At 71.3% G+C, this 57,671-nt stretch carries 47 protein-coding genes, 1 tRNA gene, 1 pseudogene and 1 riboswitch (2 of these 50 cut by a window edge); of the genes and pseudogenes, 19 read left to right on the forward strand and 30 right to left on the reverse strand.

What is annotated here, in order from left to right:
- From ACFW48_RS07260 to ACFW48_RS07320, 13 genes are all read right to left on the reverse strand, one after another.
- On the reverse strand, positions 1-976 hold the 5' portion of the coding sequence (locus ACFW48_RS07260) for an NAD(P)/FAD-dependent oxidoreductase (protein ID WP_386311245.1). The gene continues 443 nt to the left of window position 1, outside the view; only the first 976 of its 1,419 coding nucleotides appear in the window; it begins with the start codon at positions 974-976; its stop codon lies off the left edge, out of view.
- Positions 977-1,407: 431 nt separating this feature from the next.
- Positions 1,408-2,349: an exopolyphosphatase gene (locus ACFW48_RS07265; protein ID WP_386311247.1), complete on the reverse strand. Its 942-nt coding sequence runs from the start codon at positions 2,347-2,349 to the stop codon at positions 1,408-1,410.
- Positions 2,346-2,888, reverse strand: coding sequence for a DUF501 domain-containing protein (locus ACFW48_RS07270; RefSeq protein WP_386311249.1), 543 nt, complete (start codon positions 2,886-2,888; stop codon positions 2,346-2,348). Before ACFW48_RS07270 ends, ACFW48_RS07265 begins: the two co-directional genes overlap by 4 nt.
- Positions 2,889-2,996: 108 nt before the next feature.
- Positions 2,997-3,479, reverse strand: coding sequence for a cell division protein DivIC (gene divIC / locus ACFW48_RS07275; protein ID WP_386311251.1), 483 nt, complete (start codon positions 3,477-3,479; stop codon positions 2,997-2,999).
- 101 nt (positions 3,480-3,580) lie between these two features.
- The gene (gene eno, locus ACFW48_RS07280; protein WP_386311253.1) at positions 3,581-4,861 is read right to left on the reverse strand and encodes a phosphopyruvate hydratase; all 1,281 of its coding nucleotides are present in this window, start codon (positions 4,859-4,861) and stop codon (positions 3,581-3,583) included.
- 257 nt (positions 4,862-5,118) lie between these two features.
- Positions 5,119-5,844 (reverse strand): transglycosylase family protein, encoded by a 726-nt coding sequence (locus tag ACFW48_RS07285; protein ID WP_386311255.1) that lies wholly within the window; start codon positions 5,842-5,844, stop codon positions 5,119-5,121.
- A gap of 3 nt (positions 5,845-5,847) precedes the next feature.
- Positions 5,848-6,014: riboswitch (cyclic di-AMP (ydaO/yuaA leader) on the reverse strand.
- A 181-nt stretch (positions 6,015-6,195) separates the two neighbouring features.
- Positions 6,196-7,212: a transglycosylase family protein gene (locus tag ACFW48_RS07290; protein WP_386311257.1), complete on the reverse strand. Its 1,017-nt coding sequence runs from the start codon at positions 7,210-7,212 to the stop codon at positions 6,196-6,198.
- A gap of 143 nt (positions 7,213-7,355) precedes the next feature.
- Positions 7,356-8,663, reverse strand: coding sequence for a cytochrome P450 (locus ACFW48_RS07295; RefSeq protein ID WP_386311259.1), 1,308 nt, complete (start codon positions 8,661-8,663; stop codon positions 7,356-7,358).
- Between the two features lie 79 nt (positions 8,664-8,742).
- Positions 8,743-9,738 carry a nucleoside triphosphate pyrophosphohydrolase gene (locus tag ACFW48_RS07300; protein WP_386311261.1) on the reverse strand — a complete coding sequence of 332 codons (996 nt, stop codon included), beginning with the start codon at positions 9,736-9,738 and terminating at the stop codon, positions 8,743-8,745.
- A 76-nt stretch (positions 9,739-9,814) separates the two neighbouring features.
- Positions 9,815-10,462: a SurA N-terminal domain-containing protein gene (locus ACFW48_RS07305; protein WP_386311263.1), complete on the reverse strand. Its 648-nt coding sequence runs from the start codon at positions 10,460-10,462 to the stop codon at positions 9,815-9,817.
- Positions 10,463-10,607: 145 nt separating this feature from the next.
- Positions 10,608-12,098, reverse strand: a complete 1,491-nt coding sequence (gene pkaE, locus ACFW48_RS07310) for a serine/threonine protein kinase PkaE (RefSeq protein WP_386312058.1) — start codon at positions 12,096-12,098, stop codon at positions 10,608-10,610.
- Between the two features lie 38 nt (positions 12,099-12,136).
- A complete protein-coding gene (locus ACFW48_RS07315; RefSeq protein WP_386311265.1) occupies positions 12,137-12,823 on the reverse strand; it encodes a hypothetical protein in 687 nt (228 codons plus the stop codon).
- Between the two features lie 228 nt (positions 12,824-13,051).
- Positions 13,052-13,834: an HNH endonuclease family protein gene (locus ACFW48_RS07320; RefSeq protein WP_386311267.1), complete on the reverse strand. Its 783-nt coding sequence runs from the start codon at positions 13,832-13,834 to the stop codon at positions 13,052-13,054.
- Positions 13,835-13,968: 134 nt separating this feature from the next.
- On the opposite strand from ACFW48_RS07320, the gene ACFW48_RS07325 reads away from it, so the two are divergent.
- Positions 13,969-14,163, forward strand: a complete 195-nt coding sequence (locus ACFW48_RS07325; protein ID WP_121747470.1) for an antitoxin — start codon at positions 13,969-13,971, stop codon at positions 14,161-14,163.
- 81 nt (positions 14,164-14,244) lie between these two features.
- Here ACFW48_RS07325 and mfd read toward each other — a convergent pair whose 3' ends face one another.
- The 3 genes from mfd to ACFW48_RS07340 all read right to left on the reverse strand — a co-directional run bounded on the left by mfd (position 14,245) and on the right by ACFW48_RS07340 (position 21,556).
- On the reverse strand, positions 14,245-17,778 hold the full coding sequence (gene mfd / locus ACFW48_RS07330; RefSeq protein ID WP_386311270.1) for a transcription-repair coupling factor: 3,534 nt from the start codon (positions 17,776-17,778) through the stop codon (positions 14,245-14,247).
- 428 nt (positions 17,779-18,206) lie between these two features.
- Positions 18,207-20,771 (reverse strand): ABC transporter permease, encoded by a 2,565-nt coding sequence (locus ACFW48_RS07335; protein ID WP_386311271.1) that lies wholly within the window; start codon positions 20,769-20,771, stop codon positions 18,207-18,209.
- The gene (locus ACFW48_RS07340; protein WP_386311273.1) at positions 20,768-21,556 is read right to left on the reverse strand and encodes an ABC transporter ATP-binding protein; all 789 of its coding nucleotides are present in this window, start codon (positions 21,554-21,556) and stop codon (positions 20,768-20,770) included. The genes ACFW48_RS07335 and ACFW48_RS07340 overlap by 4 nt, the downstream gene beginning before the upstream one ends.
- 453 nt (positions 21,557-22,009) lie before the next feature.
- Here ACFW48_RS07340 and ACFW48_RS07345 point away from each other — a divergent pair, with 453 nt between their 5' ends.
- Positions 22,010-23,521, forward strand: a complete 1,512-nt coding sequence (locus ACFW48_RS07345) for an MFS transporter (RefSeq protein WP_386311275.1) — start codon at positions 22,010-22,012, stop codon at positions 23,519-23,521.
- A 111-nt stretch (positions 23,522-23,632) separates the two neighbouring features.
- Positions 23,633-24,215: pseudogene (locus tag ACFW48_RS07350) on the forward strand (hypothetical protein); the annotation flags it as partial.
- On the opposite strand, the gene ACFW48_RS07355 reads toward ACFW48_RS07350, so the two are convergent.
- The 3 genes from ACFW48_RS07355 to ACFW48_RS07365 form a co-directional block, all read right to left on the reverse strand.
- The gene (locus ACFW48_RS07355) at positions 24,184-25,074 is read right to left on the reverse strand and encodes a cellulose-binding protein (protein WP_386311277.1); all 891 of its coding nucleotides are present in this window, start codon (positions 25,072-25,074) and stop codon (positions 24,184-24,186) included. The pseudogene ACFW48_RS07350 and the gene ACFW48_RS07355 overlap by 32 nt on opposite strands.
- A 189-nt stretch (positions 25,075-25,263) precedes the next feature.
- Entirely contained in the window at positions 25,264-28,014 is a 2,751-nt protein-coding gene (locus tag ACFW48_RS07360) for an SUKH-4 family immunity protein (RefSeq protein ID WP_386311279.1), read from the reverse strand.
- A gap of 7 nt (positions 28,015-28,021) precedes the next feature.
- A complete protein-coding gene (locus ACFW48_RS07365) occupies positions 28,022-29,047 on the reverse strand; it encodes an SMI1/KNR4 family protein (RefSeq protein WP_386311281.1) in 1,026 nt (341 codons plus the stop codon).
- Positions 29,048-29,336: 289 nt separating this feature from the next.
- Between ACFW48_RS07365 and ACFW48_RS07370 the strand changes: the two genes are divergently transcribed.
- Both ACFW48_RS07370 and ACFW48_RS07375 read left to right on the forward strand, forming a co-directional pair.
- The gene (locus ACFW48_RS07370; RefSeq protein ID WP_386311283.1) at positions 29,337-29,867 is read left to right on the forward strand and encodes a YwqJ-related putative deaminase; all 531 of its coding nucleotides are present in this window, start codon (positions 29,337-29,339) and stop codon (positions 29,865-29,867) included.
- A gap of 95 nt (positions 29,868-29,962) precedes the next feature.
- Entirely contained in the window at positions 29,963-30,457 is a 495-nt protein-coding gene (locus ACFW48_RS07375) for an SUKH-3 domain-containing protein (protein ID WP_386311285.1), read from the forward strand.
- Positions 30,458-30,473: 16 nt separating this feature from the next.
- Here the strand turns inward: ACFW48_RS07375 and ACFW48_RS07380 are convergent, their stop codons facing one another.
- Complete coding sequence (locus tag ACFW48_RS07380; protein WP_386311287.1) at positions 30,474-31,787, reverse strand: sensor histidine kinase; 1,314 nt, start codon at positions 31,785-31,787, stop codon at positions 30,474-30,476.
- Between the two features lie 135 nt (positions 31,788-31,922).
- Between ACFW48_RS07380 and ACFW48_RS07385 the strand changes: the two genes are divergently transcribed.
- From ACFW48_RS07385 to ACFW48_RS07415, 7 genes are all read left to right on the forward strand, one after another.
- A complete protein-coding gene (locus ACFW48_RS07385) occupies positions 31,923-32,786 on the forward strand; it encodes a hypothetical protein (protein ID WP_386311289.1) in 864 nt (287 codons plus the stop codon).
- A 14-nt stretch (positions 32,787-32,800) separates the two neighbouring features.
- Positions 32,801-32,875 (forward strand) — tRNA-Gln (locus tag ACFW48_RS07390).
- Between the two features lie 109 nt (positions 32,876-32,984).
- Positions 32,985-34,433 (forward strand): bifunctional UDP-N-acetylglucosamine diphosphorylase/glucosamine-1-phosphate N-acetyltransferase GlmU, encoded by a 1,449-nt coding sequence (glmU, locus tag ACFW48_RS07395; RefSeq protein ID WP_386311291.1) that lies wholly within the window; start codon positions 32,985-32,987, stop codon positions 34,431-34,433.
- Between the two features lie 135 nt (positions 34,434-34,568).
- The gene (locus tag ACFW48_RS07400; protein WP_061444301.1) at positions 34,569-35,543 is read left to right on the forward strand and encodes a ribose-phosphate diphosphokinase; all 975 of its coding nucleotides are present in this window, start codon (positions 34,569-34,571) and stop codon (positions 35,541-35,543) included.
- A 199-nt stretch (positions 35,544-35,742) separates the two neighbouring features.
- Positions 35,743-36,333: a 50S ribosomal protein L25/general stress protein Ctc gene (locus ACFW48_RS07405; protein WP_386311293.1), complete on the forward strand. Its 591-nt coding sequence runs from the start codon at positions 35,743-35,745 to the stop codon at positions 36,331-36,333.
- A gap of 109 nt (positions 36,334-36,442) precedes the next feature.
- On the forward strand, positions 36,443-37,039 hold the full coding sequence (gene pth, locus ACFW48_RS07410; protein ID WP_386311295.1) for an aminoacyl-tRNA hydrolase: 597 nt from the start codon (positions 36,443-36,445) through the stop codon (positions 37,037-37,039).
- 83 nt (positions 37,040-37,122) lie between these two features.
- A complete protein-coding gene (locus tag ACFW48_RS07415) occupies positions 37,123-37,635 on the forward strand; it encodes a hypothetical protein (RefSeq protein WP_310875844.1) in 513 nt (170 codons plus the stop codon).
- Between the two features lie 92 nt (positions 37,636-37,727).
- Here ACFW48_RS07415 and ppc read toward each other — a convergent pair whose 3' ends face one another.
- Entirely contained in the window at positions 37,728-40,463 is a 2,736-nt protein-coding gene (gene ppc / locus ACFW48_RS07420) for a phosphoenolpyruvate carboxylase (RefSeq protein ID WP_386311297.1), read from the reverse strand.
- A gap of 292 nt (positions 40,464-40,755) precedes the next feature.
- On the opposite strand from ppc, the gene ACFW48_RS07425 reads away from it, so the two are divergent.
- The 3 genes from ACFW48_RS07425 (at position 40,756) to ACFW48_RS07435 (ending at position 43,683) form a co-directional block, all read left to right on the forward strand.
- A complete protein-coding gene (locus ACFW48_RS07425; protein WP_386311299.1) occupies positions 40,756-41,766 on the forward strand; it encodes an acyl-CoA desaturase in 1,011 nt (336 codons plus the stop codon).
- On the forward strand, positions 41,763-42,440 hold the full coding sequence (locus ACFW48_RS07430; protein ID WP_210963414.1) for a TetR/AcrR family transcriptional regulator: 678 nt from the start codon (positions 41,763-41,765) through the stop codon (positions 42,438-42,440). Before ACFW48_RS07425 ends, ACFW48_RS07430 begins: the two co-directional genes overlap by 4 nt.
- A 67-nt stretch (positions 42,441-42,507) precedes the next feature.
- Complete coding sequence (locus tag ACFW48_RS07435) at positions 42,508-43,683, forward strand: CaiB/BaiF CoA transferase family protein (protein ID WP_386311301.1); 1,176 nt, start codon at positions 42,508-42,510, stop codon at positions 43,681-43,683.
- Between the two features lie 33 nt (positions 43,684-43,716).
- Here ACFW48_RS07435 and ACFW48_RS07440 read toward each other — a convergent pair whose 3' ends face one another.
- Complete coding sequence (locus ACFW48_RS07440) at positions 43,717-44,559, reverse strand: trans-aconitate 2-methyltransferase (RefSeq protein ID WP_386311302.1); 843 nt, start codon at positions 44,557-44,559, stop codon at positions 43,717-43,719.
- Positions 44,560-44,688: 129 nt separating this feature from the next.
- Here ACFW48_RS07440 and tamR point away from each other — a divergent pair, with 129 nt between their 5' ends.
- A complete protein-coding gene (gene tamR, locus ACFW48_RS07445; protein WP_210963411.1) occupies positions 44,689-45,186 on the forward strand; it encodes a MarR family transcriptional regulator TamR in 498 nt (165 codons plus the stop codon).
- Here tamR and ACFW48_RS07450 read toward each other — a convergent pair.
- Positions 45,145-45,912 carry a response regulator transcription factor gene (locus tag ACFW48_RS07450; protein WP_310872962.1) on the reverse strand — a complete coding sequence of 256 codons (768 nt, stop codon included), beginning with the start codon at positions 45,910-45,912 and terminating at the stop codon, positions 45,145-45,147. The two genes, tamR and ACFW48_RS07450, sit on opposite strands and share 42 nt — an antisense overlap.
- 312 nt (positions 45,913-46,224) lie before the next feature.
- Here ACFW48_RS07450 and ACFW48_RS07455 point away from each other — a divergent pair, with 312 nt between their 5' ends.
- Positions 46,225-46,680 carry a GNAT family N-acetyltransferase gene (locus ACFW48_RS07455; protein WP_386311305.1) on the forward strand — a complete coding sequence of 152 codons (456 nt, stop codon included), beginning with the start codon at positions 46,225-46,227 and terminating at the stop codon, positions 46,678-46,680.
- Between the two features lie 111 nt (positions 46,681-46,791).
- On the opposite strand, the gene ACFW48_RS07460 is transcribed toward ACFW48_RS07455, so the two are convergent.
- The 4 genes from ACFW48_RS07460 to galT all read right to left on the reverse strand — a co-directional run bounded on the left by ACFW48_RS07460 (position 46,792) and on the right by galT (position 51,131).
- Positions 46,792-47,625: a PIG-L family deacetylase gene (locus ACFW48_RS07460; protein ID WP_386311307.1), complete on the reverse strand. Its 834-nt coding sequence runs from the start codon at positions 47,623-47,625 to the stop codon at positions 46,792-46,794.
- Positions 47,626-47,887: 262 nt separating this feature from the next.
- A complete protein-coding gene (galK, locus tag ACFW48_RS07465; protein WP_386311308.1) occupies positions 47,888-49,051 on the reverse strand; it encodes a galactokinase in 1,164 nt (387 codons plus the stop codon).
- 59 nt (positions 49,052-49,110) lie between these two features.
- The gene (galE, locus tag ACFW48_RS07470; RefSeq protein WP_386311310.1) at positions 49,111-50,073 is read right to left on the reverse strand and encodes a UDP-glucose 4-epimerase GalE; all 963 of its coding nucleotides are present in this window, start codon (positions 50,071-50,073) and stop codon (positions 49,111-49,113) included.
- The gene (galT, locus tag ACFW48_RS07475) at positions 50,073-51,131 is read right to left on the reverse strand and encodes a galactose-1-phosphate uridylyltransferase (protein WP_386311312.1); all 1,059 of its coding nucleotides are present in this window, start codon (positions 51,129-51,131) and stop codon (positions 50,073-50,075) included. Before galT ends, galE begins: the two co-directional genes overlap by 1 nt.
- Before the next feature lie 194 nt (positions 51,132-51,325).
- On the opposite strand from galT, the gene ACFW48_RS07480 reads away from it, so the two are divergent.
- Both ACFW48_RS07480 and ACFW48_RS07485 read left to right on the forward strand, forming a co-directional pair.
- Complete coding sequence (locus ACFW48_RS07480; RefSeq protein WP_386311314.1) at positions 51,326-53,005, forward strand: sodium:solute symporter family protein; 1,680 nt, start codon at positions 51,326-51,328, stop codon at positions 53,003-53,005.
- A 21-nt stretch (positions 53,006-53,026) separates the two neighbouring features.
- Positions 53,027-53,341, forward strand: a complete 315-nt coding sequence (locus tag ACFW48_RS07485) for a hypothetical protein (protein ID WP_386311316.1) — start codon at positions 53,027-53,029, stop codon at positions 53,339-53,341.
- A gap of 169 nt (positions 53,342-53,510) precedes the next feature.
- On the opposite strand, the gene ACFW48_RS07490 is transcribed toward ACFW48_RS07485, so the two are convergent.
- The 3 genes from ACFW48_RS07490 to ACFW48_RS07500 form a co-directional block, all read right to left on the reverse strand.
- Positions 53,511-54,185: a LuxR C-terminal-related transcriptional regulator gene (locus tag ACFW48_RS07490; RefSeq protein ID WP_386311318.1), complete on the reverse strand. Its 675-nt coding sequence runs from the start codon at positions 54,183-54,185 to the stop codon at positions 53,511-53,513.
- A gap of 247 nt (positions 54,186-54,432) precedes the next feature.
- Positions 54,433-56,310, reverse strand: coding sequence for a PQQ-binding-like beta-propeller repeat protein (locus ACFW48_RS07495; RefSeq protein WP_386311319.1), 1,878 nt, complete (start codon positions 56,308-56,310; stop codon positions 54,433-54,435).
- Between the two features lie 124 nt (positions 56,311-56,434).
- Positions 56,435-57,671 carry the 3' portion of a PQQ-binding-like beta-propeller repeat protein gene (locus tag ACFW48_RS07500; protein ID WP_386311321.1) on the reverse strand. It continues 638 nt past the right edge of the window, so the window shows 1,237 of its 1,875 coding nt (coding positions 639-1,875); its start codon lies beyond the right edge, outside the window; it ends in the stop codon at positions 56,435-56,437.

The following is a 57,671-nucleotide window of genomic DNA, read 5'->3' on the forward strand; positions in this document are numbered from 1 at the left end:
ACCAGGCGTTCTCGTTGCCCGCCTTGCGGCCGACGAGGTCCGGCACCTGGGCGTTGTCGCCCGCGGCCCAGATGTAGTCGGTGCCCTTGACCTGGAGCGTCGGCTCGCAGTCGACGTGACCGCGGGGACCCAGCGGCAGGCCGAAGCGGGACAGCGCCGGGTTCGGCTTGACGCCGGCCGTCCAGACGATCGTGCTGGAGTCGACCTCGAGGCCGTTCTTCAACACCACGTGTCCGTCGACGCAGGAGTCCATGGAGGTGGACAGGTAGACCTCGACGCCGCGGCCCTCGAGGTGCTCCTTGCCGTACTGGCCGAGCTTCGGACCGACCTCGGGGAGGATCTTGTCGGCGGCGTCCACGAGGACGAACCGCATGTCCTCGCGGGAGACGTTCTTGTAGTACTTGGCCGCGTCGCGCGCCATGTCCTCGACCTCACCGATGGTCTCCGCGCCGGCGAAACCGCCGCCGATGAAGACGAAGGTGAGCGCCTTGCGGCGGATCTCCTCGTCGGTGGTGGAGTCGGCCTTGTCGAGCTGCTCCAGGACGTGGTTGCGCAGGCCGATGGACTCCTCGATGCCCTTCATACCGATGCCCTGCTCGGCGAGGCCGGGGATCGGGAAGGTGCGGGAGACCGCGCCCATGGCGATGACCAGGTAGTCGAAGGGCAGCTCGTACGCCTCGCCCACCAGGGGGGCGATCGTGGCGACCTTGCGGTCCTGGTCGATGGTGGTGACCCGGCCGGTGAGGACCTCCGCCTTCGGAAGCACGCGCCGCAGGGGGACGACGACGTGCCGCGGGGAGATGTTGCCGGCGGCGGCTTCGGGGAGGAAGGGCTGGTAGGTCATGTACGACCGCGGGTCGACGACGGTGACGGTCGCCTCGCCGTAACGCATCTTCTTCTGGATGCGTCGAGCTGCGTACAGGCCTACGTACCCACCGCCTACTACGAGGATCCTGGGACGCTCCGTGGTGCTCATGCCATCGAGTATCCACCCGCCCGAGGGGGGTGGTTCGTGCGCCCCTTCACAAGCTTCGGTGGGCGCTGTGCTACCATCCGCGATCCACGTGACGGAGATCATGGCGGGGAACGGAACCAGCGTGTAGTGCACCCCGTTGTCAATGCCGCGTGAGCTGCCCCTCCGCACTTCCGGAGACGGTGGACCACCCTCCCGGAACGCCTCTTCGAGACCCCTCCGAAGCACCGTCCTGAACACGTTCAAAGGGCAGTTGAACCCCCAAAAGGGTCAACCGGCGCGCTTTCGTCGTCCGACAGGGCCCAATTCCTTGTGAAGAACTTCACGAAGTTTCCCGACGGGATGTCACCGAGGGGCCCCGAAGGGCCCCTCAACGCGCGCTCAATCGTCGTCCGTCCTGCTCAGACCGCGACCGCGGACGCCTACGCCCGCCCCTACGCCACCGACCACGCGATGCCGTCGAGGATGTCGTGCTCGCTCACGACGACCTCCTCCGCACCCGTCCGCTCCATGATCGAGAGCAGGACGAGCGCTCCCGCTCCGATCACGTCGACGCGGCCCGGATGCATGGAGGGAACGGCCGCGCGCTCGGCGTGGGTGGAGCGCAGCAGCCAGTCGGTGATCTCCCGGACCCGGTCGCGGGAGACACGGGAGTGGTGGATGGCGGCCGAGTCGTACTCCGGCAGCTCCTGCGCGATCGCCGACACCGTCGTCACCGAGCCGGCCAGTCCGACCAGCGTGCGCGCCTCGCGCAGCGGCACCGTCTCCTCGGCGAGGTCCAGGGCCGCATCGATGTCGGCCCGCATCGCCGCGACCTGCTCGGCGGTGGGCGGGTCGGTCACCGCGCCGGCGTTCATGAGGTGCCGCTCGGTCATCCGCACACAGCCGACGTCCACCGAGCGGGCCGCGCGCACGTGGTCGTCCCCGACGACGAACTCGGTCGAGCCGCCGCCGATGTCGACGACCAGGTAGGGCTTGTCGAGGTGGTCGCGGCCGGCCAGCTCCTTGGTGGCGCCGGTGAAGGAGAACTCCGCCTCCTGGTCGCCCGAGATGACCTCCGGCTCCACGCCGAGGATGTCCAGCACCCCGCGCACGAAGTCGTCCCGGTTCTCCGCGTCCCGGGAGGCGGAGGTCGCCACGAAGCGCAGTCGCTTCGCGCCGTGCTCCTTGATGACCTCGGCGTACTCGCGGCAGGCGGCGAAGGTCCGCTCCAGCGCCTCGGGCGCCAGCCGCCCGGTCCGGTCGACGCCCTGACCGAGCCGCACGATGGTCATGCGGCGGTCGAGGTCGGTCAGCTCACCGGTCTCGGGGGCGGCGTCGGCGACGAGCAGCCGGATGGAGTTCGTACCGCAGTCGACGGCGGCGACACGGGTCACTTGCCGTCCTCCTCGTCAGGGGTCTCGGCGAGCGTCACGCACGGCCCTTTGCGCCACCACTCGGGCAGCATCGCGATCGCCTCGTCGCCCAGCGGATTGACGCCGGGACCGGCCGCCAGCGAGTGGGCGACCAGCACGTGCAGGCACTTGACCCGGTCCGGCATGCCGCCCGCGCTCGGGAAGCCGGTCAGCTCCTCGATCTCGTCGCGGCGCCGGACGTAGTCCTCGTGCGCGGCGCGGTAGGCGGCGGCCAGCTCCGGGTCGGTGGCCAGGCGCTCGGTCATCTCCTTCATCACGCCGTTCGCCTCCAGCGTGCCGATCGCGGAGGCCGCCTTCGGGCACGTCAGGTAGTACAGCGTGGGGAAGGGCGTGCCGTCGGGCAGCCGGGGCGCCGTCTCCACGACGTCCGGCTGTCCGCACGGACAGCGGTGCGCGATGGCGCGCAGGCCGCGCGGGGGGCGCCCGAGCTGCTGCTTGAAGGCCTCGACGTCCGCGTCGGTGGGCTCGGTGCGCGGGGTGGTCGGCGGGGGAGTCTGCATGACTGTCTTCTGCTGGTCTTCCTGTTGAGTCACTGCCGGAGCGGTCGGTTCACTGCGGGGTGGCCGGTTCGCGGCCGGCGCGGTCGGTTCACGGCCGGCGCGGGCGGTTCACGGCCGGCGGGCGGCGGCGTCGGCCTTGTCGACCCCGTCCCAGACGTTCCGGTACCAGGGACGGTCGGCGGCGCCGCCCTCGGCGCGGGCCTGCTCGGCCGCGTCCGGGTCGACGACGACGAACCCCGTCTCCCCCGGCATCACGTAGTGCAGCCGCAACCGGATCTGCTGCTCGGCGTAGGCGTCGTCCTGCCAGCGTGCCTTGAGGTCGCGCAGGTCCTCGACCCGGTCGCGGGTCTCCTGCTGCTCCCGTTGGAGGTCGGCGATCTCGGCGCGCTGGGCGACGTACTGCCGTATCGGGTAGGCGAGCGCCACGACTAGCGAGCAGAGCACCATCGCGAGCAGCGCGGCCCGGCCGGTCAGCCGGGAGCGGCGGGCCTGGCGCTTGGTCTGCGAGCGGTAGACCCGGGCCGCGGTCTGTTCCCCGATGATCCGGATCCTGGTCGCGGTGGAGAAACGGTCCCGGTCCTTCACCGCCATGTCTGTCCCCGCCTTAAGTCCACACGTGCGTACGTCCCCGCACACGGTACGGGACCGAGTACGGGGACGTACGTACGACGCTGCCTACCGGGGGGTGGTGCTCAGCCCTTGAAGCGCGGGAAGGCACTGCGGCCGGCGTACACCGCGGCGTCGTCGAGGATCTCCTCGATGCGCAGCAGCTGGTTGTACTTGGCGACGCGCTCGGAGCGGGCCGGGGCGCCGGTCTTGATCTGGCCGCAGTTGGTGGCGACGGCCAGGTCGGCGATGGTGACGTCCTCGGTCTCGCCGGAGCGGTGGGACATCATGCACTTGAAGCCGTTGCGCTGGGCCAGCTCCACGGCGTCCAGGGTCTCGGTCAGCGAACCGATCTGGTTGACCTTGACCAGGAGCGCGTTGGCGGCGTTCTCGTCGATGCCGCGGGCCAGGCGCTCCGGGTTGGTGACGAACAGGTCGTCGCCGACGATCTGCACCTTGTCGCCGAGCTTGTCGGTGAGGACCTTCCAGCCGTCCCAGTCGTCCTCGAACAGCGGGTCCTCGATGGAGACCAGCGGGTACGCCTCGACCAGCTCGGCGTAGTACTCGGTCATCTCGGCGGCGGAGCGGGTCTTGCCCTCGAAGGTGTAGGAGCCGTCCTTGTAGAACTCGGACGCGGCGACGTCGAGCGCGAGGGCGATCTGCTCGCCGGGGGTGTAGCCGGCTTCCTTGATGGCTTCGAGGATGAGGTCGAGGGCCTCGCGGTTGGAGCCGAGGTTCGGGGCGAAGCCGCCCTCGTCGCCGAGGCCGGTGGCCAGGCCCTTGTTCTTCAGGACCTTCTTCAGCGTGTGGTAGACCTCGGCGCCCCAGCGCAGGGCCTCGGAGAAGGACTCCGCGCCGATCGGGGCGATCATGAACTCCTGGATGTCCACGTTCGAGTCGGCGTGCGACCCGCCGTTCAGGATGTTCATCATCGGCACCGGCAGCAGGTGCGCGTTCGGGCCGCCCAGGTAGCGGAAGAGCGGCAGGTCGCTGGCCTCGGAGGCGGCGTGGGCGACGGCGAGCGAGACGCCGAGGATGGCGTTGGCGCCCAGCGAGCCCTTGTTGTCGGTGGCGTCCAGGTCGAACATGGCCTGGTCGATCAGGCGCTGCTCGGTGGCGTCGTAGCCGACCAGCTCCGGGCCGATCTGCTCGATGACGGCGAGGACGGCCTTCTCGACACCCTTGCCCAGGTAACGGCCCGCATCGCCGTCACGGAGTTCGATGGCCTCGAAGGCACCGGTGGAGGCGCCGGACGGGACGGCGGCACGACCCGTGCTGCCGTCGTCGAGGCCGACCTCGACCTCGACCGTGGGGTTGCCTCGGGAGTCCAGGATTTCCCGGGCTACGACGACGTCGATGGACGGCACGAGCATCTCCTTCTTCAATGTGACGCTTCGGTGTGACGCGCGGGTCCGAGGACCGCGGCGGCTCTGCGGGTCCGAGCCTAACCGGCTCCGGGCGATCGGCCAGCCGATCGCCCACCCGGTGGACAGAACCGAGAGTAAAATGTTTCCGAACGGAACAAAGACGTTTCCGAAAACCCGTTCGGAACGGGGCGTGAAAAAACCCGCCCCGGTGCGTACGGGGGAACACGCACCGGGACGGGAGCAGGGAGGGCCGCTGCCTACTTCAGGTGCAGCTGCTGGCCCGGGTAGATCAGGTCGGCGTCGTCGACGATGTCGTCGTTCAGCTTGAACACCTTCGCCCAGCCGCCCTTGACGTCGTGCTCCTCGGCGATCGAGCTGAGGGTGTCGCCCTTGACGACCTTGTACTCGCCGTCACCCTTCTCGACCTTCTTGCCGGTCGGGGTGGTGACGGTCTTCTTCTCGGCCGGCTTCTCGGCCTTCGGCTCGGCGGCCGGGCGCTCGTCGGAGCGGGAGGCCTTCTGCTCGGTGGAGCGGTCGGCGGTGGAGCCGCTGCTCTCGCTCTGCGAGGAGCCGCTGTCCTGGCTCTCGCCGGAGCCGCCACCGGTGTACGCGGCGCTCGACAGGCCGGTGCCGCAGACCGGCCAGGCACCCTTGCCCTGACCCGCGAGCACCTTCTCGGCGATCTCGATCTGCTGCGCCTTGCTGGCCTGGTCGGCGGTGGCGGCGTACTGCGTGCCCCCGTAGCCGGCCCAGGTGGAGGCGGAGAACTGCAGACCGCCGTAGTAACCGTTGCCGGTGTTGATGGACCAGTTGCCGCCGGACTCGCACTGGGCGACGGCGTCCCACTCGGACGCGGTGGCGGCGGAGGCGTTGCCGGCCGCCATCAGCGGGGCGGCGACGGCGGCACCGGTGACGCCGGCGACGGCGATGACACGGGTGGCCTTGGACGGGCGGCGGTGCTTGCCCTTGCCGGAAAACAGCATGGTTGATCCCCTCACCGACGCCTGCGAGGTGAGCTGTCGGGTTCGGGCCGGTTGAGTTGCCCGGCCGGGTTCCTCACGGAACTCGGCTCCACCCCTAGCCGCTCCGGCTCAACTGCCCGGTGCGGCACTTACCTTGGGTCCCCCGCTCCTGCCTTCGGCGCTTGCGCGACGACTGTTCCCGGACGGCCGCTGGCAGGATTCGGCGTTGCGGCAGCCGGGGCCCGCGATGGCGAGCGGTCATGACCGTAGACCCGCGCTCCGCGGATTTTCAAAGACGATCACGGCTTCTGAGACCTATCTCTCACGTGATCCAAAACGGACATACAGTCTCGAACCGTGAGCGAACTGGCCCTACTTTTCGCCCGATTCGCCCGTGACCGTGAGCGTCTGACCGGGCAGGATGTGGTCCGGGTCGGTGCCGACGACCCCCTTGTTGCCGACGTAGAGCGAGCGCCACCCGCCGTCGAGGTCAAGGGAGTCGGCGATGCCCCAGAGACTGTCGCCGGACCGGACGGTGTACGAGCCGTCCGCGACCCCTCGCGACTCACCCTCACCGCGCGAGGCGTGCCGCCCCGACGACTCCGCCGCGCGGCCGTTCGCCGCGCCTTCGTCGGCACTGTCGCCGCGATGTTTGCCCGCGCCGGAGTCCCCGGTGTCGGTGAGCGCCGAATCCCCGCCACTCTGACCCGCCTTGTCCGTTTCGCCGGTCTCCGGAGGGGCCGTGGGCGAAGCGTCGGCACCCTGGGAGCCGGCGCTCTCCGTGGGCTCGGATTCAGGGGACGTGTCGGACTTGGTCGAATCGTCCCCGCCGCCCGACGTGGCGTCAGGGGTGGGGGGCGAAGACGACGAAGGGGACGAAGAGGGCGTGTCGGAGGTGGGTTCCGGCGACTCGGTCGTGCCGGACGCGTCGGGGGCGTCCGACACCTCCGGGGCTTCCGGCTCCTCCGACGTACCGTCACCCGACGAACCGGTTCCGCTGTCCGTGGACGCCGGGCCGTTGCCCATGCCGGCGAGCAGGGCACAGGTCGGCCAGGCGGCGATGCCCTGGTCCGCGTGCATCTTCTCGGCGACTCTTATCTGCTGGGAGCGACTGGCCTGGTCGGCGCTCGGCGCGTACTCCAGGCCGCCGTACTGCTCCCAGGCGTCCTGGGAGAGCTGCAGGCCGCCGTAGTAGCCGTTGCCGCTGTTCTGGCTCCAGGCGCCGCCGGTCTCGCACTCGGCGACACGGTCCCAGTTCGCCCCGTCGGCCGCGTGGGCGCCGGTGGCGCCGAGGAGCGGGATCGCGATGGCGGAGCCGGTCACTCCGGCTGCGACGACCAGGGCGGGAGCCTGGCGGGGGCGGCGGTGACGACCGTTCCCGGAGAGCATGCGACGACCTTTCACGAGACAGCGGGGACCGCGCGGCGGATGATGCTCGGCGCCACGCTGATTCGTGAACGTATAGGCAGATGATCGCTTGTCACAAGTTCATGCCGCGCAGATCACGTGAAGATCACAGAGTTGAGCGCGTGTCACTTTTGCGTCGACGACGAACCGTTGCCCGCCGTTGACGGGACGGGTGTGAACGACACGGGCAAGGTGCGCAGACCGCGCATGATGAGCCCGCCACGCCAGCGAAGGTCGGCCGGGTCCGCGTCGAGGCGCAGGTCCGGGAGGCGGGTGAGCAGCGTGGCGAGGGCGGTCTGTCCCTCCAGCCGGGCGAGCGGGGCGCCGAGGCAGTAGTGGATGCCATGGCCGTACCCGAGGTGCTGGCTGTCCCGGCGGGCGAGGTCGAGGGTGTCCGGGTCCGTGAACCGCTCCGGGTCCCGGTCCGCGGCGGCGAGTACGACGAGGACGGGGTCGCCGGCCGCGATGTCCTGCCCGCCGATGGTGAGCGGCCGGGTGGCGAAGCGCCAGGTGGCCATTTCCACCGGGCCGTCGTAGCGCAGGAGCTCCTCGACGCCGGTCTCCAGCAGGGCGTGTTCACCGGCGGCGAGGGACGTCTGCAGCCGGGTCCGCTGCTCGGGGTGGGTGAGCAGGGCGTACGTGCCGTTGCCGATCAAGTTGACCGTGGTCTCGAAGCCCGCGAACAACAGGATGAAGGCCATCGCCGCCACCTCGTTCTCGGTGAGGTGCTCGCCGTGGTCGGAGGCGCGGATGAGCCCGGAGACGAGATCCTCGCCGGGGCCGGGCTCGGGCGGCAGTGCCGCGCGCTTGCGGTGGATGAGGTCGGCGAGATAGCCCCGCATCTTCTTCACCGACCGCGCGACCCCGCCCCGTGGCCCGCCGCCGTGACGGATCATCATGCCCGCCCAGTCCCGGAAGTCGTCCTGGTCCTCCCGGGGTACGCCGAGCAGGTCGCAGATGGCGTAGATGGGCAGCGGGAACGCGAACTCGTGGATCAGGTCGGCGCTGCCGGTGCCGGCGAAGCGGCCGATGAGGTCGTCGGTGAGCTGCTGCACCCGGGGCGCGAACTCGGCGACCCGGCGGGGGGTGAACGCCTTGCTGACCAGCCGCCGCAGCCTCGTGTGGTCCGGCGGGTCGATGTTCAGCAGATGGGTCATCAGCTCGGCCTTCCGCTCCCCCGGAATGCCGGTCTTGCCCTTGGCGTGCGCGGGCTCGTCGTGGTGCGCCGGGTTCTTGGACAGCCGCGGGTCGGCGAGGGCCTGCTTGGCGTCGGCGTACCGGGTGACCAGCCAGGCCTCCACACCGCTGGGCAACCGCGTGCGGTGCACCGGCGCGTGCTCGCGCAGCCAGGCGTAGGCGGGGTAAGGGTCGCTCGCGAACTCCCAGGTGAAGAGCTCGGGGGCGGGACGGTCGGGCGTGGAGTGGTCGGTCACCCCTTGACCGTATCCGGGGAGCCGGCGGTGACCGGGGCGGTGGTGGCCCTCCCCCCGTCGGCGCCGGACGGCACCGGTCTCAGCCCCCGGCGCCCTCCGTCTGCCTGATCGCGTCCCGGTACGCCCGCGCCGCCGCTCTCAGTGCCGCCTCCGGGTCCGTGCCCTCGGCCTCGGCGCGGGCCGCCAGGGCCAGCAGTTCGTAGCCGACGCCCTCGCCGGCGGGCAGCGGGACCGGGAGGCCCGCCGTGCGGACGCGGGAGGCGAGCTTGGCGGCGAGGGCGAGACCGGGCTGGCCGAGGGGGACGCCTTCGGTGACCGAGGTGCGCTGCTTCTCGGCCGCCTTGGTGCGCAGCCAGTGCTCCCTGACCTCTTCGGGGGTGGACGCGGTCTCGTCGCCGAAGACGTGCGGGTGGCGGTGGATCAGCTTGGCGACGATGGTGCCGGCCACGTCGTCGACGGAGAACGGCGCGTCGGGGTCCTCCTCCGCGATGCGGGCGTGGAAGACGACCTGGAGGAGTACGTCGCCCAGTTCCTCGCGGAGTTCGTCGCGGTCGCCGTCCTCGATCGCCTCGACGAGTTCGTACGCCTCCTCGATGGCGTACTTGGCCAGGTCCTTGTGGGTGCGCTGGGAGGACCAGGGGCACTCGGCGCGGATGCGGTCCATGACCTGGACGAGGTCGAGCAGGCGGGCGCCCGGCAGGTCGTAGGAGGCGGGGAGCAGCTCCAGGTCCGGCATCGGGACGCGGCCGGACCCGGCGAGGCGGGCCAGTCCGTCGGTGAGGGCGGGGTCGCCCTCGCCGGTCGCCACGACCACCACCGTGCGGCCGCCGGCGCAGGCGGCGATCAGTTCCTCGGCGGTCGGGGCCGCCTCGTCGACCCGTATGCCCGCCTCGCGCAGATACGGCAGCTGCGGGTGGGCGCCGTCGGCGCACAGCACGCGGTCGGCGGTGCGCAGGGTCTGCCAGGCGGGCCAGGACAGCAGGCCGGGGGCGACGCGGTGGCTGGTGGTGAGCAGGACGACGCGGCCGGGGTCGGGGGCGGTGCCGGGGGCGGTGTCGGCGGTGGTTGCGTTCACGATCAGAACGTAACGCACGCGGCCGACAGCCCCGTGAGTTGTCCACAGGGGGCGGCGGAGCGCCCCCGCGGGACCGTTACGCCGTCTGTTGCGTCTGCGCCGCGGTGATCTCCCGCACCCACGGCACCTTGGTGTCGACGCGGCTGCTCTTCTGTACGTCCCAGGCGCCGTAGCGCGGGTTGAGGTCGACGTCGAGCTTCTCGGAGGCCTTGGCGAGGGCCTGCCAGAACTCGGGGCGGCTGGTGTCGGTGCCGAGGCTTTCGGCGAGCTTCTGGGCCTCCAGCTGGAGGCGGAGGTTGTCGTCGAGGCGCTCGGGCGGGACGCCGTACTGCTGGAGCCAGACGGTCTCCAGCTCCTTGGCGCCGCCTGCCTGCTCCTCCAGGCCGCCGCGCATCTCCTGCACTTCCCTGCGGCTGACGCTCACGCCCGCGTCCTGGGCGGCGCGGTGCAGGACCCGGTCGAGGACCATGCCGTGCAGGGTGTCGCGGGTGAGGGTGCCGGACCGGGCGACGACCTGCTGGTACTGGGCGTCGTCGGGGACGGCGGCCCGCTGCGCGTCGCGCACCTCGTCGACGCGGTTCTCCAGCTGGGCGACGGTGATCCGCTGGTCGCCGACGACGGCCGCCGCTCCCGGATGCGCGTCGTTGCCGCAGGCGGAGAGCAGGGGCGCCGCGGCGGCGATCGCTGCGGTGAGGAGGAGCGCGGTGCGACGGCGGCGGTGCAAGGAAACCTCCCGAGGAGATTGTGCGACGGTGCACAAAGTCTTGCGATGATCGATGGTAGGCAGTGGCCCGGCTCTGGCCAACCCATTCGACCAACGATTCACCAGGACTTCGGGCACCGCCGCGCCCCGGCCGGGGTGGTGGTCGTCAGCCGCGTACCTGGCCGAGCCACTGGAGGGTGCGCCGGATCTCGGCCGCGAGCGGGTGGCCGGGGCCGTGCAGGCGCTCCACGTCGTGCAGCAGCCGGGCCAGCGTCTCGTGGGCGGCGGCGCGGTCGCCGAGGGCGAGGAGCAGGTGGCCGATGCGGCGGCGGACGTCGTGGGCGAGGTCGGGGTCGCCGGCGACGTACTGGTTCTCGTAGTACGGCAGCAGCGCGCGGTACTCGGTGAGGGCGGCGGCCGGTTCGCCGAGCTGTTCCAGGCACTGGGCGGCGTCGTAGCGGTGGCGCAGGGACTGGGGGTCGGCCCGGCCCGCCTCGGCGGCGCGTTCGTCGGCCAGGCGGCGCAGCTCGGGCAGGGCGCGCCGGTACTGGCCGTCGTCCATGAGGGTGGCGGCGTACTGCTTGCGCAGGGTGCGGACGACCGGGGAGCGTTCGCCGTGCTGTTCGGCGGCGGCGGGCAGGATGGCGCCGAGGATGTCGACGGCCTGGGTGATGCGGCCCTCGCCGAGGAGGCGCTTGACGTCGTCGACGGCGCGGGCGACGTCCGGTTTCTCGGCCTCGGCGGCGGGCGGCACGGGCGCCGGCTGGGGCGCGGGGGTGCGGGCGCGGTCGGGCCAGGGGGCGTGCGGGCGGACGAAGGGGCGGGTGGGGTCGAGAGGGCCACCGGTGGGCATGCCGCGCGCGGGCAGCAGCAGCGCCAGGTGTTCGTAGACCTCCTGGGCGGAGGCGGGCCGGTGCTGGGGGTCCTTGGCGAGCAGGCGCAGGACCAGGGCTTCGAGCGCTTCGGGGACCTCGGGGCGGATGCGGCGCACGGGCAGCGGCGGTTCGTACAGGTGCCGGTGGAGCACGCCGAGGGCGGTGGAGCCGGCGAACGGGACGTCCCCGCTGAGCAGTTCGTGCAGGAGTACGCCGAGTGCGTAGAGGTCGGTGTAGGGGCCGACCGCGCCGCCCATCGCCTGCTCGGGTGCCATGTAGGCGGGCGAGCCGATGGGGGTGCCGGTGTGGGTGAGGCGGGTGGTGTCGGCGTCCATGACGGAGGCGACACCGAGGTCGAGGACGGTGACGGTGCCGTCCTGCTTCACCATCACATTGCGCGGTTTGAGGTCGCGGTGGACGATCGGCACGGCGTGCACGGCGCTCAGGACGGCGCACAGCTGGGCCGCCACCGCGACCGCCCACTGCCAGGGGTACGGGGCGTGTTCGGCGAGGTGGTCGGAGAGGTCGGCGCCGTCGACGTACTGCATGACGAGGAACAGCTCCTCGCCCTCGCTGCCCGCGTCGTGCACCGTGACGAGGCCGGGGTGGTCGACCTGTGCGGTCACCCGGCACTCGCGCACGAACCGGCGGCGCAGTTCGTCGGCCTCCTGGCCGGCCACCTTGTCGGGGCGCAGCAGCTTCACCGCCACGCGCCGGTCGAGCCGCCGGTCGTACGCCGTCCAGACCTGGCCCATGCCGCCCTGGCCGATGAGGGTGGACAGCTCGTACCGGTCGGCGACGACACGTCCTGCCGCCACGGTCACCGTCCGCCCTCGCGGTTGCCGTTGCCGTTGCCGTTGCCGTCGTGCTTGCGCAGGTAGTCGCTGAGTTCGTCGAGCTCGGCGCGGACCTGGTCGATGCGGGCGGGGGTGGGGTGCTGGGGCGGCGGGGTGGGAGCGGGCCCCGGGGGCACGGGCGTCCGGGTCACCGGGCCCTGGGAGGCCGGTGCTTGGGGTATCGGCGACCGGGGCGCCTGGAAGCCGGGGTGCGCGGGCCGCGGGGCCGGGGTGTGCGGGGGCTGCGGTACGAGCGTGGGCGCGTACGGTCCCGCGGGGTGTGTCGGGCCGTAGTGCGCGGCGGGGGCTTGCGGCGGCGGCGCGTAGCCGGTGAACTGCCGCGGTGCGGCGTGCAGGCGTATGTCGACCACGAGGAAGTACGCGCCGGCCACCGCTCCGATCAGCAGGAGGGCGGCCATGGCGACGTCGGTCCGGCGGTCGCCCTCCGGCAGCGAACCGACCACGGCGAGGCAGCCGATGGACGCCGGCAGGCTCAGCCAGGCCACGGTCCAGTCGAGCCCTCGGCCGCGCAGCACGGCGATCCGGAACAGCGGGACGCAGGCGAGCAGACCGCACGTCAGGAAGCCCGCGGCGGCGAACAGCACGCGCAGGGTGATGACGGTGGCCGCCCCGCGGGAGGGCGGCGGCCCGGCGGCGCTGTTGCCGTACATGACTGCTCCTGGACGATGATGCCGACGTGCCGAACGGACGAACGGGCCGTTCGGTGTGAAAGTCCGAGCGTATAGGCCGGGGCCGACAGTGGTCCCCGGTTGTACCGAACCGTTGCCGTACCGATCACCACCAGGTCATCGACCGGGTGCCCGCCGGCTTCATGGGGTCACCGTAGGCAGTGGCCCGACGGGCCGAAAGCGGGTTTCGCCACCGCTCCCGGGCCCGCTTCAGCCGCCGCACTGCCGCAGCATCGCCTGCCGGTCCGGTGCGGTCACCGCCAGTTCGTACTTGACGGCGACCTGCGCGAAGCGGACGGCGTACGCGCACCGGATCGGCTTGGCGGGCGGAAGCCAGGAGGCCGGCCCCGAATCGCCCTTGGCGGAGTTGGCGCGGCCCTGGACGGGGAGCAGGTTGAGCGGGTCGTTCGCCAGCTGTTCGCGTTTGCTCTCCGTCCACCGCGAGGAGCCCATCTGCCAGCTGTACGACAGCGGGACGACGTGGTCGATCTGGACCTCGCTCGCCTCTTGCTTGCGCCACTCGATGGTCGTGCCGGTGTACGGGTCGTCCAGCGTCATGGCGACGACCACGCAGTCGGAGCCGGAGCGGAAGCGCAGCTCCTGGCCGTCGCGTCGCAGGAGGTCGTTGCGCGTGTCACAACCGTTCCGGGCGAGTGGCACGCCGTCGGCCGAGTCCATCCAGGCGTAGCCGAACTCGTCGCGGTCGTACCCCGTCCTGGGGCCGCGTCCCTTGGTCTTCAGGCCCTCGATGAGCCGCCGGGCCGTCGCCTCGTGGGTGTCGCCCGTGACCGGGCCGAGGCCGGGGTCGGTTCCGTCCGGGTTGCGCAGAGGGCTGACGGCCTGCCCTGCGGCCGGTGCCTCGGCACCGCCGCCCGGGGACGAGGTGCCGTCGCCCTCGCCGTCGCCCCGAAGGCCCTCGCATCCGGTGACCAGGGCCAGGGCCAGGGCCGCGAGCGCGGCCCAACCGGTACGGATCCTGCTGTGCCGCCTCATGCGTGCCCTCCCCTTGCCGTTCGCCGGTATCACCGTAGCGACGCAGAGGTCCAGACCATAGTGGGCTTTATTGGGCATGTGGGGCATATTTGTCGTACGGTCGACAGTGAGTCACGCCTCGGAAGGAGCTCTGCATGGGCATCCTCGACAAGATGAAGAGCATGGCCGGCAAGGACAAGGACAGGTCAAGGAAGATGTCCGACGCCGCCGAGCAACAGGTCAACAAGAGGACCGGTGGCAAGCACGAGAAGCAGGTCGACGCCGCGCAGCAGCAGGCCGAGGGCAAACTCGGCTTCGGGCGCGAGCGGGGCGGCCCCGACCAGCAGTAGCGCACTCCCGCGCCTCGAACACATCGAAGCCGTCCACGGGCCTGTCCCCGTGGACGGCTTCTTCAGCGGGCGAGCGGGCGGCTACGCACCCGGGATCGAGGTCAGGAACTCCCCCACCCAGCCGAGCAACTCGCGCCCGACCAGCGGCTTGCCGCCCACCTTCGCGGTCTTCGGACGGGGTACGAGGACCTGGTGGGCGCCCGCCTTGATGACGCTTCCGGGGTAGAGCCGCTTGAGCCTCAGTTCCTGGGACTCGCGCAACTCCACGGGCGCGAAGCGGATGTTGTTGCCCTGGAGCACGATCTCGCCGACGGCGCACGCCCGCGCGAGCATGCGCAGGCCCGCGACCAGCAGCAGGTTCTCCACCGGTTCCGGCAGCTTGCCGTAGCGGTCGACGAGTTCCTCGCGTACGGCCTTGATGTCCTCCTCGCTGTTGGCGGAGGCGATGGACCGGTACGCCTGGAGCCGCAGCCGCTCGCCGGGGGCGTAGTCGTGCGGGACGTGCGCGTCGACGGGCAGCTCGATCTTGACCTCGAGCGGCGGCTCCTCCTCCACGCCGCCCTCCAGGGAGGCGCGGTAGTCGGCGACGGCCTCGCCGACCATCCGCACGTACAGGTCGAAGCCGACGCCCGCGATGTGGCCGGACTGCTCGCCGCCGAGCAGGTTGCCGGCGCCGCGGATCTCCAGGTCCTTCATCGCCACGTACATGCCCGCGCCCATCTCGGTGTGCTGGGCGATGGTGGCGAGCCGCTCGTGCGCGGTCTCCGTCAGCGGCTTCTCCGGCGGGTAGAGGAAGTACGCGTAGCCTCGGTCGCGGCCTCGGCCGACCCGGCCGCGCAGCTGGTGGAGCTGGCTGAGGCCGAAGTTGTCGCCGCGCTCGACGATGAGGGTGTTGGCGTTGGAGATGTCGATGCCGGACTCGACGATGGTCGTGGAGACCAGCACGTCGAACTTCTTCTCCCAGAAGTCGACGACGACCTGTTCGAGGGCCTGCTCCGACATCTGGCCGTGGGCGGTGGCGATGCGCGCCTCGGGGACGATCTCGCGCAGCCGGGCCGCCGCGCGGTCGATGGACTCGACGCGGTTGTGGATGTAGAAGACCTGGCCCTCGCGCAGCAACTCGCGGCGGATCGCGGCGCCGATCTGCTTCTGCTCGTAGGGGCCGACGAAGGTCAGCACCGGATGGCGCTCCTCCGGCGGGGTGGTGATCGTCGACATCTCGCGGATGCCGGTGACCGCCATCTCCAGGGTGCGCGGGATGGGCGTGGCGGACATGGTCAGGACGTCGACGTTGGCGCGGAGCTTCTTCAGCTGCTCCTTGTGCTCGACGCCGAAACGCTGCTCCTCGTCGACGATGACCAGACCGAGGTCCTTGAACTTCGTCTCGGAGGAGAACAGGCGGTGGGTGCCGATGACGATGTCCACCGAGCCGTCCCGCAGGCCTTCCAGGGTCGCCTTCGACTCGGTGTCGGTCTGGAAGCGGGACAGCGCCCGCACGTTCACCGGGAACTGGGCGTACCGCTCGCCGAACGTCCCGAAGTGCTGCTGCACCAGCAGGGTCGTCGGCACGAGCACGGCCACCTGCTTGCCGTCCTGGACCGCCTTGAAGGCGGCGCGGACCGCGATCTCGGTCTTGCCGTAGCCGACGTCACCGCAGATCAGGCGGTCCATGGGGACCGTCTTCTCCATGTCCTCCTTGACCTCGGCGATGGTGGTGAGCTGGTCCGGGGTCTCCACGTACGGGAAGGCGTCCTCCAGCTCGCGCTGCCAGGGGGTGTCCGCGCCGAACGCGTGCCCGGGCGCCGCCATCCGCGCGCTGTAGAGCTTGATCAGGTCGGCGGCGATCTCCTTGACCGCCTTCTTCGCGCGGGCCTTGGTCTTGGTCCAGTCGGCGCCGCCCAGGCGGTGCAGGGTGGGGGCCTCGCCGCCGACGTACTTGGTGATCTGCTCCAGCTGGTCGGTGGGGATGTAGAGCCGGTCGCCGGGCTGGCCGCGCTTGGCGGGGGCGTACTCCACGACCAGGTACTCGCGGGTGGCGCCCTGCACGGTGCGCTGGACCATCTCGATGTAGCGGCCCACGCCGTGCTGCTCGTGGACGATGTAGTCGCCCGCCTCCAGGGTGAGCGGGTCGATGGTCTTGCGGCGCCGGGCCGGCATCCGGGCGCCCTCGCGGCCGGCGGCCTTCTGGCCGGTCAGGTCGGTCTCGGTGAGCACGGCGAGCTTGAGGGACCGGTCGACGAAGCCGTGGTCGATCGAACCGCAGGAGACGTGCACGACCGAAGGGCTGAGGGTGCCGAGGTCGCTGTCGAGGCGGGCCGCGATGCCCTCGCCGCCGAGGACCTCGACGGTGCGGGCGGCCGGGCCGTGGCCCTCGGTGACGTAGACCGCGCGCCAGCCGTCGGCGAGCCAGCCCTTGGTGTCGGCCAGCGCCTTCGCGGTGTCGCCGCGGTAGGTCTCGGGGGCGTGCATGCCGAGCTTGAGGGTGTCGGCGTCCTCCAGCGCGTCGTCGGCGGCGAAGGGCGACACCGACCACCACATCATGCCCAGCTCGCGGGCGCGCTCCCGGACGTCCGCGATGGACCACAGGGAGGCCGCGTCGACGTCGATCGGCGCCTCACCGCCGCCGGCGGTCGCCGCCCAGGAGGCCTGGAGGAACTCCTGCGACGTGGCGACCAGGTCGGCGGCGCGCGTCCGCACTCGCTCCGGGTCGCAGACGAGCGCCATCGAGCCCTTGGGCAGCACGTCCAGCAGCAGTTCCATGTCGTCGACGAGGACGGGGGCCAGGGACTCCATGCCCTCGACCGCGATGCCCTCGGCGATCTTGCCGAGCAGTTCGCCCAGCTCGGGGTGGTCCTCGGCGAGGACCCGGGCGCGCTCCCGTACGTCGTCCGTGAGCAGCAGCTCGCGGCAGGGCGGGGCCCACAGGCCGTGTTCGGCGACCTCCAGGGAGCGCTGGTCGGCGACCTTGAAGTAGCGGATCTCCTCGACGTCGTCGCCCCAGAACTCGACGCGGAGGGGGTGCTCCTCGGTCGGCGGGAAGACGTCCAGGATGCCGCCGCGCACGGCGAACTCACCGCGCTTCTCCACCAGCTCCACGCGCGCGTACGCGGCGGCCGCGAGGGCCTGGACGACCTCTTCCAGGTCGGCGCTCCGGCCGCTGCTCAGGGCGACCGGCTCCAGGTCGCCGAGACCCTTGACCTGCGGCTGGAGCACGGAGCGTACGGGCGCGACGACGACGGAGACCGGGCCGGTCTCGGGGTCGTCGGGGCGGGGGTGGGCCAGGCGGCGCAGGACGGCCAGGCGGCGGCCGACGGTGTCGCTGCGGGGGCTGAGGCGCTCGTGCGGGAGTGTCTCCCAGGAGGGGTACTCGACCACTCCCTCCTCGGGCAGCAGCGAGCGCAGGGCCGCGGCCAGGTCCTCCGCCTCGCGTCCCGTCGCGGTCACCGCCAGCACCGGGCGGCCCGTCTCGCGGGCCAGTGCGGCGACCGAGAAGGCGCGGGCCGCGGGAGGGCCCACCAGGTCGACGTGCATGCGGTTGCCGTCTGCGGCCGCGGAGATCGCTTCCGCGAGGGCGGTGTCCTTGACGACGGCGTCGAGCAGACCGTGCAGGCTCATGGAGGGGGCGCTTCCGTCCTGGGGTGCTGGGTGCGGGTGCTGGGGTGGAACACGAGTAACCCGGCGGTGTGAGGGCCGGGGGTGTCCAGCGTACGACGCTGCGCTCGCCTGCGCCGGGGGCTGTGGATGACGCCGGGTGCGTGCTGCCGGCGCCACGGTGGCCGAACCAGGGGGCTCCGCCCCCTGGACCCCCGGCCTGTGCCCACCCCACCACCCGACTCGGTCGGCCGAAAGGGGACCCCTCGGGGCGTCGGCCGCCTCGGACGGCCGGTAAGGACCCGGCGCGGAGCCCCCGGACAGGCGGAAAGGGCCGACGCGGAGCCCCCGGCACGGATCGAAAAGGGGCCCGGCGCCGGAAGTCCCGCAGGGCTTCCGGCGCCGGGCCTTTCCCCCGCAACCCCCGTATGCGGTGGCTGTCGGGTCGGCCGCTACTCCGTCGCGATGGCGTTCAGGACGTTCATCCGGCCCGCCCGGAACGCCGGGACCAGGGCGGCGAACAGGCCCACGAAGGCCGAGCCGATGAAGACGCCGATGATCGTCGGCCAGGGGATGTCGAGGACGTTCAGTCCCTCCAGGGCGAGCAGCTTCTGCGCCGTGGCACCCCAGCCCATGCCCAGCCCCAGGCCGAGCAGGGCACCGAAGAGGGCGATGACGACGGACTCCATGCGGATCATGCGGCGCAGCTGGCGGCGGGAGAGACCGATCGCCCGCATCAGGCCGATCTCGCGGGTCCGCTCGACCACCGACAGCGCCAGTGTGTTCACCACACCGAGGATCGCGACGATGATCGCCAGGGCGAGCAGGCCGTAGACCATGTTCAGCAGCTGGCCGATCTGGTCCTTCAGCTCCTGCTTGTAGTCGGTCTGGTCGGCCACCTGGTACTGCGGGTAGGCGTCCAGCGACTTCTTCAGTGCCGCGTACGCCTGCTCCGCCTGGCCGTCCTCGGCCTTGGCGAACATGATCGTGTTCGGCGGGACGCTGTCGGCCGGCAGGTACTTCCGCATCGTCTCGATGCTGATGTACCGCGCGCCCTGGTCGATGGCCACGTCGTCGTCCGTGATCGCGGCGACCTTGAGCTTGGCGGTCTCGCCGCCCTTGAAGGCGACGGAGATCGTGTCGCCGACGTGCACGCCGTGCTTCTTCGCGTAGTCCGCGCCGACCGACATGGCGTCGATACCGTAGGCGGCGGAGAGCTTGCCCTCGGTCGTCGCGCGGTTCACGTCCTGGGCGTAGGTCGGGTCGGCGGCCGTGACACCGTCGTCGTCCGTCTTGCCGTCGGGCGAGGTCAGCGTGGCGTCCAGCATCTTGTAGCGGGTGACGTGCTCCAGGCCGGGCGTGTCCTGCATCGCCTTCTCGGCCTGCGGCACGATCCGCTGGTTGCCCTGGACGATGAAGTCCGCGCCGACGGTCTTGTCCAGCTCGCTGGTGGCCGAGGCGACCATGGAGGAGCCGACCACCGAGAGGCAGGCGACCAGCGCCAGGCCGATCATCAGGGCGGCGCCCGTGGCGCCGGTGCGGCGCGGGTTGCGCAGGGCGTTGCGCTCGGCCAGGCGGCCGACCGGGCCGAAGGCCCGCAGCAGCACCACGCTGATCACCCGGACCACGAAGCCCGCGAGCAGCGGGCCGATGACGACGAAGCCGATGAGGGACAGCACGATGCCCGCGCCGAGCATCAGCGAACCCTCGCTCGCCTTGTCGGCGGCGGCGGCCGTGAACAGGGCGGCGGCACCGGCGCCGGTGAGGACCAGGCCGATCAGGCCGCGTATCCGGCCGGCCTTGCCGTCGGCCGGCGTACCGGCGTCGCGCAGGGCGGCCATCGGGGAGATCCTGCCGGCGCGGCGGGCCGGCAGGTAGGCGGCCAGGACGGTGACCACGATGCCGAGGACCAGGCCGACCACGGGTGTCGCCGTCTTGATGGTCAGATCGTCGGTGGAGAGGTTCATCCCCGCCGCCGACATCAGCTTCATCAGGCCGACGGCGATTCCGACACCGGCCGCGACGCCGAGGATCGAGCCGACGATGCCGAGGAGCAGCGCCTCGACCAGCACCGAGCGGTTGACCTGCCGGCGGGAGGAGCCGATGGCCCGCATGAGGCCGATCTCGCGGGTGCGCTGGGCGACCAGCATGGAGAAGGTATTGATGATCAGGAAGATGCCGACCAGGAACGCGATCCCGGCGAAGCCGAGCATGGCGTACTTGATGACGTTCATGAACTCGCCGAGTTCCTTGCGGTTCTCGTCGGAGTTCTCCTTCGCCGTCTGCACCTTGTAGGTGCCGTCCATGACCTGGGTGACGCTCTGCTTGAGCTGCGCGTCGGAGACACCGTCCGCGGCGGCGACGTTGAGCTGAGTGAACTTGCCGGTTGCGCCGAGCAGTTCGCGCTGGGCGGTGGGCGTGTCGAAGTAGACGACGGCGGCACCGGGGTTGGTCACCGTGAAGGAGGCGATGCCGACGATCTCGGCCTTGAAGTCGCCGGTCTGCGAGATGGTGCGCAGCTCGTCTCCGAGCTTCAGGTCGTGCTTGTCGGCGGTGTCGGCGTCGACCATCAGCTCGGTGGGCCCGCGCGGGGCGTGTCCGGAGGTGATCTCCATCGACCGGAGGTCGTTCTTCGTCCAGTTGCCGGCGATCGTCGGGGCGCCGCTGGTGGCGCCCACGTTGTCGTTGTCACTGTCGACGACGGTCACGTTCATCGAACTGACCACGCCCTCGGCGGACTTGACGCCCTCGGCCGCCCGGACCCGCTCCAGCGCGGACGCCGGCAGCGATTCGGGCACGCCGTTCTGCGGGGCGTCGTCGCTCCTGGCCTCCTTCGGCATGACCGTCACGTCCGAGGACGTGACCGCGAAGAGCTTGTCGAAGGTGGTGTTCATCGTGTCGGTGAACACCAGGGTCCCGCACACGAACGCCACCGACAGCAGCACCGCCACCGCCGAGAGCGCCATGCGGCCCTTGTGCGCGAGGAAGTTGCGCATCGAGGTCTTGACGACGGTCATGACGTGCGCCCCCGGGCGTCGAAGTCCTTCATGCGGTCGAGGACGGCTTCCGCGGTCGGCTTGTACATCTCGTCGACGATCCGGCCGTCGGCGAGGTACAGCACCCGGTCGGCGTAACTGGCGGCCACCGGGTCGTGGGTGACCATCACGATGGTCTGGCCCAGTTCGGTGACCGACCGGCGCAGGAAGCCCAGTACCTCGGCGCCGGCGCGCGAGTCGAGGTTTCCGGTCGGCTCGTCACCGAAGATGATCTCGGGCCGCGCGGCCAGTGCCCGCGCCACCGCGACCCGCTGCTGCTGGCCGCCGGAGAGCTGGGTCGGCCGGTGCTTCAGCCGCCCGGCGAGTCCCACGGTCTCCACGACCCGGTCCAGCCACGCGCGGTCGTACTTGCGCCCGGCGATGTCCATGGGCAGCGTGATGTTCTCGAGCGCGTTCAGCGTCGGGAGGAGGTTGAACGCCTGGAAGATGAAGCCGATCCGGTCCCGGCGCAGCTGGGTGAGCTTCTTGTCCTTCAGACCGGTGATCTCGGTCTCGTCGAGGTATATCTGCCCGCCGGAGACGGTGTCCAGGCCGGCCAGGCAGTGCATCAGCGTGGACTTGCCGGACCCCGACGGCCCCATGATCGCGGTGAACTGGCCGCGGGCGATGTCCACGTCCACGTGGTCGAGGGCGACCACCCGGGTCTCGCCCGATCCGTACGCCTTCACGACCTGACGCGCTCGCGCGGCAACGGCCGTACGCCCTCCAGTGCTCCCGTGCGTGGGAATACTTACGGCCGATGTCATGTCAAGTCTCCTATGTCGGTCATCAGGTGAGCCACTGGTGTCGCCGACGGGCGCTGAGCGGTACCGGTGGACTTGTTGCGTCGTCCTGCTACGTCGAAGAGTCTGGCCGGAACCGGGGACGACCGCGCTGGTGTTCAGCGCACTCTTCTGCTGGGGAAAACCCCACCCCCCGGGGTCCGGTTCGCCGCCCCCCAGCGGCGTAAAGCCAGATTAAGGACGCCACCGGGCCGGTCACGTCCTCCGTCGGTACGAACCCTCCCCGGGCCGTAGTACGGAGGTACCCCTAGGGGCTGTCCACCCTTCGGCGGAGGAGATCTCGGGGTCGTCCTCCGCCCCGGGGCCCCGGAACGCATCGAGCCTCCGCCCTCCCGCGGCGTCAGGGTCAAGTGCGAAGCTGGCCCCGGCAGATGGATGCAAGGGGAACGCAAGGACGGAGGCACCCGGGTGGACGGCGTGGACAGCACTCGCCCCACGGTGGACGAGGCCGGAGCGGGCGCGGGCCCGGGCCGGCGCGGCGCCGTCGTGGCCGCCCTGATGCTCGCGATGGCGCTGTCGGCCCTCGACGCCACGATCGTCTCCACCGCCGTCCCGCAGATCGTCGGCGACCTCGGCGGCTTCTCCCTCTTCTCCTGGCTCTTCTCCGGCTATCTGCTGGCCGTCACCGTCACCATCCCCGTCTACGGCAAGCTCTCCGACACCTACGGCCGCAAACCGGTCCTGGTGGCGGGGGCGGCGCTGTTCCTCCTCGGCTCCCTGCTGTGCGCGCTCGCCTGGAACATGGGCGCCCTGATCGCCTTCCGCGTCCTCCAGGGCCTGGGCGGCGGCGCCCTCCAGGGCACCGTGCAGACGCTCGCCGCCGACCTGTACCCGCTCAAGGAGCGGCCCAGGATCCAGGCCAGGCTGTCCACGGTGTGGGCGGTGTCCGCGATCGCGGGCCCCGGCCTGGGCGGTGTGCTGGCCACGTACGCCGACTGGCGCTGGATCTTCCTCATCAACCTGCCGATCGGCGCTCTCGCCCTGTGGCTGATCGTCCGTCACCTGCACGAGCCCGCACGCGAGGCGTCCGGCACGCGCGCGCGTGTCGACTGGGCGGGCGCGCTGGCCGTGTTCGCCTGCGGCGGCGCCCTGCTCACCGCGCTGGTGCAGGGCGGGGTGGCGTGGCCGTGGCTGTCGGCGCCCTCGCTCGCGCTGTTCGGGACGGGCCTCGCCCTGCTGATGGCCGTGGTGGTGATCGAGCGCCGGGCGGCGGAGCCGATCATCCCCGGCTGGGTGTGGCGCCGCCGCACGATCGCGGCGGTGAACCTCGCGCTCGGCGCGCTGGGGCTGCTGATGGTGGCGCCGACCGTGTTCCTGCCCACCTACGCCCAGTCGGTGCTGGGCCTGGCGCCGGTGGCCGCCGGTTTCGTGCTGTCCGTGTGGACGCTGAGCTGGCCGGTGTCCGCGGCCCTGAGCCAGCACGTGTACCGCAGGATCGGTTTCCGCAACACGGCCATGCTCGGCATCGGCACCGCGTCCCTGATCCTGTTCGCCTTCCCGCTCCTGCCCTATCCCGGCGAGGCCTGGCAGCCGACGCTGCTGATGCTGCTGCTCGGCGCCGCGCTGGGCCTGTTCCAGCTCCCGCTCATCGTCGGCGTCCAGTCCACGGTCGGCTGGTCGGAGCGGGGCACGGCGACCGCGTCCGTCCTCTTCTGCCGCCAGACCGGGCAGACGATCGGCGCGGCGGTCTTCGGCGCGATCGCCAACGGGGTGCTGGCCGCGCGTCTCGGCGGGACGGGCGACCTCGGCGCCGGGGGCCTCGACTCCGTGACGGGGGCGCTGGATTCCGGCACCGCGGACGAGTCCGTGCGGCGGGCGATCGCCGACGCCGTGCACGCCGTCTACCTGGGCGCGGCGGGCGCGGCGGCGCTGGCGTTCCTGGTGCTGCTGGTGGTGGCGCCGCGCCGGTTTCCGGTTCTCCCGGACTGAACTCGCGGACGGGCGCACCCCCGAAGCGCCTGGTCAACGCGGGTAACACCCGTGGCCGGAGCCGCGCGTGCATACCGACCGATCAGTTTGGCCAAAAGGCGCCGCGTCGCCGCCGACTCCCTCGCCCACGACGTGTTCGCCACCCGCGTGCGGGAGATGTCACCGCGCCGCGAGATGACCCTCGCCCGCGTCTGCGCCCTGGCCGTCGGCATCCCCGCGATCCTCCTCGCGACCCCGTCCAGCCCCGCGGCCTCCAGCCCCTGGTCACCCTGTCCTGCTGCCTGGGCGCCTCGGCCATCGCACCCGCCCTGGTCTACGGCCTCTTCTGGCGCCGCTACACCCGCGCCGGGCTGCTCAGCACCCTCATCGGCGGCTCGCTGGCCGTGCTGCTGTGATGCCGGGCACCAACCTGGTCTCCGGCTCGCCCGTCTCCGCCTTCCCCGACGCCGACTTCAACTGGTTCCCGTTCACCACCACGGGCCTGGTCTCCATTCCCCTGGGCTTCGCCTGCGGCTGGCTGGGCACCATGCTCTCCGGCCGGCACAAGGCGGAGGCGCAACGCCGCCGGTACGAGGCCGTGGAGGGCTCGATCCTGGCGGGGGCGGTGCGCGGGGGCGGCCGACGGCGACCGGCATCGCGGGCGCGGGCCGGCATTCCCGATGTCACTCCACGGCCCGCCCCGTCAGCGAACTGAGGTTGCTGCGTACGGAGGCCATGTGGGCCTGGAGTTCGTCCCACCGCTCCCCGTGCTCGCGCAGCACGCGCTCCGTGTCGCGGGCGATCCGCTCCTGGCGCGCCCGGGCCTCGGCGACCACCTCGGCCGCCCGGGCCCGGGCCTCCTCCTGCCGCCGCCCGGCCGCCTTTTCCGCGTCGGCCAGAGCCTCCCCCGCCTCACACAGCTCCTGCTCGGCACGGGCCACCAGCTCCGCGTGGTGCGCGTCCAGGGCACGCGCCCGCTCGTCCTCCGCCCGCTCCTCCGCGGCGCGCCGTTCGGCCAACTCCCTGCCCTGCTCGGCGAGCATCCCGGTGGTCCGCTTCCGCATCTCGCGCAGCGCGGACAGCGCCTCTCCGCGCCCGGCCTTCACCTCGCGCCGGGCCTCGATCCGCGTCTCGTCGGCCTCCGCGCGGGCGGCCAGCAGCCGATGCCGGGCCCGTTCGTCGGCCTCGGCGCGTACGGCGTCGGCGTGCGCCTGTGCCGCTTCACGCACGCCGGCCGCGTGCGCCCGGGCATCCTCCATCAGGCCCTCCGCCGCCCTGCGCGCCCTCTCCCGTACGGCCTCGGCCTCCTCCTGGCCGAGCTGGAACAGGCGCCGCGCGCTCTCCCCGAGCGCCTCGTAGTCCTGCGAGGTGAGCTGGGCGACCACATCCCGCAGGTCCTCCAGCTCCTCCTCCATCTCCCGGGCGAGCACGGTGAGCCGGGCGGCCCGTTCCCAGGCCGCGTCACGCTCCCGGGAGAGTGCCTCGGCACACGCCTCCACCTGCTCGGGACGGTAGCCGCGCTCGCGCCCGCGTACGGTCACGAAGCCGTGGGGAGGCGCCGATGCGCTGCTCATGCTCATCACCCCTGTGGTGAACCTGCCGCACTAAATGGACTTAACCGACTTTATGGATCGTTCGTAAGCCCTCATAATGCGACACACCGCACGCGAACGGGCGGGGCCCGGTCGCCTCACAGGTCGACCGGGCCCCGCCCGTCGGATACGTCAGGGATACGTCAGGGATACGTCAGCGGCGCGGACGCCTCACAGCAGCCCGTCCCACATCTGCTCCAGCAGCACCGACCACCAGCTCTCCGGCGAGCCGAGCGCCGCCGGGTCCAGCGCGGCCAGCTGTGCCTGGAAGTCCACCGTCCAGCGGCCCGCCTGCTCCTGGTTCAGACCGAACCTGAGCCGCCACATCCGGCCCAGCAGCGCCAGGCAGCGCGCGAACTCCGGCAGCCCCGAGTTCACGAACTGCGGCGGCACGGGCGCACCGCCCGGCCCCGCCTCCACCGGCACCGCCACGATGGCCGCCGTGCCGTACTGCACACAGATCGCCCGGCCGAAGTCACTGCCCACGACGAGGTACGAACCCGCGTCCGAGGCCGGCTGCACCCCTCGCTCGGCAGCCAGCTCCGCCAGCGTCGGCACCGGGCGCCCCGGCTGGGCCTGCGCCCAGAAGAACGGCCCCATGTCCATCGGCAGACCCGCCGCCACCAGCGTGTGCGCCACGACCGGCGGCACGCCCTGCCGGGACACCGCGGCCTGCTCGAACCGGAAGACACCCGGACCGAACGCGCCGCCCAGCTCCTGCCCGATGGCCTCCGGCGGAACCGGCGGCACCGGCTGCACGTGCGGCAGCGGAGCACGCACCGGCGCCGGACGGGCCGGCCCGTCTGCCACCTGATGCAACTCGCCCTGGTGTGCCAGCAGTTGCTGCATGCCCTGCTGCCGGCTCGCGTGGTCCGTGCCGTACGGCGCGATGGAGGTGATCCGCGCCTGCGGCCACTGCTCCCGGATCATCCGCGCGCAGTACGCGCCCGGCAGCTCGCACGACTCCAGCTCCGTGTGCAGCTCCAGCACCTGGTCCGGCGGCACGTTCATGGCCCGGAGTTCGTGGAAGATCTGCCACTCAGGGTGCGGCGTACCCGGCGCCGAACGCCGGATCAGCTGCTGCTCGGAACCGTCCTGCGCGCGATAGCGCAGCACTGCCTGGTAGCCGGGACCGACGGTCGGCAGACCGGCGGGCTGCTGCGGATAGCCGTACGCCGGCGGCTGACCGGGTACGGGCCCGCCGGGCGGCGGCATGGCACCGGGCGCACCGGGCACACCGGGCGGCATGGGCTGTGCGGCACCCGGGCCACCGGGGACGCCGGGACCACCGGGGACGCCCGGAGCGCCCGGAGGCGGCGGAGGCGTGCCGGGGCCACCCACCGGGGGCGCGGCCAGCACGGTCTGCGCATGGTGCACGGCGCCACCCGCGCCGCCCGAGGAACCGTGCGGGCCGGGCGCACCCGGAGCGGCAGGGGGCGGCGGCGTACCCGGACCGCCGGGCGCACCCGGGGCGCCGGGCGCACCGGGAGGGGCCGGAGGGCCGGGCGGACCGGGCGGCTGGGGCGCCCCGCCGCCCGTCCGGCCCGGGTCGGCCAGCATCGTGGCGGCATGGTGCATCCCGCCCGGGGGCGTCCCGCCGGGGGAACTCGGCGGAGGCGGTGTACCCGGCGTGCCGGGGGCACCCTGACCGGCCGGAGGCTGCGGCGCGTTCGGCGGAGGCGGTGTACCCGGGCCATCCGGGCCACCCGGCCCCTCGGGACCGAGCGACGACACCATCTGCGTCGGCACGTAACCACCCGCCGGCGCACCCGGCGCGGACGGCGGAGGCGTGTTTCCCGGCCGCGCGCCCGGCGCACCCGGCGCGGACGGCGGAGGCGGCGTGGCCGAACCACCGCCACGGCGCGGCGGCGCCGCCTTGCTGGTCGCGGCGTCGGCGATCTCCCCGGCGTTCGGCGCGAGCGGCCGGGCCGGTGTGGCGTGCGCACCGGGACCGGCGGGCGGCTGCGGCCCGGCCGGTGCCGGCGGCGCGGGTGGCGCGGGTGGCGCGGGTGGCGCGGGTGGCGCGGGTGGCGCGGGTGGCGCGGGTGGCGGTGTGCCCGCCCCCGCGGACGCGGCCGGCGCGTTCGGGTCGTCGATCGCCGGCGAGAGCGCCGTGGGCGGAAGCCCGCTGCCGCCCGACATCAACGCCGTCTTGGCGTCCGGCGTCGCCGCGGGCGGCGGCGTGTCGTCGTCGGCACCGCTCAGCGGCGGCGCGAACACGGTCTCGGGCAGCGGTACGGAACGGTCCTCACCGGCGTCCGCGTTGGTGTCCGTCCCCGCCCAGGGCGTCGCCCCGGCAGGCGCGCCCGGCGCACCGGACGCGCCCGCGCCCGTCCCGGAGCCACCGGCACCACTCGCCCCGGCGGCCGGCCACGCCGTACCGCTCCCCCGCGCGTCCGCGGGAGCCGCCGGTGCCGACGGCGCCCCGGCCTGCGTCTCGGGAAGCGCCCCGGCGCCCGCCCCGGCCGGAGCCCCGGCCCCGATACCGGCGCCGCCGGCGCCACCGGTGTCACCGCCGCCGTCGTGGTCCCCCCGCCGGCGGTCCGGGATGCCCAGCTTGTCCGCCGCCTCCTGCAACCACTCCGGTGGACTCAGCAGGAACGACGTCTGGTTCAGGTCCACCCGCGCCGCGGGCGCCGGCGCCGGCTCCGCGGCCTCGTCGGGACGGCCGTACTCCTCCTCGTACCGGCGGATCACCTCACCCACCGGCAGCGAGGGCCACAACGTCGCCTCGCCGCTGTCCCGGGCGATCACCAGCCGCTGCGCGCCCCCGTCCGAACGCGGCCCGTCCGCACGGTCCTCGGCCCACACCACGAACCCGAGGTCGAACTCCCGCACCCGCACCTCACGGTGCTGGTACGCCGGCAGCTCGCCGTTGACCCACTCCTCCGCGCGCTCCTGCGCCTGCGCGAACGTCACCATCGTCAGCTCACTCCCCTACAGACGCCGACGTCACGGGCACCGCACGCGCGAAACCGCCGTCCACCATCAGGTTCGCCACCGTCTCCAGCTCCGGCGGGGACCCCGCCAGCCGCGACAGGAACACGTCGAAGTCCTCACCGCACGGCAGCAGCAACCGCTCCACCCGATCCGCCGGTGGCACCGAGGGGTCCACGTCCCGCACATCGTCGTAGGCGCAGAACCACACCGAACCGATCCGGTCGCCCTTCACCTTCACCGCGAGCAGACCGCCCTGGACGAACGCGACGCCGAGATAGTCCTTGGTCAGGTGGTCCCGCAGACACTTGTTGACATAGACGAGGTCGTTGACCGCCGCCTCCTCACGCACCGTGAAGAACGGCTGGTCGACCAGCAGCCCCAACTCGGCGTCGAGCGCCGTACCCACCGGCGCGCAGCCGCCCGCCGCCTTCAGGAACGAGCGGTAGGCGCCCGGCAGCCGGTACCCGAGGTCCTCCTCGACGCCCAGCACCTGCTGCTCCGACACGGCGACACCCGACTTCGGGAGACCGAAGTGCGCCGGACGCGTCTCCTGGAGGGGCCGCGTCCCGCGCTTGCCCTGGTCCACCGCCGCCGTCGCGATCCCGCCGTGGTGGCGCAGCAGCGCCTTCACCTCGACCGGCACCAGCTCCATCCGCCGCGACCCGGCCACGTGGTGCCACGTCCAGCCGTGCGGCGTCGCCACCGCCGGGACCGTGTCCCACAGCTCGTGCCCCGACGCCGACAGCGCGGCGTTCGCCGACACGTAGTCCGTCAGCCGCAGCTCGTCGACCCCGAAACCCTCCGGCGGGTCCGCGATCTCCGCCACCGCGCGGGCGTACGGCGAGAAGACGGGGTAACCGCCCTCGTCGACCCGTACCCCTCTCGGGTGACGTGCCGCCCGCACCGGATCCGGGAAATGTACGACCTGCCCGGCGTAGGCCGCGTTCGGCGGCGCGGCGTGTCCCCCGTCCTGGCGGCCGGGAGGTGCCCCCAGCCCGAGCCGACCTGTCGTCATGGCGGTTGCCCCCTGCGGCGTCTGTCTGATCTGTGTCTGTCTGATCTGTCTGCACTGTCCGGTCACCGCACGCGATCGCGGTGCCGACAGCCTATGCGGTACGACGAGACCGGTCACCGGCGCCGGACCCCGCACCCGAGACCCACCCCTCCGCTTCCGTGACCTGCCGTCACCCTCCCGTGACGGAACGCCCATACCCGGGCGTGTCGCCACGCCCCAGCTTCCGCAGCAGCCACGGGATTTGGCAGTCTGTGACCTTCGGGGGGATGCTCAGGAGGGGAAGATGATCATGAGTGCGACACAGACGGGACCTCACACCGGGCGGTCCGGCGACCCCCGGGGCGGCGACCCCCGCATCGGCTGGAGCGCCACCGACGCCCTCCACGTCCCCGCCCTCCAGCACCGCCGCGACGGCATACTCCCCACCGTCGCCGCCGCACTCTCCGTGCGCGGCACCACGCTCACGGGCACCGCCACCCGCGCCGACACGCCGCCCGCCCTGCACCACCTCGTACAGGACTTCCTCGACACCCTCACCAGTGGCCAACGCGACCGTTACACCGGCCGCTGCGCCGAGACCATCCTCATCTCACGGCACCTGGCCACCGCGGACGCCGCCCGCAGCAAACGCGCCGCACGCAAACCCATGACCAACGGCGAAGCCCGCAAGGCGCTCAAGCACGCCAAGCTCACCACCCGCCGCATCCGCGAGGACGGCGACCCCCTGCACGGCAGCTTCGCCGCACCGTGCCGTGCCTGCACAGCCCTCAGCGCCCACTTCGGTGTCCGCATCGTGGACCCCACCGCGAACGACGACTGACACACCGGCGACCGACGCCGACAACCGATCCGCGCCGCACGGCACGACCGAGCCGCCAGAGCCGACCGCAACGAACCAAGGGCGACCAAGGGCAGATGCAAGCCGACCGCACCTCCACCACCCGCTTCCCCGTCCCCGTCGACGCCGCCCTGCGCGACGCCGGCTGGCAACCCGGGCGCTGGGACATCAAGCAGGCCGAGATCTGGGCCGACGCCCTGCGCGAGCACACCTCACCCGCCGGGCACCGGCACACCGTCTTCCCCGCCGCGGTCGAGGCCTGGGCCGAATTCGGCGGCCTCCACATCGCCCCCGCCGGCCCCGGCCGCCAGATCGCCCCCGCCACCCTGCACCTGGACCCCCTGCACGGCCTCCACATGGCCCGCACCCTCGGCGACCTCGGCCGCGCCCTCGGCACCCAGACCTGCCCCCTCGGCACCGAGACCGACAGCCAGGCCCTCATCGCCATCGACACCGAAGGGCGCGTCTACGCCCTCGACCACACCGGCGACTGGTACCTCGGCCCCGACATCGACCAGGCCCTCGCCACCCTCGTCGCCGGCGCCCAGCCGGCCCGCCTCACCACGGGCTGACAGGTCACCCTCGCGGCTACGACGCCGGAATCACCGCCGACACCCGGAAACCCCCCGCGTCGGTCGGCCCCGACACGAACACGCCGCCCAGAGCGGTCACCCGCTCCTTCATCCCGACCAGCCCGTTGCCACCCGACGGCAACCGCGCCGACGACGACTCCTCCGGCGGCGGCTCGTTCTCCACCTGCATCGCGATCTCCGACACCCGATGCGCCAGCCGCACATACGTCTTCGCGCCCGCCGCGTGTTTGTGGACGTTCGTCAAGGCCTCCTGCACCACCCGGAACGCCGTCGACTCCACCTCCGCCGCATACGAGCGCCCCTCCCCCTCCACGGACAGGTTCACGACCATCCCGGCCGCCTCCGACTGTCCGATCAACTCGTCCAGCTCGGACAGACTCGGCCCGTCGGCGAGCCCCTCACCGTCATCCGCGGCCCGCGAGGCCGCCACCGCCGCGGCCACCCCCACCGCCGCCAACGGCACCGACGACGGCTCGGCACGCCCGGTGCCCCCGCCGCTGCGCAGCACTCCGAGCATCTCCCGCAGTTCCGTCAGCGCCTGCCGCCCCATGTCCCCCACCAGCGCGGCGTTCTTCACCGCCTTCTCGGGGTCTTTCCGAGCCACGGCCTGAAGCGCGGCGGCGTGCACCACCATCAGACTCACCCGGTGCGCGACCACGTCGTGCATCTCCCGCGCGATCCGCGTCCGCTCCTCGTTGCGCGCCCACTGCGCCCGCTCCTCCGCACGCTCGGCGAGCAACTGAAGCTCCCGCTCCAGACTGTCCGCCCGCTCCCGCAGGCTCTCCATCAACCGCCGCCGCGCCCCCACGTACATGCCCAGCAGCAGCGGCGGCGCGGTCATCCCCAGGGACGTCCCGATCGACGCGAACGGAAGGAACCAGTCCCCGAAATCGATGCCGTCCCGCGCCATGTCCTGCCGCAGCCGCACGAACGTCACGATCAGCGTCCCCAGGAACGACATCCCGGCCAGCGACCCGATGATCCGCCGCGGCAACTCCGACGCCGCCAGCGTGTACAGGCCGACGACGCCCAGCAGGAAGCCCATCTCGGCCGGCGTGATGGCGATCCCCACCAGCACGACCGCGAGCGGCCACTTCCTCCGCACCACCAACACCGAACCGGCCAGCAACCCGAAGACGACCCCCGCCGCCATCGGAATCCCGGCGTCCCGCGCGAACGGGACCCCCTCCACCGCGCACTCCAACGCGGACACGGCACCGAGGCTCACATCGAGCACCGCACCGCGCCGCCTGTCCCACCACCAAGGCCCACCCCGGGCCGGTACGTGGTCTTCCCCCGTCGTGGTCATGCCCTCCAGCCTACGGGCGGGGGGCGGCACATTTCCGGTGACTTTCGACAAGCGATAGGACGCGATATCCCTCGAACTGGTGAACCCCACGCCGTTCACCTCCGGAGGTGAGGATTCCGGCCGGACGGTATGCCCATGGCACATTCACCGAACAAGTACGCCGACTTCGAGGGGCTGCGGGAGCGGGCGGTGGCGCTGCGGCGCGAAGGACTCAGCCGACGCCAGATCCGCGACCGACTGCACGTCGACAACAACGACATCCTCAACCGGCTCCTGGAGGGCGAGCCGCCCCCGGAGTGGACGAAGCGCCCGAACGCGAAGGACGACGTCAGGGAGCGGGCACGGGAGCTACGGCTCCAGGGATGGACGTACGACCAGATCCAGGTGGAGCTGGGGTGCAGCAAGAGCTCGATCTCGCTGTGGGTGCGGGATCTGCCGAAGCCGGAGCGACGGAAACGGACACGTGAGGACGCTTCGGCGATCGCCAAGCGCGGCTGGGAGGCGACGCTGCGTCTTCGAGAAGAGGAACGTCTGCGAACCAAGCAGGCAGCAACCCAGGAGATCGCGCAAATGACCGATCGGGAGCTGTTCCTGGTGGGCGTGGGGCTCTACTGGGCCGAAGGCTCCAAGAGCAAGCCCTACCGGCGACAGGAGCGGGTTACCTTCGTCAACAGCGACCCCGACATGATCACGCTGTTCCTCGCCTGGCTGCGGCTGCTCCGCGTTGAGCCGGGGCGTCTCAAGTTCGCCGTGCACATCCACGAGACCGCCGACGTGGCAGGCGCCGAGCAGTTCTGGACAGACCATGTGGGCATTGAACGCACAGCGCTTCTCAAGACGACGCTGAAGAAGCACAACCCCAGCACGAACCGCAAGAACACTGACGAGACCTACTACGGCTGCCTCCGCGTCGATGTCCGCGGAGGAGCCGATTTGTACCGTCGCATCGAAGGCTGGTGGTCTGGCATGGTGGTGGAGGCCAAGCGGCGAACCGCGTAGGCTGCACCCGGTAATCCCCCGTGGTGTAATCGGCAACACGCGTCGCTTTGGACGATGTATTTCAGGTTCGAGTCCTGGCGGGGGAGCCATGCTCGGTTTCGGGCCCTGACTCCACAGTCAGGGCCCGCACTCATGTCCCCCACAAACCACCCCGGTATCCTGCGGATGTCCACCCCACCCAAAGCCGAAGGGCATCCCGTGAGCGCCATTCGCCCGGCAGCCGTCGTCGTTCTCGCAGCGGGTGAGGGCACCCGTATGAAGTCGGCCACACCCAAGGTCCTGCACGAGCTGTGCGGCCGGTCCCTCGTTGGGCACGTGCTCGCCGCCGCCGGTGAGCTGGACCCCGAGAACCTGGTCGCCGTCGTCGGGCACGCCCGCGAGAAGGTCACCGCGCACCTCGCCGAGGTCGCCCCCGGCGTACGCACCGCCGTGCAGGAGCAGCAGAACGGCACCGGGCACGCGGTGCGGATGGGCCTGGAGGCGCTGGGCGGTGCCGTCGACGGGACCGTGGTCGTGGTCTGCGGCGACACTCCCCTCCTCACCGGCGAGACGCTCCGGGCCCTCGCCGCCACCCACACCGCCGACGGGAACGCCGTCACGGTGCTGACGGCCGAGGTGCCGGACGCGACGGGGTACGGCCGGATCGTGCGGGACGGCGCCTCCGGTGCCGTCACGGCGATCGTGGAGCACAAGGACGCGTCCGAGTCGCAGCGGGCGATCCGGGAGATCAACTCGGGCGTCTTCGCCTTCGACGGTCAGCTGCTCGCCGACGCGCTCGGCAAGGTGCGGACGGACAACAGCCAGGGCGAGGAGTACCTCACCGACGTCCTCGGCATCCTCCGCGAGGCCGGTCACCGGGTCGGCGCGTCCGTGGCCGGTGACCACCGGGAGATCGCGGGGATCAACAACCGCGTGCAGCTCGCCGAGGCCCGCCGGGCCCTGAACGACCGGCTGCTGACGCGGGCCATGCTGGCCGGCGTGACCGTCGTCGACCCGGCGACGACGTGGGTCGACGTGACGGTGACCTTCGAGCAGGACGTCGTCGTCCACCCGGGTACGCAGCTGCACGGTTCCACGCACCTCGCCGAGGGCTGCGAGGTCGGGCCGAACTCCCGCCTCACGGACACCCGTGTCGGTGCGGGCGCCCGCGTGGACAACACGGTCTCCCTGGGTGCCGTGGTCGGTCCGGAGGCGACGGTGGGTCCGTACGCGTATCTGCGGCCCGGCACCCGGCTCGGCCAGAAGGCCAAGATCGGTACGTACGTCGAGACGAAGAACTCCTCGATCGGCGAGGGCACCAAGGTCCCGCACCTCTCCTACGTGGGTGACGCGACGATCGGCGAGTACACGAACATCGGCGCGGCGAGCGTCTTCGTGAACTACGACGGGGAGAGCAAGCACCACACGACCGTCGGCTCGCACTGCAAGACGGGTTCGGACAACATGTTTGTGGCTCCTGTCACGGTCGGGGACGGTGCCTACACCGCCGCCGGTTCGGTGATCACGAAGGACGTGCCGCCCGGTTCGCTGGCCGTGGCCCGTGGCCAGCAGCGGAATATCGAGGGTTGGGTGGCTCGTAAGCGTCCGGGGAGCGCGGCGGCGAAGGCGGCCGAGGCGGTGTCCCGGGAGGCCGGCGGCGAAGGCTGACCGGAAACCGGCGCGCCGAACACGGCGTACCGTGATAAGTGCACATCCGCACCCCCACCAGCTGAGACGCCTCCCGCACCCAGCCGGAAGAGCGCCCGTGACGCTCAGCTGCGAAACCTCTGAGGAGAAAGTGCTGTGACCGGGATCAAGACGACCGGCGAGAAGAAGATGATGTTCTTCTCCGGCCGCGCCCACCCCGAGCTTGCCGAGGAGGTCGCCCAGCAGTTGGGTGTCGGGGTCGTCCCGACGAAGGCCTTCGACTTCGCCAACGGCGAGATCTACGTGCGTTATCAGGAGTCGGCGCGCGGTGCGGACTGTTTCCTGATCCAGAGCCACACGGCCCCGATCAACAAGTGGGTCATGGAGCAGCTGATCATGATCGACGCGTTGAAGCGCGCGTCGGCCCGCTCCATCACCGTCATCGTGCCGTTCTACGGTTACGCGCGGCAGGACAAGAAGCACCGGGGACGTGAACCGATTTCGGCGCGTCTGATCGCGGACCTGATGAAGACGGCGGGTGCGGACCGGATTCTCGCCGTGGATCTGCACACGGACCAGATCCAGGGCTTCTTCGACGGTCCGGTGGACCACCTGTTCGCGCTGCCGCTGCTCGCGGACTACGTGGGTGCGAAGGTGGACCGCTCGAAGCTGACGGTGGTCTCCCCGGACGCGGGCCGGGTGCGGGTGGCGGACCGCTGGTGCGACCGTCTGGGCGCGCCGCTGGCGATCGTGCACAAGCGTCGCGACAAGGACGTGGCGAACCAGGTCACCGTGCACGAGGTCGTCGGTGACGTGAAGGGCCGGATCTGCGTTCTGGTCGACGACATGATCGACACCGGTGGCACGATCTGCGCCGCTGCTGACGCCCTGTTCGCGCACGGCGCGGAGGACGTCATCGTGACGGCGACGCACGGTGTGCTGTCGGGTCCGGCGGCGGACCGGCTGAAGAACTCGAAGGTGAGCGAGTTCGTGTTCACGAACACGCTGCCGACGCCGAACGAGCTGGAGCTGGACAAGATCACGGTGCTGTCGATCGCGCCGACGATCGCGCGTGCGGTGCGTGAGGTGTTCGAGGACGGTTCGGTGACGAGCCTGTTCGACGAGCAGTAACCGTTCTGCGGGGCGTCGCCCCTGATCGTTTTGGGTACGGCCTTCCTCTCCGAGTAGACTGCTGAAGTTGCTCGGCGAGGGAGGCCGTACTCGTCTTTTCCAAGGCGTGGGTACGGCGGTCCGTAATCGACGCGCTCTTCGTAGCAGGCCGTTCGTGGCCGGGTGACCACGTCCGTTCTACTTTCTACGAGGAGTGATCATGTCCGAGGTGAAGCTCACCGCCACGACGCGCAGCGAGTTCGGCAAGGGTGCCGCGCGCCGCATCCGCCGTGACCACAAGGTTCCGGGTGTTCTGTACGGTCACGGTTCGGACCCGCTGCACCTGACGCTTCCGGGTCACGACCTGCTGATGGCGCTGCGCACGCCGAACGTCCTGATCGCGCTGGACATCGACGGCAAGACCAACGAGCTGGCGATCCCGAAGTCCGTGCAGCGTGACCCGATCAAGGGCTTCCTGGAGCACGTCGACCTTCAGCTGGTGCAGCGTGGCGAGACGGTCAGCGTCGAGATCTACGTGCAGACCGAGGGCGAGCTGGCCCCGGGCGGCAACCTGCTGGAGCACGTTCTGAACGCGCTGCCGGTCGAGGCCGAGGCGACGCACATTCCGGAGTCGGTCACCGTCTCCGTCCAGGGCCTGGAGGCCGGCGCCTCCATCCTGGCCAAGGACATCCCGCTCCCGGCCGGCACCAAGCTGGCCGTCGAGGAGGACACGGTCGTCCTCCAGGTTCTGGCCGCGCAGGCCGAGGAAGCCCCCGCCGAGGGTGAGGGCGAAGAGGCCGCCGAGGCCTGATCCTCGCTACGGTCTTCGTTCGTCGGCCGCTGTTCCCGTGCGGGGCAGCGGCCGACGCGCATGTGTGGACGGGGTGGACTGGTATGAGGGATACGAAGGAGACAGGGACGTGACGACGGACGCGGGTGCGCCCTGGCTGGTGGCCGGTCTCGGCAATCCGGGCCCCGAGTACGCCTCGAACCGGCACAACGTCGGTTTCATGGTGGCGGATCTGCTGGCGGAGCGGATCGGGGCACGATTCAAGCGGCACGGCAAGGCGCAGGCGCAGGTGGTCGAGGGGCGGATCGGGCCACCGGGGTCGGCCAACCGGCGGGTGATCCTGGCGAAGCCGATGTCGTTCATGAATGTGTCGGGCGGGCCGGTGACGGCATTGCGGGACTTCTACAAGGTGCCGGTCGGCAACATCGTGGCGATCCACGACGAGTTGGACATCGACTACGGCGTCCTGCGGCTGAAGCTGGGCGGCGGCGACAACGGCCACAACGGGCTGAAGTCGATCACGAAGGCGCTCGGGTCCGACTACCACCGGGTGCGGTTCGGGATCGGGCGGCCGCCGGGCCGGATGCCGGTGGCCGACTTCGTGCTGCGGGACTTCTCGTCGACGGAGCGCAAGGAGCTGGACTACTTCGTGGACCGCGCGGCGGACGCGGTCGAGGCTCTGGTGATCGAGGGGCTGGAGCGGGCGCAGAGCGCGTACAACTCCTGACGTGCGCCTCGCGCCCGCGTACAACTCCGGACTTGTCCGTCGATGGTTCGCGGGCGAGTTGACCCAACGCACAGGTATGGCCAATGATCCCGGCCATGCCTGCCTCAGCCGCCGCCGCTGCCCGTCCCCGTCAGGCCTCACGCGCCGTGCTGCGGTTCGGCCGGGTCGCGGCGATGGGCACGGTGACGGCGCTGATCCTGATCGCGGGTGTGTGGGCGTCCTGGGGTACGGCGCAGCACGTGCTGCTGACCAAGGGGCGGGAGCAGGGCACGGTCGAGGTGACGCGGTGCGGCGGGGGTACGTGCAGTGGGCCGTACGCGCCGGTGTCGGCGGGGTCGCAGGCGCGGGAGCGGGTCGTCATCGAGGATTCGGTCGCCGTGGCGAAGGGGCGGACGTACTCCGTGGTGATGAAGCCCGGCAGTGACGACGTGGTGCGTTCGGGTCCGGCGGGGGTGCTGTACGCGTGGGTGCCGTTGGGCGGGGCGCTGCTGCTGGCGTCGGTGGTGGTGGCGGGCGGTCTGCGGCGCACACGGGCGGGGTGGGTGATGGCCGGGGCGGGCGTGGCCTTGCTGACGGCGGCGTTCGTGGCGGTGTGAGGCCCCCGCGCGGACATACGTGCCGACGTACGTGACGGTGCCCCCGTGCTCCAGGTGAGCGCGGGGGCACCGTCGTGCGTGCGGGGTGCGGGTCAGCCGGTGTTGCGCAGGCCCGCGGCGACGCCGTTGACGGTGAGGAGCAGGGCCCGGGCGAGGAGCGGGTCGGCTTCCTCGCCCGCGGCGGCGGCTTCTCGCTGGCGGCCGAGGAGGGCGACCTGGAGGTAGGAGATGGGGTCGAGGTAGGCGTCGCGGATGGTGAACGTCTGCTTGAGGACGGGGTCGGCGTCCAGCAGTTCGTCCTCGCCGGTGACGCGCAGGACCTCGGCGACGGTGAGCTCGTGCTCGGCCTTGATCCGGTCGAAGACGTGCTTGAGCTCGTCCGGGACCAGGGTGTCGACGTAGTGCTGGGCGATGCGCAGGTCGGTCTTGGCGAGGGTCATCTCGACGTTGGAGATGAAGTTGCGGAAGAAGTGCCACTGCTGGTGCATCTCGTCCAGGACGGTGTCCAGGCCGGCCTCGCGCAGGGCCTTCAGGCCGGAGCCGACGCCGTACCAGCCGGGGACGATCTGCCGGGACTGGGTCCAGCCGAAGACCCACGGGATGGCGCGCAGTCCGTCGAGCGAGACGCCCGAGCCGGGGCGGCGGGAGGGCCGCGAGCCCAGGTGCAGGTCGGCGAGCTGGTCGACCGGCGTGGAGGCCAGGAAGTACGTGGGCAGGTCGGGGTCCTCGACCAGCTTGCGGTAGGCCGTGTGGGCCGCGTCGGAGACGACGTCCATGGCGGCGTCCCAGCGGGCGAGCGCCTCGTCGGACTGGCGCGGGGCGGTGTGCAGGGCGGAGGCCTGGAGGGTGGCCGCGACGGTCAGCTCCAGGTTCTCCCTGGCCAGAGCCGGGATGAGGTACTTGTCGGAGATGACCTCGCCCTGCTCGGTCACCTTGATCTCGCCCTCCAGGGTGCCCCAGGGCTGGGCGAGGATCGCGTCGTGGGTGGGGCCGCCGCCGCGGCCGACGGTGCCGCCGCGGCCGTGGAAGAGACGCAGGCGGACGCCGTAGCGGTGGGCGACGTCGCGCAGGCGGCGCTGGGCGCGGTGGATCTCCCACTGCGAGGTGGTGATGCCGCCGAACTTGGAGGAGTCGGAGTAGCCGAGCATGACCTCCTGGACGTCGCCGCGCAGGGCGACCAGGCGCCGGTAGGAGGGGTCGGCGAGCAGGTCCTCCAGGATGGTGTCGGCGGCCTTCAGCTCGTCCGTGGTCTCCAGGAGCGGCACGATGCCGATCTTGGCCCAGCCGGCGTGCAGGTCGATGAGACCGGCCTCCCGCGCCAGCACGGCCGCCGCGAAGACGTCGTCGGCGCCCTGGCACATGGAGATGATGTAGGACTCGATGACCTCGGGGCCGAAGACCTCCAGGGCGCGCTTGACGGTCTGGAAGACGCCGAGGGTCTTCTCGCCGGCCGCGTCGACGGGCGCCGGGCTGGGCGCCAGCGGACGCCGGGAGCGCAGTTCCTTGGCGAGGAGCTTGGCGCGGTACTCGCGGGGCATGTCGGCGTAGCGCCAGGACTCCTCGCCGAGCCGGTCGAAGAGCTGGCCGAGGGCGTGGTGGTGGGCGTCGGCGTGCTCGCGGACGTCCATGGTGGCGAGCTGGAGGCCGAAAGCGGCCAGGGTGCGGATGGTGCGGGCGAGGCGGCCGTCGGCGAAGAGGCTGCCGCGGTGCTCGCGCAGGGAGGCCTGGACGAGCCGCAGGTCGTCGAGGAGCTGTGCGGTGCCGAGGTAGTCGCGGCCGTCCTCGTGGGGGGTGCCCTTGGCGAGGCGCTGCTTGGTGTTCTCCAGCTTCTGCCGGATGCAGGTGGCCTTGAGCCGGTAGGGCTCCTCGGCGTTGAGGCGCTTGTAGCGGGGGCTGATCTCGGGCAGCCGCTCCAGGTCGGCCTGGAGGGACTCCAGGAGCTCCTCGGTGGCGCCGGCGTAGCGGATGGAGTTGGAGAGGAAGCCGCGCAGCTCGTCGATCATCTCCAGGGCGTCGTTGATGCCGTGCTCGTGCTGGAGGATGAGGACGTCCCAGGTCACCTGGGGGGTGACGTTGGGGTTGCCGTCGCGGTCGCCGCCGATCCAGGTGCCGAAGGTGAGCGGGCGGGTGTCGTCGGGGAGCTTGACGCCGGCGCGCTCCAGCTCCGCCGTCAGGTCCTCCAGGACGTCGCCGACGGCGCCCGCGTGCAGCTCGTCCAGGTAGTAGATGGCGTTGCGGGCCTCGTCGGCGGGCTCCGGGCGGACCACGCGCAGCTCGTCGGTCTGCCACACCAGGTCGATGTTCTCGGCGAGGCGGATGTCGAGGCGGCGCCGGTCGGATTCGATGACCGGGGTGTCCAGGAGGGCGGCGATGCGGCGCAGCTTGTTGAGGACGGAGCGGCGGGCGGCCTCGGTGGGGTGCGCGGTGAAGACGGGCCGGACGTTGAGGTTGCGGACGGTGTCGCGCAGGTGCTCGGGGTCGGCGTCCTTCAGGCGGTCGGCCGTACGGGCGAGCAGTCCGCCCTCGGCGGCGCGCTTGGCGCCCAGTTCGCGGCCGCGGTGGACCTGCTCGGTGACGTTGGCGAGGTGGAAGTAGGTGGAGAAGGCGCGGACCAGCTTGGCCGCGGTCTCCAGTTCGGTGCCGCGCAGCAGCTCGGCGGCGGCCTCGCCGTCCTCTCGGGTGAGTCGGCGTACCTTCTCGACGAGTTCCAGCAGCTCGGGGCCTTCCTGCCGGACGAGGGTCTCTCCGAGGAGATCACCCAGCCGGCGGATGTCGGCGCGCAGCTCGCTGCTGGTCGTCGTGGTGGTCTGGTCGTCGGCACTGCTCACAGGTGCGGCTCCTTGCAGTGTTGAAGCTCGTCTGGGAGGGAACCCGGACAGCCGTCTCGCGCGGCGGGCGCCGCTTACCGGGCCGGACGTCCGGGAAGGTAATCAGAGCGGACCGCGCTGTCCGACCGACTCCCAGGATAGGTGTCGGCCAGGACGCGCAGGCTCTCGGGCTCTTGCCGCGGGACGACGCGCTGCCATACTTACGTCGCCGTAGGTTACGGAACCGTAGGAATGAGCACACGGTTACCGAGACACGGCACCGGACAAACCCTCGACCCCCCAGGGGACGCGCATGACCACGAGTTCCGATGTGATCCCAGACGCTCCGAAGCCCTCCGACGGCACCGCCGCACCCTCCGCCACGCTGGGCGGTGAGCAGAAGCGGTCCCTCGAGCAGATCACGCTGCTGCTGTTCATCACCGTCCCGTTCCTCGCGCTGGTGGCGGCGGTGCCGCTGGCGTGGGGATGGGGCGTGAGCTGGCTGGACCTGGGCCTGCTGGTCTTCTTCTACTTCCTGGGCTGCCACGGCATCACCATCGGCTTCCACCGCCACTTCACCCATGGTTCCTTCAAGGCGAAACGGCCGCTGAAGATCGCGCTGGCGATCGCCGGCTCCATGGCGGTCGAGGGGCCGCTGGTCCGCTGGGTGGCCGATCACCGCAAGCACCACAAGTTCTCCGACGACGAGGGCGACCCGCATTCGCCGTGGCGCTACGGCGAGACGGTGCCGGCCCTGATGAAGGGCCTGTGGTGGGCCCACATCGCATGGATGTTCGACGAGGAGCAGACCTCGCAGGAGAAGTACGCCCCGGACCTGATCAAGGACCCGGCGCTCCGCGCGATCTCCCGCCAGTTCATCCTGTGGACGGTGCTGTCCCTGGCCCTTCCGGCGCTGATCGGCGGGCTGGTCACGATGTCCTGGTGGGGCGCGTTCACCGGGTTCTTCTGGGGTTCACTCGTCCGGGTGGCGTTGCTGCATCACGTGACGTGGTCGATCAACTCGATCTGCCACGCGGTCGGCAAGCGCCCGTTCAAGTCGCGGGACCGTTCGGGCAACGTGTGGTGGCTGGCGATCCTGTCCTGCGGTGAGTCCTGGCACAACCTGCACCACGCCGACCCGACCTCGGCGCGGCACGGGGTGATGCGCGGGCAGCTGGACTCCTCGGCCCGTCTGATCCGCTGGTTCGAGCGGTTCGGGTGGGCGTACGACGTGCGGTGGCCGTCACGCTCGCGTATCGATTCCCGCCGGAACACGGACCAAGGCGGCTCCCGGCGCCGGAAGGAAACCGTCGAAGCGGCATGATGGTCGCCGTGGCGACCGACTCCAGCAGCACCCCGAGCAATGAGAAGCCGCGGCGCGCGCGTCGCACCCGGATGACCGGTGCCGAGCGCCGCCAGCAGCTGCTGGAGATCGGTCGCACCCTCTTCGCGGCGAAGGGTTTCGAGGGCACGTCGGTGGAGGAGATCGCGGCGAAGGCCGGGGTGTCCAAGCCGGTGGTGTACGAGCACTTCGGCGGCAAGGAGGGGCTGTACGCGGTGGTGGTGGACCGTGAGATGCGGCGGCTGCTGGACATGGTGACCAGCTCCCTGACCGCCGGCCACCCCCGCGAGCTGTGCGAGCAGGCGGCCTTCGCGCTCCTCGACTACATCGAGGAGTACACGGACGGCTTCCGCATCCTGGTCCGCGACTCCCCCATCCCGCAGTCCACGGGTTCCTTCGCCTCCCTCATCTCGGACATCGCCACCCAGGTGGAGGACATCCTGGGCCGCGAGTTCAAGAACCGCGGCTTCGACGCCAAACTGGCCCCGCTGTACGCGCAGGCGCTGGTCGGCATGGTCGCGCTGACCGGCCAGTGGTGGCTGGACGTGCGCAAGCCGAAGAAGGCGGAGGTGGCGGCGCATCTGGTGAACCTGGCGTGGCACGGGCTGGACGGCCTGGAGCCGAAGCCGCGGCTGATAGGACATCGCAAGAGCTGAGCGCCGGCCGGCGGGGCGGGCACGCCCTCGTCGTCCGACGCCCGTCACCGCACCGGAGAGAACACTGATGCAGCCGCTCCGCGGAGTCACCGTCGTCTCGCTCGAACAGGCGGTCGCCGCGCCGTACGCCAGCCGCCAGCTCGCCGACCTGGGCGCACGGGTGATCAAGGTGGAGCGCCCCGGGACGGGGGACTTCGCCCGCGCCTACGACACCCGCGTACGCGGCCTCAGCTCGCACTTCGTGTGGGTGAACCGCAACAAGGAGTCCCTCACCCTGGACTTCAAGGACCCGCGCGGCATGGACGTACTGCACCGCCTGATCGCGAAGGCCGATGTCTTCCTGCAGAACCTGGCGCCGGGCGCGGCGGCCCGGGCCGGGCTCGGCGCCGAGGAACTGTGCGCGCGGCACCCGCGCCTCATCGTGTGCGACATCTCCGGCTACGGCGCCCCCGGCCCGTACGAGGGCCGCAAGGCGTACGACCTGATGGTGCAGTCCGAGTCGGGGCTGCTGTCCGTCACGGGCTCGCCGGACGACATGGCCAAGGTGGGCATCTCGGTGTCGGACATAGCCGCCGGGATGTACGCCTACAGCTCGATCCTCGGCGCGCTGCTGGAGCGCGGGCGGACGGGCTGGGGCACGCGTCTGGACGTGTCGATGCTGGAGGCCACCGTGGAGTGGATGGGCTTCCCCCTCTACTACGCCTTCGACGGAGCCGAGCCGCCACCGCGGGCGGGCGCCGCGCACGCGACGATCTACCCGTACGGGCCCTTCACGGCGGGCGACGGCAAGGTCGTCATGATGGCGATCCAGAACGACCGCGAGTGGCGCGGTTTCTGCGCGGGCTTCCTGGACCGTCCGGAGCTGGCCGAGCACCCCGACTACGCCACCAACGCGGACCGCAACACGCACCGGGAGGCGCTGGGCACGCTGATCGCGGCCCGGTTCGCGGAGCTGACCAGCACCGAGGCGATCGAACTGCTCAGTGCGGTGCCGGTCGCGGGCGCCCGGGTGAACACGCTCGCCGAGGTGTGGGACCACCCCCAGCTGACGGCGCGCGGCCGCTGGCACGAGGTGTCCACGCCGGCCGGTCCCGTCCCGGCGCTCGCCCCGCCGGGCCCGACCGGGGACGCGCCCCGCATGGACGCGGTGCCGGCACCGGGCGAACACACCCGCGCCGTACTCGGCGAGCTGGGTCTGTCCGAGGAGGCGATCGACGCGCTCGTCGCGGAGGGGGTGGCGTGAGCGGAGGCGCGCAGCCCCGGGACGCTCCCCTCCTCACCCGACCGACCGCGCCGATCGGCGAGTGCCCTCCTTCCGGGCGACGGCGAAGACGCGGCGGAAGGGGAACGGGGTGCCGTGCGCCTGGGCGGGATAGGCGGCGCGCAGGACGTTCCGGTACTCCTCGACGAACGCGTCCCGGGCCTCCGGGTCGTCGTCGAGCGCGGTGAGTACGGGCCGCAGCCCCGTGCCCTTCACCCAGTCCAGTACGGCGTCCTCGCCGGGCAGCAGATGGACGTACGTCGTCTCCCAGACGTCGGCGGTGCAGCCGGCGGCGGCCAGGTGGGCGAGGTAGGCCTCGGGCGTGAGGACGGCGCCGTCGTGGCGCAGGGTGCCGGCGAGGCGGTCCCGCCAGCGCCGGGAGTGGGCGAGTTCGCGCATCAGGCGGTGGCTGGGGGCGTCGAAGTTGCCGGGCACCTGGAAGGCGAGAACGCCGCCGGGGGCGAGAGGGCCGATCCAGTCGGCGAAGCGCTCGACGTGACCGGGGACCCACTGGAGGGTGGCGTTGCTGATGACGAGGTCGTACCGCTCGGCGGGGGCCCAGGTGCGGGCGTCGGCGGGGGCGAAGTCGAGGCGGCCGCCCTGTGGCGTGGTCCCGGCGTGCTCCCGGGCCCGTTCGAGCATCCGGGGCGAGTTGTCGTAGCCGGTGATGCGGGCGGTGGGCCAGCGGTCGGCGAGCAGGACGGTGACGTTGCCGGGGCCGCAGCCGAGGTCGGCGATGCGGGGCGGGTCGCCGGGCAGGTCGGGGACGCGGGCGAGGAGGTCGGTGAAGGGGCGGGCGCGGGGCCCGGCGTGGCGCAGGTACTGAGCGGGGTCCCAGGTGGGGGCGGTGGCGGGCATGGAGCCTCCAGGGGCTGGACCGGACCGGCTGTCCGGGCCGAGTACCCAGCGTCACCCGCAAACTATCTCGACGTCAAGACAGTCAACATCAAGAGACTTCACGTCGACACAACCACTACACTGATCGTCATGGAGGACGAGGTCGATCGGCTGGTCGCAGCATGGCGCCGGGAGCGCCCGGACCTCGACGTGGAACCGCTCGAGGTACTGAGCCGGGTCAGCAGGCTCGCCCGGCACCTGGACCGCGCACGCCGCCTGGCCTTCTCCGAACACGAACTGGAGCCCTGGGAGTTCGACGTCCTGACGGCCCTGCGCCGCGCGGGCACCCCCTACCAGCTCTCGCCGGGCCAGCTCCTCACCCAGACCCTCGTCACCTCCGGCACGATGACCAACCGTATCGACCGCCTGGCCAAGAAGGGCCTGGTGGAGCGCCTGCCCGACCCCAGCGACCGACGCGGCGTACTGGTCCGGCTCACGGACGAGGGCCGCGACCGCGCCGACCAGTCACTCGCCGGCCTCCTGGCGCAGGAGCGCGCCATCCTGGCCGAACTCTCCCGCGCCCAGCGCAGCGAACTGGCGGCGCTGCTACGCCAGCTGACCGCCCCGTTCGACAACATCCCCGGTTAGGTCGGCCGGCCCCACCCCGGCCCTCCTCGCCAGTGCCACGGCGGCGAGGGTGGAGTGGACGCCCAGCTTGCCCAGCACGTTCTGCATGTGCGTCCGCACGGTGTGCGGGGACAGGTACAGCCGCTCGGCCACCGCCTTGCGCCCGAGCCCGGCGACCATGCAGCGCAGCACCTCCCGCTCCCGCGGGGTCAGCGACTCCACCAGTCGTTCGCTCTCGGTGCGGTGCTTGCGGGCGGCGGTCAGCTCACGCAGGACACCGGTGAGCAGCGCGGGCGGCAGATGGGTCTCGTCGCGCAGGACACCCCGGATCACACTGAGCAGCCGCGACAGCGAGCAGTCCTTCGCCACCCATCCGGAGGCGCCTGCCCCCAGCGCGAGGGCGGCCCGCCGGGGGTCGTCCTTCTCGGCGAGGACGACGATCCGTACGCCCGGCTGCCCCGACCGCACCCCGGCGACCAGCGAGATCCCGTCCACCAGCCCGTCCTCGTTGCCGTCCCGCACGGGCACGGCCGGGCGCGCGCCCGGCACGTGACCGCCCAGGTCGGCATCCACGAGCAACACGTCGAACCGCCGCCCCTCGGACGCGGCCCGCTCCAGGCAGCGCAGCGCGGCCGGACCGCTGCCGGCCGCGGAGACGTCGACGTCCGGCTCGGCGGCCAGGGCGGCGGCGAGCGACTCGGCGAAGATGCGATGGTCGTCGACGACCAGGACTCGGATACGAACCACGAAACCCCCTCCCCCGCGCTCCTTGAGGAGCAGGGGATACCCATCGTCTGTCCATCCACGGGACACGGAAGACGACACCGGCACGGGTACGACGCCCGAAGCCCCGTATCCGACTGTGCACTCGGTACTCCGGGACGGGTCGCCGCAGCCACACGGCCGCCGCCGTGCAGTAACCGCTACCCCCGCCCCGGGCGCCGTACCCGGCTGTCTCGCCCCCTGAACGGCACCGGCCCCCACCGGTACTGCTCATCAGAGTACGGGCGGGCGCCGGGAGCGGAAGGTTATTTGCAGAACTGACAGCCCGGCGCGTTTATGGTGAGCCGCATGTTTCGTCTAGTGACAGAAGTGGACAGGGAACGACGCGATCTGCTGCGCACCCGCCTGCGGGAGACGAACACGGTGGCCTCCTCCATCCTGCGCTCCCTGCGCGGAACCCCTCACGAACGCGAATTCCCGCTGCACGTATGGGTGCTGGATGAGACCGGTAGCCTGGCGGGCGGTCTCGTCGGCCACACCTGGGCGAGCTGGCTCCACGTGACGTACTTGTGGGTGGACGAGCGGTACCGGGGGGCGGGGCTGGGCTCGGCCCTGCTGACGGAGGCGGAACGCACGGCCCGCGAGGAACGCGGCTGCGCGGCGTCCCGCGTGGAGACCTGGGACTTCCAGGCACCGGACTTCTACACGCGGCACGGCTACGACGTGATGTGCGTGATCCCCGACTATCCGCCGGGGATCACGGAGTACACGCTGGTGAAGCGGCTGGGGTGAGCCGGGCGGAGACAACGGAGCCCGGTCGGCCGTGCCACGGACGAAGCCGACGCGAATCACCAGCCGTCCCCCCTGGGCCCTCGGAGGAGGTCATGTTCTGACGGGCGCGGATCAGCGCAGTCCGGCGAAGAGATCGTTCTCGGGTACGGTCGCGCCGGTGGCGTCCTTGACACGTACGAACGTCTCCAAGCCCATCAACTCGCCGAACCTCTCCTTGCCCATCCTGAGGAAGAAGATGTTCTCGCCCTGACTGGCGTGCGCGGCCAGCGCGTCGAACTTCTGACCGCTGAACGCCGTGGTGTCCACCCACGTGGTGATCTCGTCGTCGGGGAGGCCGATCTCGGCCATCGCGGCGGCCTCGGCAGGATCCGGCTCCGGCATGTCCGGTTGAAACTCGCGCATGATCTCACCGAACCGCTGCATCCCTGAGCGGGGCATCGTCGTCCAGTACACCTTCGGTGTCAGCGCGGTCATCTCCAGCGCCGCCATCGTGATGCGGTGGGCCTGGATGTGGTCCGGGTGGCCGTAGAAGCCGTTCTCGTCGTAGGTGACGACCACATCGGGTCGGTAGTGCCGCATGAGCTCCGCGAGTCGGGCGGCGCCTTCCTCCACGGGGGTCTGCCAGAAGGAGGTGGGGGCGTCATTGCTCGGCCAGCCCATCATCCCCGAGTCGGCGTAGTCCAGCGTCTCCAGATCGCTGATCTTCAGGGCCTCACAGCTCGCCTCGAGTTCTTGACGGCGGATCAGGGCAACGGCCGCCGGATCGTGCCCGGGGTCGCCCGGCTTGGCGCCCCCCGGCCCGTCACCGCAACCGCCGTCGGTACACGTCACGAGAACCGTGCGGATGCCCTCCGCCGCGTACCGTGCGAGGACCCCTCCGGTTCCGGTGGCCTCGTCGTCGGGGTGGGCGTGCACTGCCATGAGCGTCAAGGGCCGGTCAGTCATGAAAAGTCCTCCTGCGGGGCTACGTCTTGGTCCGAGCGCGCGGCGGCGTACCGCGGTCCCGAGGCCCGGATTCCGGCAGGCGGACCACCTTGTGCTCTCCGAGTTTCCGCCCGTTGGGCGCCGGTGCCTCGGCTGATGCAACAGTGCCGACAGGACCGGCTGTTCCCGGCGCGGCCGGCTGGCCTTCCAGGCGTCGGCGATTCGAGCCGCGACGGGAACGCACCGGAGGGGCGGGTGTGAGGTCAACTCCCCGCCCCGCGCCTCACCCCACCCGTCGAGCCCCCGCCGCAGGCACCGCCTCGAACACGCGCGGGGCCGTGCAGCCCGCCGTCGTGAAGGCCTCCTCCACCGCCTTGGTGATGGCGTCGACGTCGGACTCCTCCGCCAGGACGATCGCCGAGCCGCCGAAGCCGCCGCCGGTCATGCGGGCGCCGAGGGCGCCGGAGGCGAGGGCCGTGTCGACGACCAGGTCGAGTTCCGGGCAGGAGATGCGGAAGTCGTCGCGCAGGGAGGTGTGGCCCTCGACCAGGACGGGGCCGATGGCTCGGGTGTCGCCGGACTCCAGCAGCGACACCACCCGCTCCACGCGCTCGTCCTCCGTGACGACGTGACGGACCAGGCGGCTCACCTCCTCGTCGTCGGCCAGGCGTTCCAGCGCCGCGTCCAGTTCGGCGTACGGCACGTCCCGTAGCGCGTCCACGCCCAGCAGTGCGGCGCCCTTCTCGCAGCCCGCGCGGCGCTTGCCGTACTCGCCCTCGCTGTGGGAGTGCTTGACCTGCGTGTCGACGACGAGGAGGCGCATGCCCTCGGCCGCGAGGTCGAAGGGGATCTGGCGCTGGGAGAGGTCGCGGGTGTCGAGGAAGAGGGCGTGGCCGGCCTCGCAGCAGGCCGACGCGGTCTGGTCCATGATGCCGACGGGGGCGCCGACGTAGACGTTCTCCGCGCGCTGGCACAGGCGGGCCAGCTGCCAGCCGCGCAGGCCGAGGGCGTAGAGGTCGTTCAGGGCCAGGGCGACGACGACCTCCAGGGCCGCCGAGGAGGACAGGCCCGCGCCCGACGGGACCGTCGAGGCGAGGTGGATGTCGGCGCCGGTCAGCTCGTGGCCGGCCTCGCGCAGCGCCCAGACGACGCCCGAGGGGTACGCGGTCCAGGACTTGTCCGACTCGGGGGTCAGGTCGGCGACGCGCAGCTCGACGGGGCCGGCCGCGATGTCCGCCGAGTGCAGGCGCAGGATGCCGTCGTCGCGCCGGGAGACCGCCGCGACCGCCGTGTGCGGCAGGGCGAACGGCATGACGAAGCCGTCGTTGTAGTCGGTGTGTTCGCCGATGAGGTTCACCCGGCCCGGCGCCGCCCACACCCCCTCGGGATCCGCCCCGTACAGCTCTCGGAACCGCTCGCCGACAGCCCCTGCGACAGCCTCGCTCATGCCCTGACCCCTCGCCCTTCCGCCGTATGTCCTGGCCCGCACGTCCCGGCCCGTAAGTCCTAGCCCACGCGACGCCGCGCGAACTGCCACGCGTCCGCCACGATCCCCGCGAGGTCCGCGCGCGACGGGTTCCAGCCCAGTTTCTCGCGGGCGGTGTCCGCCGACGCCACCAGGACCGCCGGGTCGCCGCCCCGGCGGGGGGCCACGACCTCGGGGATCGGGTGGCCCGTCACCCGGCGGGCGGTCTCGACGACCTCGCGCACGGAGAAGCCGTTGCCGTTGCCCAGGTTGCAGATGAGGTGCTCGCCCGGTGCGGCCGCGGCCAGGGCCAGCAGGTGGGCCTCGGCCAGGTCGGCGACGTGGATGTAGTCGCGTACGCAGGTGCCGTCCGGCGTCGGGTAGTCGTCGCCGAAGACGGAGATCGCGTCGCGCCTGCCCTGCGCCACCTGGAGGACCAGGGGGATCAGGTGGGACTCGGGGTCGTGGCGCTCGCCGTACGCGCCGTACGCGCCCGCGACGTTGAAGTAGCGCAGCGAGACCGCGCCCAGGCCGTGGGCCGCCGCCTCGCCGGTGATCATGTGGTCCACGGCCAGCTTCGAGGCGCCGTAGGGGTTCGTGGGCCTGGTCGGCGCGGACTCGACGATCGGGACCTGGTCCGGCTCGCCGTACGTGGCGGCCGTGGAGGAGAAGACGAGCCGGCGGACGCCCGCCGTGCGCATCGCCTCCAGCAGGGCCATGGTGCCGCCGACGTTGTTGTCCCAGTACTTCTCGGGCTTCACGACCGACTCGCCGACCTGGGAGAAGGCGGCGAAGTGGAGTACACCGTCGAACGACGGGTCCAGCCACTTGGCGGCGTCGCGGATGTCGCCCTCGATGAAGGAGGCGTCCGCGGGCACGCCCTCGCGGAAGCCCGTCGAGAGGTTGTCGAGGACGACGACCTCGTGGCCTGCCTCCAGCAGGTGCTGGGCGACCACACTGCCGACGTAGCCCGCCCCACCCGTCACCAGGTACTTCCCGCTCATCAACTCGCTACCTCTCGCAGTCGCCGGGCCGCGCGCTCCGGGGGCACGTCGTTGATGAACACGTTCATGCCGGACTCGGAGCCCGCGAGGAACTTCAGCTTGCCGGACGTCCGGCGGATGGTGAAAAGCTCGAGGTGCAGCGCGAAGTCGTCCCGCGCCACGCCCTCGAAGTCCTCCAGCTGCCCGAACGGGGCCTGGTGCCAGGCCGCGATGTACGGCGTCGGAGGCTCACCGGTGCCGAAGATCCGGTCGAAGCGCCTCAAGAGTTCCAGATACACCTGGGGGAATTCTGTGCGCGCCGCCTCGTCGAGCCCGAGCAGGTCGGGCACCCGCCGCTTGGGATAGAGGTGCACCTCGTACGGCCAGTGCGCGGCGTACGGCACGAAGGCCGCCCAGTGTTCACCCTCCAGGACGACCCGCTCACCGGCCAGTTCCTCCTCCAGGACGGCGTCGAACAGGTTCTCCCCACCCGTCGCCTCCTTGTGCGCGGCCACCTGGCGCAGCATCAGGGCGGTGCGGGGCGTGGTGAAGGGGTAGGCGTAGATCTGCCCGTGCGGGTGACCCAGCGTCACTCCGATCTCGGCGCCCCGGTTCTCGAAGCAGAAGACCTGTTCGACGGAGGGCAGATGGGACAGCTCCGAGGTGCGGTCGGTCCAGGCGTCGAGCACGAGCCGGGCCTGCTCCTCGCTCAGGTCGGCGAAGGAGGCGTTGTGGTCGGAGGTGAAGCAGACGACCTCGCAGCGGCCGGAGTCGCCGGCCAGCGAGGGGAAGCGGTTCTCGAAGACCACCACGTCGTACGACGAGTCCGGGATCTCGCTCAGCCGCTCACCCGCGGAAGGGCACAGGGGGCACTCGTCGGCCGGCGGGTGGTAGGTCCGGCCCTGGCGGTGGGAGGCGACGGCGACCGAGTCGCCGAGCAGCGGGTCGCGGCGGACCTCGGAGGTGGTGACGGTCCGCTCCAGCGGACGGCGGTCGACGGCGTCCCGCACGGCGTCGTCGCGCAGGTCGTAGTAGACGAGCTCGCGACCGTCGGCCAGCCGGGTCGAGGTCTTCTTCACTGCCGGACTCCTCTACACCTGCATCCGCACCCAATCACCCAACACAATCAAACATAACACGTCACAACCAACCAGCAACCAACCAGCCAGCCGATCATCACAATCAAACAAAGAACGTCACCAAAAGTGTTCAAATACTGAACGCGGAGGCGTAGGTTCCGCTCGGATCAGTTCGCGCAACGAAGCGAGTTCGTATGCATACCCCCACATATCTAGCCGCGGAGCTTCGACTCCCCACCAACTGGCTCGACTACTCGATCCTCGGGATCTACTTCGTCGTCGTGCTCGGCATCGGCTTCGCCGCCCGCCGTTCGGTCAAGACCAGCCTGGACTTCTTCCTGTCCGGCCGCTCGCTGCCCGCCTGGGTGACCGGCCTCGCCTTCGTCGCGGCCAACCTGGGCGCCACCGAGATCCTCGGCATGGCCGCCAACAGCGCCCAGTACGGCGTCTACACGACCCACTGGTACTGGATCGGCGCCATCCCGGCGATGGTCTTCCTCGGCCTGGTGATGATGCCGTTCTACTACGGCTCGAAGGTCCGCTCGGTGCCGGAGTTCCTGCTCCTGCGTTTCGACAGGGCCTCACACCTGCTGAGTTCGCTCCTGTTCGCCGTCGCCGCCATCCTGATCGCCGGGGTGAACCTCTACGCCCTCGCTATCGTCGTCGAGGCACTGCTGGGCTGGCCGCAGTGGGTGGCCATCGTGGTCGCCGGCTTCTTCGTCCTGGCGTACATCACGCTCGGCGGCCTGTCCTCGGCGATCTACAACGAGGTCCTCCAGTTCTTCGTGATCCTGGCCGGCCTCATCCCGATCACCGTCCTGGGCCTGAAGAAGGTCGGCGGCTGGGACGGCCTGTCCGACTCCCTCACCCAGTCCCGCGGCGGCGACTTCATGACCGCGTGGGGCGGCACGGGCATCGGCAGCGACAACCCGCTGGGCGCCAACTGGCTGACCATCGTCCTCGGCCTCGGCTTCGTGCTCTCCTTCGGCTACTGGACGACGAACTTCGCCGAGGTGCAGCGCGCCCTGTCCGCGAAGAACCTCTCGGCGGCCCAGCGCACGCCGCTGATCGCCGCGTTCCCGAAGATCTTCATCGTCTTCGTGGTGATGATCCCGGGCCTGGTCGCCGCCGTCCTCGTCCCGAGGATCGGCACGCCCGGCTCGGACCTCCAGTACAACGACGCGATCCCGTACCTGATGCAGCAGCTGCTGCCCAACGGCGTCCTCGGCATCGCGGTGACCGGCCTGCTGGCCGCCTTCATGGCGGGCATGGCGGCGAACATCTCGTCCTTCAACACGGTCTTCACCAACGACGTCTGGGCGAGGTACGTGGTGAAGGGCCGCGAGGACGGCTACTACGTGCGCTTCGGCCGCCTGATCACCGTGATCGGCGTCCTGGCCTCGATCGGCACGGCCTTCCTGGCGTCGTCCTTCTCGAACATCATGAGCTACCTCCAGACGCTCTTCTCTTTCTTCAACGTGCCGATGTTCGTGGTCTTCATCATCGGCATGTTCTGGAAGCGCGCGTCCATGAAGTCCGGCTTCTGGGGCCTGATCGCGGGCACCACCGCGGCGATGGTGAACTACTTCGTCATCTACAAGCAGGGCATCATCGACATCCCCTCCGACCAGGGCGCCAACTTCGTCTCCGCGATCGCGGGCTTCGTGGCCGGTGCGGTCGTCATGGTCGCCGTGTCCCTGTTCACCGCGCCGAAGCCCACCGCCGAGCTCCAGGGCCTGGTCTACGGCACCACCTCCCCCGGCATGTCCGAGGCGCCCGCCAAGGGCGACGACGCGTGGTACCGCAAGCCGGCGCTCCTGGGCTGGGGCGCGGTCGTACTGGCCGCCGCCTGCTACATCCCGTTCTCGTTCTGATCGCGGGAGGATTGAGAGAGCATGTCTGATTCCTACTCCGACAAGAACGTCCAGGACGAGGTCTCCGAGCTGGAGACCAAGTCCGTCACGGCCGCGCGGCTGTTCGACATCCGGCGGATCATCGGCGGGCTGTTCGTCGTCTACGGCGTCATCGTGACGATCGCGGGCCTCGTGGCGTCCGACGACGAGATCGACAAGGCGCAGGGGGTGAACATCAACCTGTGGACCGGGCTGGGGATGCTGGTGCTGGGGTTGTTCTTCCTGGCGTGGCTGAAGGTGCGGCCTACGGCTCCGCCTACGCCGCCGCTCTCTGACGAGGGGCCTTCGGAGGGCTGACGCGGGTGCCGGGTGCCCTGCGTTTGCGGGGCGCCCGGTGTGGGTGCGGGCCGGGGGTGGGTGTCGAGGACCGGCGCCGGCCGGGCCCCCGTGCCGGGGTACCTCCCAGGCCGTTCAGGCGCTGGGGGAGGCACGACTGCCCGCGGCTATGCGGGGGGGGATCCCCCGCTCAGCCGCCTGCCGCGCCCGCTCGGTCCAGTAGGCCCGTGCGGGCGGCCAGTGCCGCTGCCTCCAGTCTCGATCCCACGCCCAGCTTCATCAGCACCCGCTGGACGTGCGTACGCGCCGTGGACGGGGCGATGCCCATCCCCGCCGCGATCAGTCTGGTGTCCTCGCCGTCGGCGACCCGGACCAGGACCTCCACCTCCCTCGGCGTGAGGATCTGCAACAGCCGCTGCCCCTCGTCGTCGGGCTGGGCCGCCGGATTCAGCAGCTCACCGAACGCCCCCTGCAACAGCGACGGCGCCACCGCCGCCTCCCCGGCCCGCGCCTTCATGATCGCGCGCTCGACGCCCTCTATCCGCTCGTCGTGCCGGACGTACCCCGACGCCCCCGCCGCGAACGCCGCCGCGATCCCGCGAGGGCTCGGCACCGGCCCCAGCACCAGCACCGCCACCTGCGGACGCTCCCGCTTGATCCGCAGCACCGGATCGAAGATGCCCGGCTCGGCCGGGGTCGCCGTCCCCAGCAGGCACACCTCCGGCGCCCGGCTGATCACCAGCTCCGCCGCACCCGCGGCCGGCGCCGCCGCGGCGAGCACCCGGTGCCCGCGCAGCTTCAGCGCCGAAGCCAGCGCCTCGGCGAGCAATCGGTGGTCGTCGACCACCATGAGCCGTACTCCCATAGAGCAACCCCCCAGTCACCCAGTCCCCCGGCACGGACGGCAAGGCGCCGGGCTCCCCCGCCCGCGGCCCCGGCCCCCCACCCCGCCCTTCATGCCCCGGAAGCTACACGCTGGCTCGACGTCGCGCTGCCCCTACCGGCGAGAACCGCCCGGGATCGCCGAAATCCCCCGCAATACGGCCCCGCCCCTGAACAGGGACGGGGCCGCGACGGGGGCCGTGGAACCGCCGGCGGTACGCCGGGCGGCGTCAGCCGCTGGTGCCGAAGCCGATCGCCAGGTACTCCTTCTCGTCCGCGCTGGTCGGCTCGCTGGCGTACACCTGCGACATGTACAGGTGCCCCTGCGAGTAGAGGATCTCGGAGTACTCCGGCAGCATGCTCGACTCGACGTCCCGCACCGCCTCCGTCGCCGGGTTCTCCAGCAGCGTGGTCTGCTTGAACGACCCGCCGTCGATGCTCACGATCTGGCCGCCCTTGTCGTACGGCGGGCGCTTGTAGGCGATCACGTTGCCGCCGTCCATGCGCAGCGGGGTGATCGTGTAGCCGTCGCCGGCGTCGGCGCGCTGACCGGTCTGCTTCCCGGTGGCCAGGTCGAAGGCGACGATCTCGTTGGTCCGGCTGTACGACTCGCCGCTGCCCTCGTGCTCCTCGGTCGGGATGTAGAGCCGGTCGTTGCCGACCGCGAGCCCCGAGCAGTGCTCGATCTTGGTGATGGTGTCGCAGCGGGCCGCGAACTGATCGCCCGGCGCGGAGATGCGGGTGAGCAGCTTGCCGGTCTTGTTGTCGATGGAGAAGAAGTCCGAGATGCCGCTGCCGTCACCGGCGGAGTCGCCGACGTCGGCGGCCACGACCAGCGGGTTCGTCGACACGATGCCCGCGTACTCGATGCCCTTGGCCATCTTGTACTCGGAGATCACCTTCCCGCTCTTCGGGTCGATGGTCTGGATGTTCAGCTGCCGTGCGTCGTACGAACCGCACTTGCGCACCGCGACCAGCTTCTCGCCGCCGCCGTAGCCGGCGTCGTAGCAGGTGTCGGTGGTCTTCGGGGACCAGAGGATGTCGCCCTTGGCGATGCCGAAGGCCACGCCGCCGTCGGTGCTGCCGGCCGCGACGGTGTCGCCGCTGATCGTGACGTTGTCGAAGGACATCGGCCGGTCACCGGCGGTCTTCGTCCACAGCTTCTTGCCCGCGTCCAGGTCGATGACCGCGACCTGGGTGCAGCCGTGCGAGGGCTCCGCCTTGGTGGGCATGGCGGGCTGGTGGACGATGACCGTCTTGTTGTCGTCGGTGACGTGCTTGCTGGCCGTGCAGACAGGGCCGGCCAGCTTGATCGTCCACTTCTTGCTGCCCTTGGCGGGGTCGTAGCCGACGATCTCGGCGATGCCGCTCTTGGCGTACACCTTGTCGGTGAGCCACGAGCCGGAGACGACGACGCTGTTGTCCTCCTTGCTCACCGCGGGCGCGGGGACCTGGAAGAGCACCTTGGAGGCGGGGTCGGAAGGCACCTTCTCCTCGCCGCCGGAGGACTTGCCGCCCTCACCGCCCTTCTCGTCCGTGCCGCCCTTGCCGCCGGTGCCCCCGGTGGAGCTCGCGGTGTCGTCCTTGCCCCCGTCGTCGGTGGAGCCGGCGTACCAGACACCGCCGCCGATGATCAGGGCGATCGCGACGACGGCCGCCACGATGATCGCCATCTGCGCGTTGATCTTGCGTCCGCCGCCCGGCCCGCCGGCCTGGGGCTGCATCGGCACGGTCGCCTGCGGATAGCCGTAGCCGGGCTGACCGGGGTAACCGGGCTGGCCGGGCTGGCCGTAGGGCGGCGTCGGCTGCCCGTACGGGCCGGGCTGCTGGCCCGGCTGCTGACCGGGGTAGCCGTACCCGGGCTGGGGCTGCGGCGGAGTCTGCGGATACCCGTACCCCGGCTGCGGCGAACCCGCCGGCGGGCTGGGCGGAGCCGCGGGCGCCTGCGGCGGCGTCTGCGGGTAGCCGTAGCCCGGCTCCGGGGCCTTGCCGAGGTTCGGCCCACCGCCCGACGGCGGGGTGGGCGGCTGCGGCGGCGGGCCCTGCGGCGGGCCGAAGCCTCCCCCCTGCGGGGGCTGGTTGGGCGGCGGGGGCGGCGGCTGCGTCATGACGTGAGTACCTCGGGGAGCGGAGACGACGGGGACGGCCGTGCGAACCGGCCTGGACGGCCGGATCGCACGCATCGCACGGGCCGGGCAGATCGCACGGAACGCGCGGGACGGGCGGAGAAGGTCACTTGCCGAAGGCGAGCATCAACTTCTCCTTCGACTCGTCGTTTCCGGTCAGGCGGGTGGTGGAGATGTAGAACCGCCCGTCGACCCAGTCGATGTCCTTGGAGTAGAAGCTGTTCTCGATGTCCGCGACACCCTGCGGGTTCTGCAGCAGCTTGACCGGCTTGTGGCTGCTGCCGCCGGTCGCGATCGACACGACCTGGCCGCCGGCGTCGTAGGACGGCTGCACGTACGCGATGAGCTGGTCGCCCTCGACCCGCAGCGGCATCATCGACTCGTCCGCCGGGGACTTCGCGCGCCACTTCTCCTTGCCGGTGGTGAGGTTGATCGCGACGATCTCGTTGGCGCCGCTGGTCGCCTCGGTCGGCAGGTAGAGCGTGCCCGCGGCGACGGCGACGCCCGCGCAACCCTGGAGGTCGCGGTCGAGGATGGCCCAGCCGCACTCGGGGGCGAAGTCCTCGTCGACGCCGACCTGTTCGAGGACCTTGCCCTTGGAGGTGAAGGTGGAGATGTTCCAGACCTTCTTGTCCTCGTTGGTGGCGTAGACGACGAGCGGGTCGACGGAGTAGGCGCGCTCGACCCGCCAGCCCTTCTCGTACTTGTAGGTCCACAGGACCTTGCCGGTCTTCGGGTCGAGGCCCTGGACCTCGTCGTGCTCGTTGTTGCCGCCGGCGCCGCAGGAGGCGACCTGGACGATCGTCTTCGGCCCGCTCGCGAAGCCGGCCGGGAAGCAGGCGTCGCCGTACCGCTTCTTGTCGTACAGCTTCTTGCCGCTGCGGACGTCGTAGGCGGTGCCGGACTGGGAGCGGCCGACCATCAGGATGTCGCCGCTGACGTTCAGCTCGACGGAGAGGGTGGTGTCGAAGAGTTCGCCGTCCTCGACCTCCTCCTTCCAGCCCTTCTCACCGGTGGCGAGGTCGATCTCCTGCATCTGGTTGCACTTGGCGCGGTCGCTGGAGCCGCTCATGTAGGCGACGACGATCTTGTCGGCGGCCGTCTTCTCCGGGGTGACCGCGCAGATCTTCTCCGGGAAGGCGATCGGGTCCCAACTGGGCTTGCCGTCACCGACGTCGTAGGCGAAGACCTGCTTGTACGCCGCCTTCACCGCGGTCTCGCCAGTGATCCACATGCCCGGGGCGTCAGCGCCGGAACCGGGGGCGTCGGGCGCCTCCTTGTACCAGAGCACCTTGGACTCACCGGCCTGGCGGCCCTCGTTGAGGTCCTCGGGGTCCTCGCCG

The sequence above is a fragment of the Streptomyces sp. NPDC058812 genome (assembly GCF_042744565.1).
Taxonomy (GTDB): Bacteria; Actinomycetota; Actinomycetes; order Streptomycetales; family Streptomycetaceae; genus Streptomyces; species Streptomyces thinghirensis.

Bases quoted from the DNA above. Each gene is read 5' to 3' on its own strand.
- ACFW48_RS07270 (WP_386311249.1), bottom strand. From the start codon at position 2,888: ATGCAGACTCCCCCGCCGACCACCCCGCGCACCGAGCCCACCGACGCG.
- divIC (WP_386311251.1), bottom strand. From the start codon at position 3,479: ATGGCGGTGAAGGACCGGGACCGTTTCTCCACCGCGACCAGGATCCGG.
- ACFW48_RS07285 (WP_386311255.1), bottom strand. From the start codon at position 5,844: ATGCTGTTTTCCGGCAAGGGCAAGCACCGCCGCCCGTCCAAGGCCACC.
- ACFW48_RS07290 (WP_386311257.1), bottom strand. From the start codon at position 7,212: ATGCTCTCCGGGAACGGTCGTCACCGCCGCCCCCGCCAGGCTCCCGCC.
- ACFW48_RS07315 (WP_386311265.1), bottom strand. From the start codon at position 12,823: ATGTACGGCAACAGCGCCGCCGGGCCGCCGCCCTCCCGCGGGGCGGCC.
- ACFW48_RS07320 (WP_386311267.1), bottom strand. From the start codon at position 13,834: ATGAGGCGGCACAGCAGGATCCGTACCGGTTGGGCCGCGCTCGCGGCC.
- ACFW48_RS07325 (WP_121747470.1), top strand. From the start codon at position 13,969: ATGGGCATCCTCGACAAGATGAAGAGCATGGCCGGCAAGGACAAGGAC.
- mfd (WP_386311270.1), bottom strand. From the start codon at position 17,778: ATGAGCCTGCACGGTCTGCTCGACGCCGTCGTCAAGGACACCGCCCTC.
- ACFW48_RS07335 (WP_386311271.1), bottom strand. From the start codon at position 20,771: ATGACCGTCGTCAAGACCTCGATGCGCAACTTCCTCGCGCACAAGGGC.
- ACFW48_RS07340 (WP_386311273.1), bottom strand. From the start codon at position 21,556: ATGACATCGGCCGTAAGTATTCCCACGCACGGGAGCACTGGAGGGCGT.
- ACFW48_RS07355 (WP_386311277.1), bottom strand. From the start codon at position 25,074: ATGAGCAGCGCATCGGCGCCTCCCCACGGCTTCGTGACCGTACGCGGG.
- ACFW48_RS07360 (WP_386311279.1), bottom strand. From the start codon at position 28,014: ATGGTGACGTTCGCGCAGGCGCAGGAGCGCGCGGAGGAGTGGGTCAAC.
- ACFW48_RS07365 (WP_386311281.1), bottom strand. From the start codon at position 29,047: ATGACGACAGGTCGGCTCGGGCTGGGGGCACCTCCCGGCCGCCAGGAC.
- ACFW48_RS07370 (WP_386311283.1), top strand. From the start codon at position 29,337: ATGAGTGCGACACAGACGGGACCTCACACCGGGCGGTCCGGCGACCCC.
- ACFW48_RS07375 (WP_386311285.1), top strand. From the start codon at position 29,963: ATGCAAGCCGACCGCACCTCCACCACCCGCTTCCCCGTCCCCGTCGAC.
- ACFW48_RS07380 (WP_386311287.1), bottom strand. From the start codon at position 31,787: ATGACCACGACGGGGGAAGACCACGTACCGGCCCGGGGTGGGCCTTGG.
- ACFW48_RS07385 (WP_386311289.1), top strand. From the start codon at position 31,923: ATGGCACATTCACCGAACAAGTACGCCGACTTCGAGGGGCTGCGGGAG.
- ACFW48_RS07405 (WP_386311293.1), top strand. From the start codon at position 35,743: ATGTCCGAGGTGAAGCTCACCGCCACGACGCGCAGCGAGTTCGGCAAG.
- ACFW48_RS07415 (WP_310875844.1), top strand. From the start codon at position 37,123: ATGATCCCGGCCATGCCTGCCTCAGCCGCCGCCGCTGCCCGTCCCCGT.
- ACFW48_RS07425 (WP_386311299.1), top strand. From the start codon at position 40,756: ATGACCACGAGTTCCGATGTGATCCCAGACGCTCCGAAGCCCTCCGAC.
- ACFW48_RS07430 (WP_210963414.1), top strand. From the start codon at position 41,763: ATGATGGTCGCCGTGGCGACCGACTCCAGCAGCACCCCGAGCAATGAG.
- ACFW48_RS07435 (WP_386311301.1), top strand. From the start codon at position 42,508: ATGCAGCCGCTCCGCGGAGTCACCGTCGTCTCGCTCGAACAGGCGGTC.
- ACFW48_RS07440 (WP_386311302.1), bottom strand. From the start codon at position 44,559: ATGCCCGCCACCGCCCCCACCTGGGACCCCGCTCAGTACCTGCGCCAC.
- tamR (WP_210963411.1), top strand. From the start codon at position 44,689: ATGGAGGACGAGGTCGATCGGCTGGTCGCAGCATGGCGCCGGGAGCGC.
- ACFW48_RS07455 (WP_386311305.1), top strand. From the start codon at position 46,225: ATGGTGAGCCGCATGTTTCGTCTAGTGACAGAAGTGGACAGGGAACGA.
- ACFW48_RS07460 (WP_386311307.1), bottom strand. From the start codon at position 47,625: ATGACTGACCGGCCCTTGACGCTCATGGCAGTGCACGCCCACCCCGAC.
- galK (WP_386311308.1), bottom strand. From the start codon at position 49,051: ATGAGCGAGGCTGTCGCAGGGGCTGTCGGCGAGCGGTTCCGAGAGCTG.
- galE (WP_386311310.1), bottom strand. From the start codon at position 50,073: ATGAGCGGGAAGTACCTGGTGACGGGTGGGGCGGGCTACGTCGGCAGT.
- ACFW48_RS07480 (WP_386311314.1), top strand. From the start codon at position 51,326: ATGCATACCCCCACATATCTAGCCGCGGAGCTTCGACTCCCCACCAAC.
- ACFW48_RS07485 (WP_386311316.1), top strand. From the start codon at position 53,027: ATGTCTGATTCCTACTCCGACAAGAACGTCCAGGACGAGGTCTCCGAG.
- ACFW48_RS07490 (WP_386311318.1), bottom strand. From the start codon at position 54,185: ATGGGAGTACGGCTCATGGTGGTCGACGACCACCGATTGCTCGCCGAG.
- ACFW48_RS07495 (WP_386311319.1), bottom strand. From the start codon at position 56,310: ATGACGCAGCCGCCGCCCCCGCCGCCCAACCAGCCCCCGCAGGGGGGA.